Below are 54,513 nucleotides of genomic sequence, written 5' to 3' on the forward strand. Positions count from 1 at the left end.
GAGCGGCACCTGCACCGCTGCAAGGTTGTCGGTGACATCCACTTCGAGCACGGATCGCAGTCGCACGCGAAAGACTGCCGGCGTCACCGTGGCCACGGCTTGCTGGAACATGCGATGCAAGGGCTGGGTAAAGAATCGGCCAAACAGGAGCCGGCTGCCGATGCTTGCGATGGCGACGTTGAACGGCAGTAGGTTGAGTGCGGATCGGAGTGGACGCATCCGTGGGTGCGGGTTACGCGCGAAGGTACAGCACAGGATCAAGCCTCGCATGCCGAGAGGACGACTGGCTGCGATTTCGATTGCCAACGGCCCGGAGAACGACTCACCGAGCACGACATAGGGTCCGTCGATAGCCTGGACCGCGGCCTGAATCCGAGGAAGCAACGCTTCGTAGGTAAGGGGCTCCGACTCCGGATACGTGATGACCTTTGGCTCGATGCCCTTGTTCATTTCGGCGAGCAGCGGCTGAAACAGTCGGCCGGTCCCATCCATGCCTGGAAGCAGCACCAGCGTGACCGGGGTCTTCTGACTCATCTGATGTCCCATCTCGTTTTTAATGGCGCGAGCACTCGCAGGTGGGGTTCAAAATGGGGTTCAAAATGGGGTTCAAAATATCAAACATAGCTCGTGACTTTGGCTCGCACACTGGTGCTGCTGTGGGCAAGTGTGGGTAGCCTCGTGGGCAACCTGTGGGCAGGCGCAGCCTGTCCATCGGGTTGTCCATCAGGCTATCCACACGGGCCGCGCTAGCGGCTGTCCACAGCCTGGTGGACCACCGCTGCTCGCCTTTCGAGCGTCGGTCGCAATGGCCTCTCAAGTGCCTGCAGAAGCCGCACAAGCAGGCGTAAGATGGAACAGAACGGTGCAACAGAGAACGGCCGCGCTGGATACCCCTGCCTCGCATCGGCAGTCACGCGTTCGCGGCCACAAACGCTACAAAGACCGTAAGCGTTCGAGAATGGTCGTCCTATCCTGATAGACCAAGAGCAGTCATTGTTGCGTCCGCAACCCGGAATTGCGGACGCAATAATGACTACAGAAGATGAACTGAGCTACCTGCCGCTGAAGGTGACCCATGTTGGGGACAACGGCAAGCGCACCTTTGATGCGGAAGACAAGCGCCGGTTAATCGAAGCGTGTCGGCAGCCCGGGGTATCGCTCTCGGGGATGGCGCTCAAGGCAGGCGTCAACGCGAACCAATTGCACAAATGGGTTCACGGGCGTGGGCGCAAGCGTAGACGAGACAACGAACTTGCTGCACTCGGGCGTGAAGCAGATGTACGGTCTGCATTTATACCCGTGGTAGCAACACCGTCCGGGCCGAACCTGATAGCGGGTCCGGCACGTTTGACGGCACAGTTGCCCAATGGGGTGACGGTCGCACTTGAATGCAGCGGGCTGGATGCAGCGCTAGTCAAGGCGATGATCGAAGCACTGGGAGCAAGATGACGTTCCGGTTCGACGAAGGGCTGCAGGTGTACCTGCACCGCGACGCGGTGGACTTCCGCAAATCGATCAACGGCCTGGCGGCGTTGGTCGAGCAGGCCATGGGGCTCGATCCGTTTGCGGCTGCGGTGTACGTGTTCCGCAACCGGCGGGCCGATCGCATCAAGATCTTGGGCTGGGACCGCAACGGTTTCTGGCTGCTGTTCAAGCGCCTGGAGCAAGACCGGTTTGCGTGGCCACGCCAGGCGGCAGTGGCGACACTGAGCGTCGAGCAACTGCACTGGTTGCTCCAGGGCATCGACATTGAGGCGATGCAGCGGCATCCACGGCGCGCGTATCATCGGGCGGCGTGAACGCCGCACAAGTAGCGGCGGTCTAACTCGTCATGCCGACCACCGTCACCATCACCGCCGAGGAATACGAAGCGCTGCTCGCCAGTCGAGCTGAGCATGACGCACTGCGTGGGGATCTCAAGCGGGCCAGCGGCGAGTTGCGTGTGGTGACGGTTGAGCGGGATCTGCTCAAGGAACAACTGAAGGCATTCCAGCGCCAGCTGTTTGCCGCCAAGAGCGAGGTGCGTGGTTCTGAGCAGAAGGATCTGTTCCTCAATGAGGCCGAGGCGCTGGCCGCTGGCACTGCTGCACCGGCTCAGGAAGAGGAAGGTACGCCGGCGATTGAGGTGCCTGCACACACGCGTAAGAAGCGCGGGCGCAAGCCGCTCGATCCGGCGCTGCCGCGCGTCGAAGTCCGTCACGAGCTGCCCGAGTCGGAGTGCGTCTGTCCGTACGACGGTCAACCTCTGGTCGAGATCGGTGTGGAGATCAGCGAGCAGTTGGATATCGTGCCGCAGCAGATCCGTGTGCTCCAGCACCAGCGCGTCAAATACGCTTGCCCGTGCTGCGATGGTGGCATCAAGACGACGCCGGCACCGGCGCGTGTCATCCCCAAGGGGCTGTTGACGGAATCGGCGCTGGCCTGGTGTATCACGGCCAAGTACCAGGACGGCCTGCCGCTTTACCGCCAGGCGGCACTGCTGCACCGCTTCGGCGGTGACCTCTCGCGCGGCACCTTGGCTGCCAGCGTGGTGCGGGTGGGCCAGGCCGTGCAACCGTTGATCAACCGTAAGCAGTCTTTAAACGACGCCTCTCAGCGTGTCGCAGCCATGGCCCACGGCAAGAGCGCGGCGTAGTCATCGACGGTTGTCGCCAGCGGGAGTTTCCTGAACAGCCAGACGAGATACTGGTACGGATCGAGGCTGTTGGCCTTACAGGTTTCGACCAGCGAGTAGAGATTGGCGCTTGCGTTGGCGCCGGCCACGGTGGTCGCAAACAGCCAGCCCTTTCTTCCGAGCACGAACGGACGGATCGCGTTCTCGCAGGGATTGTTGGAGATCGGCCATGTACCGTCCTCGACGTAGCGGGCGAGCTTGTGCCACTGGCCGTGGAGATACTGCATGGCTTTGCCCAGCAAGCTGCCAGGCACTACGGCCGGCATCTGCTCGCGCAGCAACGCTGCGATGGCCTGCAGGACGTGGGCGCTGTAGCGCTGGCGCAGCCGTTGTCTGCGCGCCGCCGGCCAGTCTGCCGAACGCGATTCCGCAGCGAACAACCTACCGATGAGCTTGACGAAGCGCGTAGCCGTCAACTGCGGCGTGCGCGCGGCTTTCGGCACCGCCTCCTCGGCCTTGATGAAGCCACGGCGCGCGTGAGCCCAGCAGCCCAAGTGGACGAGCTGGTTGTCGACGGCCAGGCCGTTGTAGAGTTCATAGCCGTCGGTGATCAATGCCGTGCCCGGCCGGATTCCGGCGTAGATCGCGCGGGCGTGCGCAGCGCCGCGCCCCGGCGCGTAACTGAACAGCCGCACGGGTGGTCCCGATCCGTTCATCTGCGCCCAGATATAGCTCTTGGCTTGCGCTCGGCGCCCTGGCTCCTTAAGGACCTGGAATGTCGTCTCGTCGCCATGGATCAGATCCGACTCGAACAGCGTATCGCGCAGCAGGTTGATCACGGGCTGCACCGCCAAGCCCACGCGGACCATGCTGGCGGCGATCGTGTTGGCCGAGATGTCGCCGCCGAAGCGGCGCAGCAAGCCGGCCTGACGGTACAGCGGCATGCCGAACTGGTACTTGCCCGTAGCGATCCACGCCAGCGCTGACTCGGTGAACAGCCCACGAGGGATGATGCGTGCCGGCGCCGGCGTGACCTTGATTCCCAGGTCGCAACACGGGCAGGCGTACTTGACGCGCTGGTGCTGGATGACGCGGACCTGTTCTGGAATCACGTCCAGTTGCTCGCTGGTTTCGACGCCGATCTCGACCAGCGCATGACCATCGTTGACGCAGAAACGCTCGGCCTCGGGCAGATCGTGACGCACCACTTCGCGAGGCAGATTGGGATCAAGCGGCTTGCGCCCGCGCTTCTTGCGCGTGTGCGCGGCGACCTTCGTGCCGGGGACATCCTCCTGTGCGGGTTGCGCGCTGGCCGTCAGTGCTTCGGCTTCGTTGAACAGACCGAGCTGGCCTGCATCGCGGGCCTCGCTGGTCGCGCCGAACAGTTCGCGGCGATAGGCACGCAACCGTTCCTCGGCCAGATCGCGTTCGGCCTTTGCCAAGCGCAGCTCGCCACGCAGCACATCGTGATCCCGCTGGAGCTGGCCAAGCGCCTCGCGCGCAGCCAGCAGTTCCTGGAGTTCCTCGGCGGCGATCGTGACGTTGATGGGCATGTCGGCTTGGACCGACATACCCAGGTGCGGTTCAGCTTGCGCGTGCGTAGAAACGCTGCGGATGCTTCTTGACCACGGCGATATCGATGCCGTCGAGCAACCAGTGCAGTTGCTCGACGCTCAGTTTGACGATGTCGGACGTGTCGGGCCAGATGAACCGGTCGGCCTCCAATCGTTTGAGCAACATCCAGAAGCCGTTGCCGCCCCAGCCGAGAATCTTGATGCGGTCGCGCCGGCGATTGCCGAACACGTACAAGGCTTGGGCCATCGGATTGAGCGCCATCGCCTGCTCGACCAGGATCGACAGGCCGTTGATGCCAAGCCGGAAGTCGACGGGCTCGCGATGCAGGAAGACCTTCAGGCCGTCGTCGAACCGGAACACGGCAGCCTCCCCAGCATCTGGACGATCGTGGCCAGTTCATCGAGATTGGCTTCGCCTAATTCGAACTCGACTCCATTGGGCAAACGCACGTGCAAGGCGATTGCCATGCCGACGCTGGGCGGTCGGCCTGCCAGCGATGCCGGCTCGGCGACAACGGGAACAAATGCATCTCGTGAGGGCGGCAACTCAATGGTGTCGGCGCCGCCTTCCTGCTCGTCGACAACCGCCGTAGTGCAGCGATGCTTGCGCTGGTGTGCTGCTATCCATGTCCTCACGAGATTCGGATTGACGCCATACTTCATTGCCGTGCGGGCGATAGAAGCTCCTGGCTTTAAGCAGGCTTGTATCAGTTCCTCTTTAGCCACCTCGTCATACTGCCGCCGGCCATCTCGCTTGCGGCCGATGACGAGGCGATCCTGCAAACTCTCTTCCCTTTCGTCCATGTGTGCACCTGTCCACGTTCATCAACATGGACACGTAGCATCTGTGAACCCTCAGCGCGACGCCAGGGCGTCAATAATTGACGCCTTACGATCAACCTGCTGCGCGACCACCTGCTCGATGCCGAGGTCGTGTATGGCGATGAGACGCCGGTTCAGGTCCTCAAGGAACCCGGGCGAGCCGCACAAAGCAAGAGCGTCCTGTGGGCGCAGATGAATGGCTTGGGGCCACCCGTACGGCTGTTCACCTATAGCCCGACACGCAGCACGGCCCAGGCCGCCACCTTGTACGCCGGCATTCGATCGGGCTCGGCTCTGATGACGGACGGATACGCACCGTATGACGACATCGCCCGCCGATACGAACTCGTGCACCTTGGGTGCTGGGCGCACGCACGGCGTTACCTGATCGAGGCAGAAGAGGCGTTGCCCAAGGCCAAGCGCGCCGAGCATCCCGTGGCCAGGTTCATCGAGCGTATCGGCAAGCTGTTCGGCATCGAGACCCAAACGAAGGACATGACAGCACAGCAGCGGCAGCAGGTTCGTGCAGCACAAAGTCGGCCGGTGCTGGGCGAGCTTGAGGCGTTGCTCCTGCAGCACCTGCACACCGTGCTGCCACAAAGCCTGTTCGGCAAGGCCTTGCACTACCTGCATGGGCAATGGCCCAAACTGACACGCTACGTCGAGAACGGCGCTTGGCCGATCTCGAACAACCCATGCGAGAACGCCATCCGGCCGTTCGTCGTCGGGCGCCGCAACTGGCTGTTCTGCGATACCGTGGCGGGCGCTAACGCCTCGGCCAACCTGTACTCGCTGGTGGAGACCGCCAAGGCCAACGGCGTAGATCCGTATCGGTATCTCGTTGCTGCGCTCAAACTTCTGCCCAAAGCGCAGGCTGCTGACGATTACGAGGCCTTGCTGCCTTGGAGGTTCAAGCCGTCAATCGCGAGTTAGTTGGTCTTGGCGTTCTGCAACAGACATTCTTACCAGCGAGCTCACCGAGATTCTCAACAAGTTTCGCGATGCACTACTAGTCTTCGCGTATGAGGGGACGACGCTTATGTGTGTTGTATAGCCTGTAGGTTATTTTTGGAGAACCAAGCCATGGGCGGATGCGTTTCAAAGACAGGCGGTGCAAGTCCAGCGCACTATTCTTACGAACACTCTTCAACAAATCAGGAGCAGCCTTCGACATCACAAGGTCGGCGAGCTCGCTCCAACACGTCTCCAGAGCTTCAATCTCTTTCCAAACAGGTCTACCGTGACACGGTGCTATGGCACGGTACTTCGCAAGCAAGCAAAGTAAATATCCAGGCCTCTGGTTTTGACACACGCAATAAGCGTTCAGGTGCCACTCAAGGCGTGGAAAATCGGCATGAGGTCGATCCGGCATTCAGGGAGCGGGCATCCGGATATAACTACTTTACATCTCATCGCGAGATCGCAAAGAAGTATGCCCGTACTGCGTCACCTGATAGCCCGGCACTTGTAAGAACGATCGGGATACGTTCCGGATTTGGCTTGGAGCTTGATCCTGATTCTAAGGTCGCTGGACAAGTGTCACAATTTTCAGCACGAACAACCAGTCGGATTCCAAGCAGCCACGTTTTGGGCTCCAAGAGAGACAGCGCAGGCCCTAGCGCTCGAATATTTCAGCAAGAGCTAAGGGACGCTGGCGCCGAAGTTTCTACAAAGATGGCTGGCGAGCTTCTGAAGTATGCGCAAACCGACTCGGAAGATGACTTTGGGGGCAGCGACGATGAGGGGACACACTACTAGCGGCTGTCGGGGGCTCCACCGAAACGTGCGTGCATGTTGCTCGCCAGTTGCGGGACGTTGTTGTACAAATCAGCCTGCTTACGGTTGCACCCATCAAAAGCTGTCGGAGGGCCAACGACGGTTGATAGCGCGACCTTAGGTGCGGTCACAACCGAGGCAAATCGTAGGGGGCGCGCCTGGCCGGGCGTCGCCCCCTTTTCGTTTTTATAAGCAGCCTCAAGACGTTCATTTTCGAGCGCTTACCAAAGACCGGGAGACCACGATGAGCGCCTCCGACGACGATTGGAGCGGCGTCGCATTCGCGCAGAACAACCGCACAGCGGATGTGCTTGCCGCCAACTTGCAGGCCAACGGCATCCCGCCGCCCGGCCACGTCGTGGCGAACATCCAGCTGTACTTGCGCGCCACGGTGGCACCAAAGGGCCTGAAGACCCCTTACCTGACTGTCACCCTGTTCGATGCGTCCGGCAGTCGCGATCTGGCGGCAGCTTACCGCCAGGCGATCAAGGGCGGCTAGGTCGTTTCCCCATCGTGCACGTGATGTGATGGAGCGACGGCAGGTTCTCGTGCACGTAGCACTTGTCGCGCAACACCTTCGGCCAACTCGCCCAACACATAGTCGAACCCACCGGGATCAGTTAATCCTGCATCCGGCGCGCGCGCACAACCGCGCCGGCGGTCTTGATGACGGTGTGCAAGCAGTAGATATCCCACACCAGGCGACGCATGGGACGCGTCGGGCTCTCCTGGTAGAGGGCACGAATCTCCGCCTGGGTGAGCGCGGGATAGTTCTTCCGTTCCGGATTCTTCATGGCAGGCACCGATACACAATAACCCCCGCACCCCACCCACCCCCGCCGTTCAATCGCATAGCTCGGCTTCGGCCAACTCAGGCGTCTCGACCTCGCTAGCGGAAAAAGCAGGGGCCAGCATTGCGTGGCGGGCCTTGGCATCCCAAAGCGACTCAAGGGGCCCATGGATGGTGGCTTCGCGCGACAGCATGTAGCCAGACTGGCCAAGCACATACAGCAAGGCGATGGCCCACCCGCTCAGGAGCTCCCAACCGTAGGGCGAAACCTGCGTCCAGTGATCCATCGCCGCCTCCTTGTCGACCGTGGCTGGCCGAGCGTGCGACGCATTCCAACTGCGTCCGGTGCTGCTAGCGTTGGAGGCACACTGCTGTACAAATATACAGTTTCAACACTTGTGACTGACCCAGCGCGGGGCGGCGCCAGGACTATAACTGGGACCCGCAGGGACGGCGCAACTCGGATTCCGTGGGCGCCGTGTAGATCCAGCCATTCTTGCTGGTGCAGGTATAGAGCCCTTCCCCCTTGAAGGGCATCGCATGGATCGGTTTCGTACGGGCTGCCAAGCGCTGTTCAAGCGCATGCAGGTTGGCCACAGCACGCTCGTCCTGGCGCTGCTGATAGATCAGCCAGGCAATCATCGCAACGATGACGACGCAGACCAGCGCAAGCGGCACCATGCGGAGTTTCGGGTGTGAGGTCATAGCTGTGCACCTCGTCGAGTGGTCTGAGCAAACGGGTCGGCGTGGCTGATGAAGGTGTGTCCCTCAAAATACGCCACACCGCAACGCAGGACCCAATAGCCGGTCTTCGGGTAGACCTCCACCGGTTCACCACCGCACGAGGCAGCACGCAGTGCGTCCAGATCTTCGAAACCGACCGCCCCCACATCTCTTGCCAGGAACCGCGGGTATTGCGCGCCGTTGACCAGGTACAGACGCTCTGCGACGGTCAAGAGTCCGACCATCGCGGCCCCAAGGGGAATCGCGGCCTTCAATACGGTACGGATGGACATCGATACTCCGATGTTCGGTGTGGTCAGCTTTAGCGCCGTGCGGCCAACGCGCGCTGGATCTTCTGATCCGTCTTGTACTGGCTCAGGGCATACACCGACCAGATCGCCGCGGGAATCCAGCCGATCAGCGTGAGTTGCAACAGCAGGCACACGATGCCGGCGAACGGGCGGCCAATGGTGAAGAACTGCAGCCACGGCAAAATCAAGGCAAGCAACAGACGCATCGGGGCCTCATAGTCACGATGGGGCCGGCGACCGGCCGGCGCGGGCGCACTTACGCGCGGAAAGCGAATTGGTTAGGCGTGCGCCGTTTGGCCGGCAGCCGCGTCGGCCGACATCCGGCCCAGCAGGATGGCCGCGCTCAGCGCCATCCCTTCGGTCACGAATCCTTCCGGCACGCCAGCGCATTGCCACTCGGTCGCCGAACCGCCATCCACGAGAACGCGGTACGCGCCCTCCCAACGATTGTCCGATCGGCGCGTGGTACGAACCTCAACGGCGCCATGCTTGGCTTTCACAATGATCGTGTTCACAGGATTCCCCCAAGGATAGGTCTCCCCACCGCGGTCCTGCTCTTACGGCAGGACGACTTCCTAAAGGTAGAAAGTGAACGCTCGGATGTCTAGCATCGGGCACCTCACTCGGGCGCAGGCGCGCCGTGGACGCGGGTATTGCGCTTGAGCCCTGGGGGGCCTTCTCCTGAAAATCCTTCGGTAGCCAACGCACCATTCCGACCGTTCGGCATCGCACGCTGCACCGGCGATATGGTGGTTCCGCTGCGCTGCCGGACCTCTAGGTGATGGTGATGAACACCGGCAGCCGGCCGACTCAGGACGCGATCGCCATATGACTTGGTGAGAGCACCGCCCGCGCAGTCGCCGGCGGCGAGACGCTAGCGTAGGCGAAAAAAACCGGCTTGCAACTTACGGCGCTGGTCAAAGTAGCCGTGGGATTTGGAGGCGGGCGCCGTTATGACGGTCACACCAAGCTAACTGACGTCACCGCGGGCGTACGCGAATCACAGCGCGATCATCATGCGCCGATGCAGATGCGGCCGGTCAACCGGTGCTCCTGGACGCCGCACCCTGCTGTCGGTAGTGCGCAACGATGTTGCTCCTGGACAGGCACTGAGCCCCATATCCGGGACAACGCCGAAGTGCAGCTGCAGTGCGTCTGAAGCATCTGCCCGATCGACCATGGCTGCGGACCTGAAGGCACGCTCATCCGCGTGCGCGCATTGGCCTTGCTGCTCAACAACCGCATCGAACGACGCGTTCAAAAGCTCCCGATCAATCACTGGATGCGAAACGAACCACGGCGCAACAGGGGCGTCCGTGGTGATGGTGCAGATAGTTCGTAGCGTTTCGGGTCTTCATGCGCTGCATCACGACACACGCTAACGCGAATGAAAGGCAGCGGCGAGGCAGGCGCGCACCAACCCAGACATCCTCGCAGGCTTAGCCGTGGGAGACTCAGCACACATCGGATGCAGATCTTTGGTACTGCCTCGATGTTTTTTTCGTCAACTCCATCAAGGTGGAGTCACCTTACTGGCGAGCCGTTTGGCTCACCCGCGTGTTAGAAAGCTGCTCAATCCCTCAAGTCGCTCATGAACGACTCTCACTTGTGGCCCTCAGCAAGGCTTGCAATACGGCAAAGCTTCTGGACTATATTGGCCGCCGCAGAACCACCCGCTTCAGTTGGGAATATCAATGCACCTCCACACGATGGCTACGCTAGCGCATTTCGTGTACCCCGCTAGCAGGTTTCGTGATCATGGCTACCGGAGTTTGCGATCTTCAACAACTAGGGATAGCCGGGTCATGTCGGGATGGAGTTCTATACTGTTACCCGACGCCTGCGGCGCCGCACCTTCGTTGATCGTTCCAGTAGCCGCTATTTGTTAAGAGTTCGGTGAGCGACGTAAAAGCCGACAGCCGCGCAACTCGACGCGGCCGCCGCGACGATCAGCGGGATTCCTGACAACAGAAAGCCACCCTTGTTCCAAGCGGTGAGCCAAAGAACGGCGGACACGGCCGCCCACCGAAAAGAGAAGGATCTGGCACGCAAGCGGAACCAGTCATGCTTGCTTGCCTGGCGATTGTCCGGTTCTCCCGTGGTCAGGCTGTTGGCGTCAGTATTGGTCTGTGTTGTTTCGGATAACATTGCCATACCTGTGATTATCGCGGCGTGTACCGTCCCGCGCCGCCGCTCGACTGTGACTATGTGTCCGCACCTCCGAGCCTGTCATTTTCAGCTGATCCGTTCGAATTCGCAGTTATTTCGCTCTTCGACATCAAAGCTCAATTGTCATTGATATAGAACACATTCACTGTCGTGATGTTCGCTTCCGGCGGAAAATCCGCGACAGCGGGTGGATTCTGCTGATAGTCCACGCACTTCACCACGCCGTTGATATCCTTCGCCAGAACAACCATGTGCCCCGTGTTGTTCGCACGCGTATAGGCAATGCCCACACCTGAGTTGTTCGGCATCGGATTCAAGAAATCGCCCCGGAACGTTGCATCATCGTTGTATGCCCGAACAGCCACGTTCTGCACACCGCCTGCGGCAAACAGAGCTTGGATCTCATCCAACGTGGCGGTGTCCTGTTGCATGATCTCCGCGCGCTGGAAGAACTGCGAGGCCGTCTGGTTGCTCAACGCGGCCACCGAGCAGTAGTAGCAGTTCTGGTCGAGGTTTTGGTTGATGTCGTTGGCCGTCGTGCCGATATCGAGAATTGGCGAAAAGCTTCTGGGCATGGTGCGCTCCTTTTACAGGTGAGGTAGGTATTGCGGCCACGGCCAGCGCTCGCTGGTGTAGCCGTTACTCGAGAAACTCCGTCGCTGGAGAGTCGAATGCGTGAATCACGTGCATGGGGCCGACGTGGCCGAGCCCAAAGGGTGCGCACAGATTAGCGAGCCTGCGCACCTGCAAACCTGCGCATGGCGAGCAACGCTTGCATGTCGCCGACGAATGCGTCGAAGTCGGTCTCTACATTCGGTTCGGCCGAGAATGAGTACCGTGCGGATCGCTGCCAGAACCTATATCCCTGCTGCTTCCACACGGTCGGTACGACAGGCGCGCTTGTGGATTCCCAGTCGGCAATCCACAGGGGATATCTGCTGAAGGCCTCGTCCGCGAGATACGCGTTACCCATGGCAGCGTTCGTGTACAGAATGGGCGTGCAGTCGGCCTTGCGTTCGAAGGCCGCCAGGACCTTTAGAAGAGCCTGCTGGACTTGTTGAACGGGGACTTTCGCAGCTCGGCTAGGAAGGCTGGCCTCTTCGAAGTCCACGGCGGGGCATAGGTCATTCGCCCCGAACTTGCCGATTGCGCTGATCGCGGTATCAGCCTGCGTCTCTGGGTCAAGTTGCAACGTGAAGAAATGATAGGCGCCGCGAACCAACCCGCGATCGGCCATGCGTCGCCAGTTCGTCTTGAAGCTGGGGTCGATCGTCATACCGTAGCTGGCGCGGGCGAACGCGAACGCGATCCCTTTGGATTCCAGGACTTCAGCTCCACTCTCGCCGTTCCATTTGGAGATATCCAGGCCCACGATGGAAAACGCAGGCCGGGGTACCGATGCCGCGCTCGCCACCGGAGCAGTCAGTGACGGCGCGCTCGGGGCCGATGCCGAGGCAACCGTTGGTGGGTCACCAGCGATGGCGTGTGGCGCCGCTCCGATGCTCGGGGAAGGTTTTGCTTCATGTGCTGGGCTGTGCCACCAATACACCGATCCGGTTGCGCCGGAGAGGGTCAGCAGGGTTGCCGCCGCATGAGTCTTGTATCGCTGAACCCAAGCGGCGATGCCGGCTGGGCCTTTCGAGTTCAGATCCGTTGCCGGCGTTGCGGATGGGCGATCAGCTGCGTTCGAAGTTGCGCCGAGCTCCGTTGCCGGTGTCGGCGCAGGCGCAATAATCAGTTTGGATAGATCCCGACGGCAATCGTCCGGAATGCAAAGCATGCCGTTGACGCAGTCGTGCACAAGATCGAATACGGCACCATCGAGTCTGACACCACGATAGATGACGTCGCCCGCATCGCTCTGGATCGTGTCGGGCTCGAATGTGAAATCACCGCGCTTGTTCAGCACCACGTGCGCCGTGCTCGGCTTGGGGTCTTGGAACAGGTCACTGACGTAAATCATGTCGTGCAAGACCGCCGGCTCCGTACGGAACACATAGATCAGCCGGTGTTCCCGCAGCCGCGCCAGCAGCACGCACATGTCCAGAAGCCCCTTGAGTTCGGCGGCGAGTCTCTCGGGCTGCGCGTAAATCTGCGTTCTCAAGTAGAAGTAGCCGAACGCACGACCGGGCTGCAGGATCAACGCGCGCCCGGCCGCTTCATTGAAGTACTCGGTTTGCAAGAAGCTCGCCAGCCGCTGTGGCAGCATTTCGGTGGCGGTCAGCATCTTTGCAATCCACGCAGCTTCCGATGCGCGGAATGCAGGTAGCCTGTCGGCGGTCTGCTGTTGTTCGGGCATGGCACTCGTGTGCATCACTCCTGCCAGGCCACAGGGGACCACTAAACAGCGGCACCCGTAGCTTGGCAGAATGCAATGCGTTGGCTTGATTAGGCGATGACGGACATCCATCAGGCAACGCCGCGGTTCAGCGACATCCCGCGCTTGAGCCTTTGCTTCCGCTTCTATTTGGACTTGTAGGTCTGACTCGCATATGTGAGCGACGCCCAGGGGGAGGCCCTCATGTACAGGTCGAGTTGCTGGTTGGCATTCACGACGCCACCGACGATTGCGCTGCCCACGTTGCCGTTGCCGTAGGTGCTCGGCGGGCTGTCGCTGACGAGGTAGGCAGAAAGGTCCCAAAGCCCGGCGTCTTGACCACCACGATGGACATAGGTCACCTGTTGCTGGCTTCCGGGTTCCCAGTTCTCCTCCACCCATTCGTCACCGGAAATCTGCTGCCACGTGTCTTCTGCACTCACGAGTGCGTCGATGTGGAATACCGGCCCACCGAGAATGGAAAACAGCTTGCAGCCAGAAAGGTCATACGTGAAGAACAGCGTTCCTGCGGCCGCTCTTGCAATCGAGTCAGGCCGCAGGGCGGTCAGCTCCCCCTGTTTCCAGGGCAGCCAGAGGATGGTGGCGGCTTCTCCGGAAGCATCCAGGTCGATTCTGAAACCGGTTTGCGTTGCGTGCAGATACACGTCCAGCAAGCCCGGATATCTACCATTGAGCGCGGCATCAAACTCAACCGTCTGGTCGGCGCCACCGGTCATCGCGGCACGAAGATCATCTTGGAGCGGCATATCAAGGTTCCTGTTCGTATGGAGGTAATCGAAGCCGGGCGGCGGGCGCCACAAAGCGTGCCTCGCAACGCTGTCCGGCCTCGTCGGACGGGGTCATCAGGGCCAGGTTGCGCTCTGGCAGCCTGGCCTGTGTCACGGCAATCGCGGCTGTGCCGATCAGTGCGTGGCGGGGCCGGGAGCGGGGCTGGGCTTAACGGGATCGGAGTCGTCGCCGTCGATTGCCAGAAACTTGCCCGGGTAGTACTTGGCCATCCACATCTCAGCCAACTGCGAACGGGTGATGGGCTTGAGGTAGTAGTTGACGGGCACGCCGATGTTGCCCGCCAGCGCCTTCTGGACGTAGTCGTCCAGCGCGTCCATCACAGAGTTGGTGTCGATGATCTTGTTCTGCTGGCTGTCAATGTTCGCCAGGCCGCTCAACGTGGCCTGGATTCGCGAGTTCTGCAGAGTCACCATCTGCGCCCCGGTGCGCGCCGCCTGCGCGGATGCGTCAACGGAGTCCTGCGCCTGAGCCGTCGCGTTTTGCAGCTTCATTAGTGCGGCCATGGACTTGGCGCCGTCGTCATCGCTGAAACCCTTCACGCCCATTGCCACCTGGTTCGACTTGATCGACGGGATTGAACCCATCGTGACGAGCGAACAGTGCGAGGTGATGTTCTGAGTGCTGAGCAGATTCTTCGCGTCCTGCGAGAAACTGCTATCAACGCCGAACCCGCCTTGGACGTCGGCAAACCAGCCGGAGACCTTGAACTGTTCCTGCAGCTTGTCGGCAAAGGAGTACATCACTTCGCTGCTGGTCGTGTCGGTGGTGTTGAGGACGTGCACCATGCCGATGAAGCATGAACCATAAGTAGCGCCCGACAGGATCGTGATGGATTTTTCGTCGGGGGTATCCGCCTGGCTTGCGATCGTGGCAACGTTCGAGATCGAGTCCGTCTTGATCATCGCGTCGGAGTGGACCTGATTCCAGACACGGATGGCTTTGTCCACGTCGAGGATGAACGGGGCAAGCAGCACCGCGTCCTTGTGCGTACAGGTGACCGAGATGACCAGCGTGCCGGCGATGCTGTGATTGGCCATCTGGCTGTTCACCTGCGACGACGCCGAGGAGCTGGCTTGCGATGAGAAATCGTCGCCGAAATAGCTCACCTGATCGCTCACGAATGCGCTGATGGTGGCCGCATGCGTATTGGAATTCTGGGCGTTCTGGTCGACGGCAAAGTACTGCACGTTCATGCGCATCGAATCTGCCGACAGGGGCATCTTCTTGATGGCGGTGCGATTGTAGTCAAGCGGGCTTTCGATGGAGTCGTTGATGCTCCGGATCGTTGCCTTGAGCGGCTGGGTATCCTTGAGGGACTGAATCTTGGCTTTGGCGAACGCCGAAGCTGCCGCTGAAATTTGCTTGCCAGTATCGTCGCTGGCCGTGATGACATCGGCCGGGTCGGCGCCCATGTTGATCATTTCCTGGATGGTCATGTCCAGGGATCGCTTGGTTGCAATCAGCGAATTGAGGGTGTCTTCAGCCGAATCAGCGGGCGCTTGCGCGGCTGCGATCTTTTCGAGAACGTCGAGACGTTGGGGGCTGACAATGTTGCCCAGAGCGAGCGCGGGATCGTACGGAATGGTCGATGGCATGAGCTGGTCCTGTTAGATACGTCGGGAAACCATGTATTTCCTGAAATCTTGCAAAAACGACTGAAGATAGTTCTCGGCATGAGCGGAATCGACATGAAAGGGCATTTCATGCCAGCGCCTGCTAAAATCCTGGCCAAGTTGATTAGCCAAGCTCAAAGCAGTTAGCGAAAGCCGATGCGTTTTCGACGGTCATTTTCTATTTGGCAACTGCGTACGGCGTGACCTCCATTGCAATTTGAATTGCCTTGTTGACGTGCAGGCCGCCACTCTGCAGGGAGCGACCTCGGAGAATCAATACTCAATGCACTTGGATGCGAAACCCAATCCACGTGACAATGCCTTCGGCATTACCCCGCCTACGTTTATTCCGTCAATTTCGCTCAGATGGCCAGCGCTTGTTGATCAGCGCAACGTCACGCGCAACTACGCTTTATGTGAACGTACACAGCACGGCAGGGGCAACGTTTGCCCATCGATAGTGCAGGTTGATGTCCCCCGCATGCGCGAGGAGGCGACCTCGGCGAATTTCAACCGCAGGCGATCCAAAGAATTTCCGTGCCATTGAACTCCCCCCAGGAGATAATCCGGCAGAAAATGAATTTTTTTGAGATTCCGGAGTTGCGATGAACAAAACCTTTCGCCATTATCCAATACAGGCTTTGCTAACATCAGCATCAACCGATGACAAACCATACTCGGCCAATGAGCAACTGCGTAACCCTACAACGGTGGGGGAAGGGTATGCCCGATTGGTTCCGCACTACAAATGGACCTCAATTCACAAACTGACTTTGCAAAATAGCTGGTCGTCTTGGAATAAATCCGTCAATAATTAATTCTTTTGGCCGAGCCGATCTATAAAACGACCTGAACGGCGGCCACGTCTTCACCGATGTAGCGACGGCAGCGCTGGATTCCGGGCATGGCACTGAATTCTCCGGGCCGGTCCACCGCGTTTGGTTGAAGTTGCCGACCCAGCCGCCAAAGACGTTTTCGTGGTCGATGTGTGGCCCGGGGCATCCCGGTGCGTCCACGCTCGATCGCGCCACCTTGGCCGACGCCAGTACCGGCGAGCACCATAGCCTCGTGGGCAACCTGTGGGCAGGCGCAGTCTGTCCATCAGGTTGTCCATCAGGCTATCCACACGGGCCGCGCCAGCGGCTGTCCACAGCCCGGTGGACCACCACGGCGTGCGGTAATCAGGGCGGACTTCTTCATGATTTTCCAGTGGTTCGGATTCGGACATGCGCTTCGTCTGTCCGGTCAGCGCCATGAAGGCACAAACGGCAACGCGTTAGCGTAGACGAAAAAGACCGCGTTGCAATTTGGAGGCAGGGGCTGCATAGCGTTGGCTGTGCGCACCCCACGCACCGCTCTCGCACTCTGCAGTAAGGCGCGTTGACCGGGGCAACCCCGCCCAGAGGGCACATGATTTAGCGTGAACCCTTCAGCGCCGCGCGATGTTCGTTGTAGTGCTTCGCGATATTGCTTCGGGAGAGACATTGCGCCACTGTGTCGGCCGCGGCACCGAAGTGCAGCTGCAGCGCATCCTCCGAATCGGCCCGATGAAACCCCACCGGCGCGGCCGGAACATCGGCCCCTTCGGCAGCGCACAGACTGATCCAGACTGCACCGTCTTCGTCCGCACCTCGCGCAAGCGGCAGTGCGCGCTCAACCAACCTTGCCACACCGTGCCTTCATGGCGTCGACTTCGGCAGCGAGCTCGGCCTTGTAGTCATAAGTTGATTCATGACCGTCGGTAGCGATCTGGACCAGCTTAACGAGACGAAGGGCGGCGTAATCGTGAAACGGATTAGCACCAAAAAACGCGACCGTCCTTAATCCAGAAATGGCTTCTGCATCCTTGCGTTCTCCAGACTGACGGATACAACGTACCCCGCCCGTCGCCAGTCGTCTGCAGACTCCAATGCGGTTTATGTACTTTCTGAAGGGAGAGAGTAATGAGTTCGCTGCACGGACATGGGCATCTGAACATGACCCATTTTGGCGTATCGTTAGGCGCCACGACAACAAGGGCGTCAGGGGAAATCTCGGCCGATTGAGGAGGCTTTGGAACTGTGTGCAGACGATGATAAGTTGGCGGCGGCAGCGGCTTCGGGGGGCGAGGCTTTTGCTGCTTGGGGCGCTGCTGTCGATTACCACGGCTCGCCTCTCGCTGACCATGAAAGGATGTGATTTCAGCGAGCCAAACCGCAAAGCGCTTAAAGATAGACATTGGCTTGCCCCAGTGCAGGTCTACCCAACCGGTACTTTGTCTTCTTCAGAAGAAATGTGTGCTTGCTGCAATACTCGCAGTCAGCGTCCTGCTTGTATCCCGGGCTTCTGAATTCGAGATTCACGAAATCCACGTTCAACAGGTCTCGCCGTAGTTCTGGAGGATATCGACGATATGGCCGCAGCAAGTCGAAGAGTGTCGCTGCGGCGAAATCAGCTACCGCATTGGTGAATGGGCCCACTCCGGGTGCTTGTTCCCCGCCTCCATCAAGGTAGCGCTCTTTGAGTTGATCTTCGGTTAGTTCTGGTTCTTGTCGCAGTGCGTTTTCTCTCGCGATGCCTCGCTCGCTGATGACCCCCTGGCAGAAGAGACACTCCCCCGCCTCGGGTAGCACTACGCTCAGCCGACCGAAGTGGCTGCGCAGCTTGGCGTTTCCTTCGGCATCTGGGGCGACAACGCCACCAAGTCCAATGTCAATGTAGGGCAGTGCATAAAAGTAGCACGCCGTGTTGAGTGCCTCGCGCCCGATCTCATCGTCTGTGCAGCCGAAGACGACGTCACAGCTTGACAGCGCGTCAAGGGTCGCAGGGTCACCGTCGGCCAGTGTTTCATAGGCAGCGACGGCTACCGACAGACCGAGGTCATGGATGTATTGCTGCAAGACCTTTGCCTTGTGTTCGCCAACATCCTTGCGCTTGAAACCTCGAACGCGATTGAGGTTGCTGTCTTCCAATCGGTCCTTGTCGACAAGGATTAACTCCCCTACACCGGCGCGTGCCAGAAGGGTCGCTGTAGGACTTCCTGTGCCACTGCATCCAACAACGCCCACACGGAGGGAGCGCAGCATGTCGACAAAGGGCCGGCCGAAGGCTGCTTCTTGGCGTGATGTCACGTCGTCTGTCAGGGGGGATTTTGACCGGGTGTAGGCATGGAGGGCAATGCGGTCTCCGACGACCGCCACATGCCTTACGTCAATCGGCTGAGAGCCCTTCTGATGGATACGCGAGAGCCACTGCCCGTCGCATAGCACCATCGCCACCATATGTACTTCCGGACCATTGCGGTTCGAGATGGCGGTGACGAGGGTCTGCTCGTTCTCATCGTCTTGGGTGGAAAAGGCTGCCGCCCCGGCTGGATGACTGTGTGCGAACCCGAACACTAGCCCTTCTTCTTCGCAGCGGCGGAAGAGTTCCCTCAGGTGGTGCAACTCGTACCGGACGTGTGTAGACGAACTGCTGACGACCCATTCCTCGGGAAATGGATGGACCTCCGCAGCGATGTACCGGTCCGAGTTGGGCAAGCCGGGAACTTCCACCGACAGGCGGCGAAACAGCACCGCCGCTGCGCGCTCATGGCCAAGGGGGTGCGTAGGTAGGAATTCGCGCAGTTGCTGCTCCAGCGACGCTAACACGCAGAGACGAGAAGCATTCATTGCCGGTGGGGGTTCTTGAGAGCATCGTCAACGCGCCTGTAGATGCTCATCGCGTTGTCTCTGCCGGGGCGCCATCTGCTCGGCGAGTTATCAAACCAATGTCTAGACCAACGACAAAACTCTCGACCTTGGTAGGTTCGGTTGTCGGAATCCCCAGAGTTGTTCGTATTAATGATGCCCTGGCTATCGCGCTTGACCAACCGAGGAAAGGTCCAGAACATATCGTTGCCACCTTGGTTGTAGTTGGCTGGAATGACTACCAAGATGTCAGCGTGCGGCACGGTGTACATGCCGTTCGGTAAGGGGAAGTTTTTGAAGACCAAGAGACGGGTAGTCGCGTCTTCGTCTATGACAATGCCGGCATCCCGCAGCTCCTCGTAGTCCTCGTCTAGTAGGAGTGCCATACGCCAATTACCCCGCCTGTGAACCGACGGCTTGGGACGAGAACCTCTTTGGGGCCCCGTGTTTGTCCAGCTGGATGATGTCGCCGTCGGCTATCTCTTTGTCGGGCTGGCCAGGCACCTTCATAAACAGCTTAACGTCGGCTGGTAGGGATGCCAGTTCCCGAATTTTTGCTCCCGTAATGCTGTCCTGAGGCCACTGGTAGGGCTCGTTGTCGACGAACAATTCCGGCTTGTTTCCCGGGTTGTTTGGCTGAGTCATGATTTCTTCTCCCGTTCGAGCAGGCTGCACCAAGCGTGGGGATGCATGCATGGGACCAATGGCTTGACCACAGCCGCGCCGGGATTCTTGCTATCGGCTGGCGACGCACCCGGGCGCCACCACTGGCCCCGCTACGCGGTCTCAGATGTCGCCATTCCCCGCAAGGTTGTGTAGGACGAAACGAAGGTCAAACTGCAGAACCCGCGCGGCAAGTGCACTGGACTTCTTCCCGTACCCCTTTCGCCGCTCTTCGACCGGTCCTTCGTCATCGTCTTGAACTTCACGTTGCGATGAAGAGACGGTCTGACGCGCAGTTCTGAGAGCTTGGATCGCCTGCTGTGAATTCCCCTGCGCGAGGGCGGCAAGCGCTGCCTGAAGTTGCGAATCAACAGCCGCGGCGACGCTCGGGTCAATGAGCTTCTGGGCGGGCCAGCTTGCGATCTGCGACCTCAATTGGGCCAGCACAGCAGCAGCATTAACTGGCGTCGACAACGGGATTGTCGGGGCAGCTACCCAAACATCGACATAGTCATGCATGACCAGATTCTGCAGTTGCTGACCAAGTGTGGATTCGGGGTCGAATCCGTTCTCGCCCAAGCCTGCAAAATTCGGAGCGTTACCCGCCACGCCCGCAGCGACGATTCCAGGCAGGCCGGTGCTCTCAAGGCCGAACCCAGGCTGTGCCTGCATTGGCCAAATTCCGCCAGCGCTTGGATACCTCCATACGATCCGAACGGAGTCATCATTCTTACCAACAGCCAAAACAGTCCAAGGCTGCGGCGTCGAGATTTCGCCACGGACGGCACGTCGGCCAGAGGCAGCCACCTGTGTCTTGACGCCCGTAACCGGATCAAGCGTGAAGACTTGGATGGCCTGTGGTGCGTTCGCGCCGTTCTTGAGCACATATCGGTACACAACGCTACCGTCATGCTTTGCCTCAAATTCCGAACGGATGGCAGGGCGGACCTTCGTGCTTGGCACAAACACCGTCTGCCGAAGCATCTGGTTTCCGTTGTCGTCGGACACATAGTACGAAATCGTATAGTCGCCCGTCGCTGAATCACGAGTAATGCTCTCCTGCGCGAGCGCGGCTCGCCCGTGAGTCAAAACGCCAACAACCACAAAGAACGACAACACCCCAATATGTTTTTTCATGATTAAGCATCCTGCCCGATAAGCCACAAGTGATAGTGCGGATGGCTACCTCCTTCCCATGACGGGAAGATACCCAAGTCCTTGCACAGGTTTTCGAACGCGGTATTCCTGGCTGTAAAGTTGTTGATGTCCACAACGACGCCGCGCCGGTGAGCCTTATGTGGGTTCGCCCAGTTGTTCGTGAAGTCGTAGAGTCCGCCCAACGGAAGACTTCCGTCGTTGACCAGTAGCAGCGTTCCGCCGTTCTGGTCTCGGAACCGTGTCGCGAGTTCCACCAGTGCGCTTTGCGCAGCAGGCGTGAAATTGTGGTTCGATTGATGCGTCGCGCTGGCCCCTCTTAGGGTATAGAGCTGAGCATTGTCGGGAAGCGGTGCCAAGCCCGGAATTCGCACCACCACCGCACTCTTTCCCTGTTGGTTGCAGGACTGATCCGTACAGGACGCCGTGATCTTGTGTTCTGCGGCGAAATCCGACGCGGTGAAGTAGAACTTGAATTCCCCGTTCGCATCGGTCGTTCCTGGAATCTGGATCTTCTGGAACGAAATGGGGGTGGTGTCTGTACTCAAGATCCCTTTTGGGCGAGCCGCGGATGTGTGATTGTGATAGCCCGACAACGGCGTCACGTCGACCGAAATCAAAACCTGCGCGCCAGCAACGGCCGCACCCGAACTCGATTTCACAACAGCCTTCACGGTAGCAGTCGAGTAGTGAACGGTACTCACTCCTCTGATTTTGCTCGGAATGATCGCTCCCAAAGCAGTAGCGGGAATCGGGCCATCAGCGGGATCCGGAGCTGGCAGCACCCAACTCAGTTCGATATTGGATGAGGCATAGTGCCAATACGAAAAAGCGTAATACGGCGACTTCAAAATCGTCAGCCATATCGCGCCATAGTGCTGTGGTCCAGCGTCGTGCACCTCGCACGCAGCATCAGCGGGCGTCAGTTGCTTGAAATACCCGGGTTGCTGGGCCTGAATCGCCGTCGGGATATACGCTAGGCACTTTTGCATCGCCATATCCTGGGTATCAGGATCACCCGGATTCCATGCAAAAACGACGTTTTGCGCAACAAATAAGAAAGCCAACCCAATGATGAGTTTTTTCATCGCAGCATTATTTTATTTTTTCATCCCGTCTTCTTTTTTAACGAAGAAGCCCCCCCAACGCCGCACAAACTAAAACACGCAACCAAGGTCCTGCGCGCCAAAAGAGAAACAGCGCTGCTTGACTTAGATGGTATCGAGCAAAAGCTAGTCGAAAGATTGTTCTTGCATAGTCATGCGTCGTGACAGCTCAATGGTGGCACTTCAATATGGCAAAAACAATGCAACACCTGCCCGCCCCCTCCCCTTCCAACGAAGGGGATTGACAAAAGATGACGGGGCGCGAACCCACGATTGGTGCGGGTTTTCTGCTACCGCAAAAATATCGCTCACATCAGAAATAAAAAAATAGAATCCACGTGTTTAAAGCGCAAACATTTGCGCTCCTGCCAGTCACGAATGCCTGCGTTGGAAGCGGAGAAGCGTCGACGTCCCTTGCCCGTGCGGCTGTTCACCTATAGCCCGACACGCAGCGCGGCCCAGGCCGCCACCTTGTATGCCGGCATCCGATCGGGCTCGGCTCTGATGACTGTCAATGTCGGACGGATACGCACCGTATGACGACATCGCCCGCCGTTACGGACTCGTGCACCTTGGGTGCTGGGCGCACGCACGGCGTTACCTGATCGAGGCAGAAGAGGCGTTGCCAAAGGCCAAGCGCGCCGAGCATCCCGTGGATGCGTTCATTGAGCGCATCGGCAAGCTGTTCGCTGTCGAGGTCCAAACCAAAGACATGACAGCACAGCAGCGACAGCAGGTCCGTGCCGAGCGAAGCCGACCGGTGCTGGGCGAGCTTGAGGCGTTGCTCCTGCAGCACCTGTGCGGATTTCGGTGAAGGTGATCAGCCGTTTCGGTGAACGTGATCAAGTGCGGAGGGGGGTACTGCGCGGTCAGGAGATTGTAGCGTAGGTGATCACGATGCCGGTTTGCTGTTGGCGGTGCCGCCGCCGCGCTTGCGCATGGATTCGCCTTTGAGTGCGACCTTGTGGGCTTGGTGGACCAAGCGGTCCAGGATGGCATCGGCCAGCGTCGGATCGTTCAACCATTGATGCCAGTGCTCGATGGGGAGCTGGCTGGTAACGACGGTCGAGCGTGTGCCGACGCGGTCGTCCAGCACTTCGAGCAGATCGCCGCGCGCATTCTCGGACGGCTCCTGCAACCCCCAGTCGTCCAGGATCAGCACGTCGATCTTGGCCAACTGAGCGAGGCGCCGGGTAAAGCTGCCATCGCCGTGGGCAATCTGCAGTTCCTCGAACAAGCGCGGCACGCGCAGGTAGAGCGCGCGGAGAAGCCCTGCCGGCAAGCCTGCTGCCCGAACGCGCAGGCGAGCCAGGACTTGCCCGCGCCGGTTGGTCCCGTCAGGATGAGGCTCTGGGCATTACGAATCCAATCGCATCCCGCCAGTGTGGCGACCAGGCGCTGATCAAGTCCCCGGCTGCCGTCGTAGATCACGTCCTCGACGCAGGCCTGGGTGTGCTTGAGCTTGGCCGAGCGCAGTAGCCGCTCCAGCCTTCGCGTGTCACGCCACGCGATCTCACGGTCCACCAGCATGGCCAAGCGCTCTTCGAACGCAAGACTGGAGCTGGCCGCCAGCACGGACTGCTCCTCGAAGGCGCGGGCCATGCCGTCGAGCTTGAGAGCCTTGAGTTGGCCGACGGTGTGTTGCTGCAACATAGATTTCCTCAGTGATAGTAGTCAGGACCACGCACGTTTTCATGCATGGGGGAATGCCACTCGGGTTGCGACGCCGGCAGAGTGGCTTGCCGGTCCAGATGATTTTCGAGGATGGAGACCACCGACTTGCGCGTGAGCGAGCCGATCGCAACGGCACGGGCGCAGGCCGCTTCGAGTCGCTCCCGTCCGTATTTCTTGACCAGGCTCAGCAAGCCCAGGCAAGCGCGGTAGCCCATCTCGGGATGGCTCTTGTGGGTAAGCTGGTACTCGACGATGATCGCGACGCTCGGGCCGATCGACGCCGCCCAGTTCAGCAGCCGGCCAGGCGTCCATTCGAGGTGCGCTCGGTGGGCCGCCGGCATGTGGTCTTTGACGGTGCTGTGACTGCCGCGGCGAGTGCTACGCGCGTGCAGCGCGACACGCTTGCCGCCGTAAAGGATCTCAACGGTGTGGCGCGTCACGCGGGCTTCCACGGCTTTGCGTACCAGAGCGTGCGGCACGCTGTAATAGTGGCCATCGATGTCGACGTGGTAATCGACGTTGACCCGGCACTGCTTGAACTTCGCCACCTCGTAGCGCAATGGCGGTAGCGGCCGCAGCACCGGCCGGTCCAGCCGCTCAAACCACTCCCGCCGCGTGCCAGGCAGCTTTTTGAAGGGACGGTTGTTCAGCTCGGTGACCAACTTCTTGATCGCCTTGTTCAGTTCAGCCAGGCTGTAGAAGCGATGGTTGCGCAGCCGCGCCAGAATCCAGCGCTCAACGATCAGCACGCCCGTCTCGACCTTGGCCTTGTCCTGCGGCTTGCGCGGGCGCGCCGGCAGCATGGCCGTACCATAGTGGTGGACGAAGTCTTCCGCCGTGCGCGACAGCTCCGGCTCGTAGCGGTCCGGCCGTGCAACCAAGGCGCGCGGGTTATCCGGCACCAGCAGCTCCGGCACGCCGCTGATGAACTCCATCGCGCAAACCATGCCGCCGATCCAGTCGGTTGTCGTCTGGCCTCGCGTGGCACACGCGTAGGTATAGTTCGACGCGCCCAGGACCGCAACGAAGATGCTGGCTTCGAAGGCGATGCCGCCTTCCGGGTCCAGAATGCGCACCGTCGGGCCGGCGAAGTCCGCGAACAGCTTCTCGCCAGCGTGGTGCTGCTGACGCATGGAACGCTTGAGCGTGGCTGCCCAGTCTCGGTAGCGGCAGCAGAACTGCGTGTATTGGTAGATCGGGGAGCCTGGATTGGCTTCCAGATATTCCTCCCACAGCAGATGCAACGTCACGCCCTTGCGACGTAACTCACGATGCAGGTAGGGGAAGTCGGGGTCAACTCGCCCCGCCTGGCTGCCAGCCGGCTTCTGTGCACCAAACAGCCGTCGCTCCAGTTCAGCCTCATCCAAGCCGTCGGCCTGGAACCAGTCCAGTCCCGCCGCCTTGGCCATCGCAGCGTACTGCGACACCGCACCAACACTGACACCCGTCGCCTTGGAGATCTGCCGGTGCGACAGGCCACACGCCCACTTCAGGCGAAGTACTTCCTTGATCTTGCGCATGGTCATCCGGTTGGCCGGCATCGCTCGCTTCCTCGCAAAAGGAACGCAGCGTATCGCCGGCGCTTTAGTCCATGCGCAGTCCCACCCCCGCCACCATTACAGTGCGTGATCGCCCGTTTCGGTCACTTGATCACCGATTTCGGCAACGTGATCACTCATTTCGGATGCGTGATCATCGATTTCGGCGCCGTTGCCAAAGTGATCACGTTCAACCGAAACCAGCGATCATCTTCCCGCCGAAACGGGTGATCACGTTCCGCCGAAATCACTGATCACGCGCCCCGAAATACGCAAGCACCTGCACGCCGTGCTGCCACAAAGCCTGTTCGGCAAGGCCTTGCACTACCTGCATGGGCAATGGCCCAAACTGACTCGCTACGTCGAGAACGGCGCTTTGCCGATCTCGAACAACCCATGCGAGAACGCCATCTGGCCGTTCGTCGTCGGACGCCGCAACTGGCTGTTCTGCGATACCGTGGCGGGCGCTAACGCCTCGGCCAATCTGTACTCACTGGTGGAGACGGTCAAGGCCAACGGCGTAGATCCGTATCGGTATCTCGTTGCTGCGCTCAAACTCCTGCCAAAAGCGCGGACCGCTGACGATTACGAGGCCCTGCTGCCTTGGAATCTTACTCCGGCGCAGCCCTAACTCACGCTGCCACAGTCCGAAAGAACGCCCTGAAAAACCGCTTACTGAGAATCGGCATCCAGCCGCGAGGGAAGGCTGCTAGTCGCTCCAGTACAAATCCTTCTTCGAGAAAAGGATGTGGTTTGGCGTGACGACTACATTGAGCATGTTCTCATTCCCGTTTGCATCGTATTCACCTTCGAGAACATGCAGTTTCGCCCCTCGAATATCGTATCGATCACGCAACACCAGCAAATCTGCTTCTGCTGGATAACTTCCGAGACCGGAGTCCGCTGGCAGAACCATCCCTCCGACCAGGTAGTAGTGATTCTGCGGCGAACCCTGGCTTTTCATCCTGGCGTCAAGCTCGGCAAGTGCCCCGTCGGCGCTGTTCCTGCCGTCGTAGTGATGAAGCCCTAGGATGCTTTCGCCACGCGCATTCCGCCCGCGTGCGCAGACCGCAATGCAGGTCGACAACGCCTTGGTTCCGATGGACGCATATTCGCCTGCAGTCGCATTGATTGCCTCGAACTCGTTGAGGTCCACATCCATGACCTTGCCGATCGGCAGTCCTCGCCCGCTCGCCACTTGTTGAATCTCGGGGCTCGAAAACAGGTCTTGATGCAAGGTCTCCAGCAGTCGATACGGAAGCCGGTCAGTTTCCGTCAGTGGACCGGCATGCGTGAAGTAGAAGTCAGCACTTCCCGAGGGTTGGAGTGTGTGCCCAACGTTCGGTGCAATTTGACGACCGTCTGGCCGCATCTCTTGCCCGAGCGGTTGAGCAAGGGTGTGCGGTCCGGCAGGACCATCGCCATGCTCTGGCGAGTTCCTGCGTTGCGAGGTCGCTGCCGCAGTCGACAAGGACGCTGCCGTGCGTAATCGGATGCTTTCTCCAAGCCGGAAGAGCTCATCGGAAGGCGTTCGACGGATATCAAATACGTCGTGCCGCTCATCGTGTGTTGATGGCCCTGCCGGAACAAATGGACGTGCAATTGTGTTGGGTCCGATCCTGGAGGTGGAGCCTGACGACGGTCCGGGCGAATGCCTAGATAGAGCCTCCGCGCCGGTACGTTGGCGCTTGTGTGTCGGCACCCTGTCGGACTGTATGCCGAGACTGGCGATTCGTTTGCGCGGCGATCTGGGATCACCATCGCGCGCGACTGCGGAAGACTCGCCTCCGTGCGCTGGTGGACGATGCATCGAACGGCTGGCGATCGCCTGGCCCAACTCCGTCAGTTCATCCATTGCGGGTGCCATGTTGGGCGAAGACCCTCCATCTACTCCGGATGCGGTTTCTGGCCGATGGTCACCAGACGAAAAAGAAGGAGAAGCGCTTCTGACGGCGCGTTGGCCCCTCAGCTCGCTCAGAGGCGCGAGCGCCCCAGAATTTGCACGGCGGCCGGCTGGCGGGACGCAATTTTGCTCGGGGGCTGGGGAGGCAACGGGTGACGACGCCGTCGAGAGCGTGTTCAGGTGCGCCGCGTTGCGGCCAACAATGTCGCGGCCATCCATGGGATTCCTCGTTGGCAAGAGTGCCCGATCGTTTCGAGAGGCCAAGCGCTTTGCCCGGCCCGTCCGCCACGTCGGTGTGTTGAGCGTAGGAGACCCAAGCTGGCTAGCAACGCTGTGGCGCCGTCATGTCCGTAGCGCGCAAGCGCAACCAGCGGCCCCGCTTGCTACGGGCAACACTTTCACGTTGTTGCGCCGCCCAGCAAACGACTTCGCACCACAAGGGATCGCGTTGCTTGCTGAAGCCCGGGTGCCGTGACGCAGCCATCTGCGTTCCACGCCAAATGGTTCAGGTTCAGCGCTTCCCAGCCGATCGGGGCCCCGATGCCGACACAGTCGTTCTTGTTACCTGCGGCGCGGCCGTTACCGACGCTAAGCATCACATGGACCAGTCTTTGATCATCAAAGAAGCCGATGGCATGCCCCTCGGGGAGCGCTGCGATTGCTTCACGCCCGTGGACCTGCGCATCTGCTGACGAAACGAGTCCATGCTGGGCATCGACGGTGGCATCCAGAAGGTGCGCAACGACTGCGCAATGCTTGACCGCATCCCAGCACATGGCTGCAGACAAATCCAGGTAGTGCGGATGATTGGGATTGGCCGCGTCGCACGCAATCTGGGCTGCTGCGGCACGTGCCGCGGCGGGACTCGGCGTGCGAAGACGGACCGATAGGGCATCCGCAGCGGCACCTTTCAAAGGCGGGACCGATCTGGGCCTACGGCCCAATCGCGGAAGCCCGCATAGCAGCGAGGCCGACGCGGTACGCGGCCCCGGTGCCGGTGGCGCAGAGGGGCCTGCAGGCACACCAGTGGAGGAGACTTGCGATGACTCGTGGTAAGTCGATCTCGCCACGCTCTTTAAACCACACACTCCCATAAACGCCTGCCCTTTCTGCAAATGAAGGCAGCTTATGCATCGTGGCAAAGAGCGATTCACCGGAACGCGAATTGTTGTTGCGATTCCGGTAATGCACACGGTGTTCGGAGATCGCCACACGTTGATACGGAAGCGCTCGAGAATCGACCTCCCAGCCAAAGAAGTCGTTGCGTCCGCAATTCCGGGTTGCGGACGCAACAATGGCAACTCTTGGGCTATGAGAATAGGACGACCACTCTCGACCGCTTACATTGGAACAGCATCTCGGACTCTGGGAAACCACGAGGCGTCGCCATTTACGCCCGGACACGCACAAGCCGCCATCAACACGCTGCCGGCGTTCGGCGGCTGGTTCGGGAAAAAAAGTTCCAAATCGAAGGCCTCAAGCTCTTCTGGACCTGAAACAAATGCGTCGCAGGAACTCCCAATGTTCCGTTTGCGCCATGTCCCCTATGTTGCCCAAGGAAGCGACCGAACGGGGTGTTGGTACGCGTGCGCCAGAATGCTCGGCCATAGCGGGGAGTCAGGCCCTAGACTAGGGCTCCCGGAGCTTTTCAATCCGGGGCATGGTCACGACCATCTGCAACACCTACATGATGTAGAACGATTCATCGCGAATGAGGGGCTTTCGAAAGTCGATTTGCCAAGTTCTCGAGAGTTTACGCATGACCAATTGGGCGCTCTGCTTTATCGACACGGCCCTATTATGTTCGGATGGCAAACACCGCAAGGCTATTGGCATATGTCGGTTCTCACTGGTGTAGACCACCATACAGGCCACGTCGTTTTCCATGATCCACAACAAGGCCCAGATTTGACGATGCCCCTTAGCTATTTCAATCAACGCCTCGCTTGGCAGGTGCCTCACGCAATGCTACACCGCTAAGCCTTGCCGTGCCGGCGTGAAGTCCGCAGGCCTTCGAGGTTCAAGGCGGCAGAAGTAGCGCGAGTTCGTGTCGTGCAGTCAACTCCCACGGAAGCAGAGACTCGTAGTCGTCCGCTGTCTGCGCTCGCGGGAGGAACTTGAGCAAACCGTGACTGGGGCTGCCGTGATTTGTTGCGTGCAAAGAGTATCGGCACCTCGTGCCTGCCGGGCCTTTGTCAGAAGCTATTGTGCCTCGCAAATTCTGCTGCCCTACTAGTTCAACAGCGTTTTCGCGTTCAGCTCGCTGTTGAGCGCTCAAAGCCAAACATCCTTGAGGCGGTACAGGCCGCCTGGGCCACCCTGCACGGCGTATTCATCGCCGCAGCTGATCCACACGGGATTTTGCCCATGCCCGAAATCAGACATCCGGCACGGCGCGCACAGGTCCACAAAACTATCGCACCGTGTACGTTCTGAACCGGTTTTCCAGACCCAGATACACCCGTCCCGATTCGACCGCCAGATTGCCGCACTTGCAGATGGCACCTTGCTCGGCAATCGAGGGCAGCGTCACTCCGCACGCAAGGCAGTCGTAGTAGAGGCCTGTGCCGGCGGGGAACCATCGCGATCCCGCTTGCGCTGGTTGACGTTTCACTCCATCCATCTCGTTCCTCCAGGTATCGCGTAAGAGCCGCTCGGCCACAGACGGGCCGAGACGACGCGGCCCTCAATTTCCAGCATTGTCCGTCGGGAAACGGAAGGAGTCCCGCAACAGCAGGCTCATCGGGATGCCCAGATTGACGTTGTTCGGTGGGATCGGCTGCTGGAACCACTTCTTGTAGAGCCGCTCTGCTTCACCGACATTACCGAATTCCAGATACCAGCCGGCAAGGTGTATCTGTCGCCGTTGATCGACTGCTTCGATGGTCTTGTTGTGAGCTGGACAATCGGCACGCGGCCGGATGCCGAACTTGTGAATACCATGCTGGATGCGGGCATCGAGACAGTGGCCAGCAACAACAAACGACCTGTGGTCCATTCGGATCGCGGTGCGCACTATCGTTGGCCCGGATGGCTCTCACGGATGCGCGATGCCAAGCTCATCCGCTCGATGTCACGCAAAGGATGCTCTCCCGATAATGCGGCCTGCGAAGGTTTCTTTGGGCGGCTCAAGACCGAGCTGTTCTATCCTCGTGACTGGCGGGCTACGACCGTTGATCAATTCATCGAGGTACTTGACTCCTACATCCGCTGGTACAACACAAAGCGGATCAAGGTCTCACTCGGCTCGCTCAGCCCGATCGAATACCGGGAGAGCCTCGGAATTGCGGCATAACCAGTCCAAGATTTTAGCCGCACCCCCCCTGGGTCAGGATTCGGTGCAAATCAACACCCGATCAACCGAATCGACGAGCTACTACCGTGGCATCTGGATCAGTCGTCGTACTCAAGCGGCGTATCGGCGTAGTCCAGCACGATGGTGTGGATGCAAACCTCGCACTACTCCCGGAACATCTTGAGTGTCCGGTTACGTGGCCATAGACCTGGATCGATATACCAGTCCTCCAGCAACTGCTCAAAAACCACCTTCCAGTTCCGCTGAATCCAGCGCTTGCCTGGCTCGTCGGTGTCATCTGCGGGTATCAGGAAAGCAGACGGTTCCTCGCGGGCATCCTCGTAAGCGTGTCCGTGGCACCGTCTCGACGATGTGAAAAGAAGTGGCCAGAGTAGTCCCCACCAAAAAGTAGTGGGGACCACAGTGGCCACAGAAGCACCGAAGAGAAGTTCACGCAAAGGCATCCCGAATCACCCCATCGAATTCCGGCGGCGGTTGGCCAAGCTGGCCAGCGAACCGGGCGTGTCGGTAGCGCGTCTGGCGATGGAGCACGGGTTGAATCCGAACCTGGTATTCAAATGGCGCCGAGCACTGCGCGCCGGTGAATACGATCCGATCGGTTTGCTGCCGGTGACAGTGGAAGCGCCGGTGCAAGAGATCGAGCAGCCGATCTCGGCGCCAGTTGGCGGTGCTGCGCCGGTGGGCGCCATTGAGATCAGCGTAGGCAGCACACGCGTGCGTATCGAAGGCACGCCCGACGAAGGCACGCTACTGCTGGTACTGCGCATGCTGCGCAGCGCGTCGGGATCGGCAACATGATCGGTCTACCCAGCCGCACGAAGATCTGGCTGGCCGCCGGCGTGACCGACATGCGCTCGGGCTTCAACAGTCTGGCCGCCAAGGTCCAGACCGTACTGGAGCGAGACCCGTTCAGCGGCCATGTGTTCGTGTTCCGCGGTAAGCGTGGCGATCTGGTCAAAGTGCTGTGGTGGAGCGGCGACGGCATGTGCTTGCTGATGAAGCGGCTGGAGCGTGGCCGGTTCGTGTGGCCACGTGCCGATGGTGGCGTGGTGTGCCTGAGCCAAGCACAGCTGTCGATGCTGCTCGGGCGGCAGCCGATACGCACGGCGGAGCCGACATCGGCGTTGTAAACCTACCGGTCGCCGCGTAAACTGCCGGCATGACCGCGGCAGACGCCTATCCGGACGACATCGAAGCACTCAAGGCCTTGTTGCTTGAGCGCGATGCACGCATCGGACATCTGGAAGACGTGGTCGAATCGCACAAGGCGGCAACCGCTACAGCCAAGGCCGAGATCGAGCACCTGAAACTGCTGATTGCGAAGTTGCGCCGCATGCAGTTCGGCCGCAGCTCCGAGAAGCTCGACCGCCAGATCGAACAACTCGAGTTGCGACTGGAAGAACTCGAGGCCGACGAGGGTGCGGCTCCCATCGAGGTTCCAAAGACGCCACGCACCGCACCGGAGCAGGCGCCACGCAAACCACTCCCCGAGCATCTGCCCCGCGCAATCCTGACTCACTGGCCGGAATCGGGTGAAACCTGCACGGCGTGTGGCGGCCCCATGAAGCAGCTCGGTGAAGACGTTTCCGAGCAGCTTGAATATGTACCGGCGAGCTTCCGCGTGATTCGCCATGTGCGCCCCAAACTGGCATGCACGTGCTGCGACCACATCGCACAAGCTGCTGCGCCGAGCCGCCCCATCGAGCGTGGCGTGGCGGGTCCGGGCTTGCTGGCCCATGTGCTGGTCTCGAAGTTTGCAGATCACCTGCCGCTGTACCGCCAGTCGGCGATCTATGCGCGCGAAGGCGTTGAGCTGGATCGCTCGCTACTGGCGAAATGGGTTGGCCACAGCGCGAACCTGCTGCAACCGCTGGTCGATGCCTTGCGCCGGCACATCATGGCAGCCACGAAACTGCATGCCGACGATACGCCCGTGCCGGTGCTCGCGCCGGGCAATGGCAAGACCAAGACCGGACGGCTGTGGGTCTACGTGCGCGACGATCGGAACTCAGGGGACATGACGCCACCGGCGGTCTGGTTCGCCTATACACCGGATCGCAAGGGCATCCATCCGCAGCAGCATCTTGCATCGTTCAACGGCACGCTGCAGGCCGATGCCTACGGCGGTTACCAGGCGATCTACGAAACCGGACGTGTGGCTGAAGCAGCGTGCTGGGCCCATGCCCGACGGCAGTTCTACGAATTGCATGCTGCACGGCCGAATGCCTTGAATACCGAAGCGCTGGAACGCATCGGCGCGCTATACAAGGTTGAGGAAGCCATCCGAGGCAAACCGCCCGATGCGCGGCGAGCGTATCGGCAAACGCACGCCAGACCCTTACTCGATCAACTCCATGCGTGGCTGAGTGCCACGCTGGAGACGCTCTCGCGCAAATCCGACACGAGCCGGGCGATTCTCTACGCCTTGAATCGATGGGAGGTACTTACGCGCTATTGCAACGATGGGCACCTGGAGATCGACAACCTGCCGGTTGAGCGCGCGCTGCGCGGCGTAGCCATCGGGCGTCGCAATTACCTGTTCGCTGGCGCGGACTCAGGCGGCGAGCGTGCCGCCGCGATCTACAGCCTGATCGGCACAGCCAAGCTCAACGGCATCGATCCTGAAGCGTATCTGCGCGCCGTGCTCACGCGCATTGCCGACCATCCGATCAACCAGATCAACGAGCTACTACCGTGGCATCTGGATCAGTCCTCGTACTCAAGCGGCGTATCGGCGTAGTCAAGAACAACGGTATGGATGCAAACCTCGCACCACTCCCGGAACATCTTGAGCGTTCGGTTGCGTGGCCATAGATCTGGGTCGACATACCAGTCCTCCAGCAACTGCTCAAAAACCGCCTTCCAGTTCCGCTGAATCCAGCGCTTGCCTGGCTCATCGGTGCCATCCGTGGGAATCAGGAAGGCAGACGGCTCCTCGCGCGCATCCTCGAGCGTGACGGTGGCATTGGCCGGCGTGGGGTCGGCCGCATTGATCCATTCGACGAACGGCGCCTTGGGCAAGATGATGGCAACAACCCGGTTCGTAACGTAAAGCGGCTCCAGCGGCATGCGGTCGATCCTCGTGTCAGAAGATCGCATGCTAGAGCAAGACGGCCATCAGGCCACGCTTACGCATCCTCGAACGTGACGGTGGCATTGGCGGGGGTGGGGTCGGTCGCATTGATCCATTCCACGAATGGCGCCTTCGGCAGGATGGTGACGACAACCCGGTTCGTAACGTAAAGCGGCTCAAGCGGCATGCGGTCGATCCTCGTGTCAGAAGATCGCATGCTAAAGCAAGGCGGCCATCACGCCACGCTTACAAAAAATTGCGGTAATCAGCGCAGCAGCGGGACACACTCAGTTCCGCGTCCACGCCGCACTCAGTGCGCCTTAATTCACTTTTTCGACAATCTTGAGGTGTCACTATAGAACCTCCACTCGTTCCGGAGTGACCCGATTCCCCACTCCCTACCAACAATGCAGTCGGCAAGCTTCACAGGGACACCCCGAGTCCACACTCAAGTCCCGCACCGACACGCCGGCGAAATTCTTGCCGCGCACCTCACTTCACTTTAGCGAAATAGTCGCAAAAGCCGGCGTTACTTTCCCACGCCACCACAAGTACCGGTTTCATCGGCATCCGATCAAGTGGCTTTCACGATGAGTTCCGCTCTTGCTCAGTGAGGTCTGGTTTTCCTCGCGGTCCCTTATCGGAAACGGCGTATAGATGGAAAATTTGCGTCAGTACCTGCCGGCGAACTGAGAAGCAATTGCCATCCAGAGGTACTGCGTGGAACAGGTCGCTACACCCGGCCGCCGCTGGTGCGGCAGCGGCGGAATCATAGCCAACGGGTTGATGCCGGAATTCTGATTCCTACGCCCAGCGCCGTGGGCGCTGCCGAACCATTGCGCCAGTCCGATTGAACTCAACGTTGCAAAGTGCCCCCCCAATCACACTGGAGTGGGTACCGCGTTTCCCTTGGCTAGACCGCCTCCACAGAACGGCTGAGTCGGCCCAACGAATGCCATATAAAGGGTGCAAACAGGCGCCGGATGTTAGATAACTTGAACAAGCGCCGGTGGTGAAAAACCACTGGAAGCACTGTGAGCCTCGCCACTGTGTAGATATCCCTCATGAGCAGCCTTCTGGATTGGATCGAAAAACACCCCGCCTTGGCTGCGTGGGTACAGGCGGCCGCAATCATTGTTGCGATTGCGGGAACGTGGCTGGCAGGCTGGTTGCTTCAGCGCAGCGAACGGCGCACGGAGAGGCGCACGTTGGCCAAAGCGGTGAGCGAAATTGCCATGGCAGCAGAGGCGCTGGTACGAAGCGTTATGAGCGAGCTACCCGACAAGCAAGCCGTGAGTGCGATCGCTGCGGGAGAGAAGCCTTTCGACATTCGCGCAATCGATGAGCTGGAGGCCGCGATCGCGGCCATTCAACTGCACAACCTCAGTACCCCTGAACTGGTGCGCGATGTCATTGCGTTGCTCGCCAGCATCCGTCAGTTCAGAGAGCAACTGGCCAACGCAATTGCCACGCATCACCGTATGGACGCCACCCATTTCAGCGAGTTCTTCGAGACCTTGGAGAGCGTCCAGGCGGCAATCACCAAGACCAGTAAAAGCATCGCGGCGCACGTGAGCCAGATCTAGTCTTCTGGAGCTCGCCGTGCCATCACTCCGACGGGGAGGATCGTCATGCTCGGATTTGACCCACGCACCGGGAGAATTGTCTGGACCGTTTTTCTCTTTGCGCTGGCTGTATTGATCATCTACAAGATCGCGTCCGTGCTGCTGGTCACGGTATTTGCCGTCTTCTTTAGCTACCTGCTGTACCCACTGATCGAACAACTGGAACGGCGCATGCCGAGACAGGCGCCGCGCAGCGTATCGATCGGTATCGTGTTCATCCTCGTCGTGGTTGTGGCCATCGTGGCGGGCTCGGTGTTTGGCGTGACGGTGCAGGAGGAAGCGGGACGGCTTGCCGATCAACTGCCGAAGCTGCTCGATACCAGCACCATGGCAGATCGCCTTGCACTGCCGACCTTCCTAGAGCCGCTGCGCGCGAGCATTCTGGAGTTCATCCGCGAACAGATCTCGACAAGCTCGGGTCAGGCGATTCCCCTGGTTCGCAACGTCGGCCTGGGTGTCATGCATGCAGCCAGCAATCTCGTCTACCTCGTGCTCATCCCCATCATGAGCTTTCTGATGATCAATGAAGCGCCATCGATCCACGCCGCGCTGCTGTCATGGATACGATCCTCGGATAAGCCCATGTGGGGAAACATCATCGACGATCTGGACACGCTCCTGTCGCGTTACGTGCGCGCACTGCTGCTCTTGTCGTTTGCCACCTTGATTTTCTACAGCATCGCCTTTTACCTGCTGGGCGTGCCCTATGCACTCTTGCTGGCAACCACGGCCGCGGTGTTGGAGTTCATTCCGTTTGCCGGGCCATTGGCCGCCGTGGTGGCGGTCGTCACCGTCGCCGTGTTCAGCGGCTATCCGCACTTGTTCTGGCTGATCGGATTCATCGTTGTCTACCGCCTGTTCCAGGACTACGTGCTGAATCCCTATCTGATGAGCGAAGGGGTCAAGGTCAGTCCGCTCCTCGTCATCGTGGGGCTGCTTGCAGGCGAGCAGTTGGGCGGCGTTGCAGGAATTTTCCTGTCGGTACCCGTCATCGCCGCGCTCAAGATCGTGCTGTCGCGCGCCTGGGCCGCACAGGGCCCGGGCCACGAGGCGCGCTGATGCAAGAACGCCGCCATGCCCAGCAGCGCCGCGGGAATGACGACTGGGATACCACACCACCACTAGAAGGGAGGCGACCATGACGGCTCTACCGAATCCGAAGCTGAACCATCTGCTGTCCGTGCTGCCGCCCGCAGAATGGGAGAGAATCGCGCCCCAGCTAACCTGGGCCGACCTGCCGCTCGGGCACGTCGTTTATGAATCGGGCGACCGCCCCGAATTCGTCTACTTTCCCGTCACGTCCATCGTCTCACTGCTCTATGTCATGGAGAACGGCTCCTCGGGCGAGATCGCGATCGTCGGCAACGAGGGCATGGTGGGCATCGCCATCTTCATGGGCGGAGAAACCACCCCCAGCCGCGCCGTCGTTCAGAGTGCGGGCGGCGCTTACCGCCTCAGTGCCCGCATTCTCAAGCAAGAGTTCGCCCGCGCCGGGGCCATGCAGCGTCTGTTGTTGCGCTATACCCAGGCACTCATTACCCAGATGGCGCAAACCGCTGTCTGCAATCGGCACCACTCGATCGACCAGCAGCTGTGTCGCTGGCTCCTCCTGAGCCTGGACCGCCTGCCCTCCAACGAGCTGCGCATGACCCAGGAGCTGATCGCCAACATGCTGGGCGTGCGCAGGTCCGGGGTCACTGAAGCCGCTTTGAAGCTGCAGACCGCAGGGTTGATCCGTTACAGCCACGGAACCATCGAAGTCCTCGACCGCCCTGGCATCGAGCGTCGCGTCTGCGAATGCTATGCCGTGGTCAAGCGCGAGTTCGATCGCCTGCTTCCTGACCTCGAGGCGCTCTGAACCTCCTCCCCCCGGAGCGCCAGCATTGGCGTGCCGGCATATCAGCGACGGGTGCGACGTTCGCTCAAGCCTTCGGCTGCTTCTTGAGCGCTTCCTTGGCGTCGCCATACGCGGCCTGCGACTTCCCGGCAATCTGTTCGACCTTTCCTTTCGCTGCGGTGGCGTCCTTTCCGGTGACCTTGCCAACGGCTTCAGTCAACTTGCCCTTCGCTTCCTCAAGACGGCCCTTTACCTGATCCTTGTTCATGGCAATGCTCCTGCGCTTTCGGCGCTCAGTTGGTCGTGGGGGATGCCGTGCCCTGACGCGCCGCGCTCGGACCATTCCATCACCCGGCGATGCGCATGCCAAGACAAGACCTTGCCCAACGAAACCACATGGTTTCTCGGCAAACGCAGTGCCGTCTGTACGGTAGTGGACTAACGCACAGCCGGCGCGGTCACCCATGCAAATTAGCTGAACCGTGTCGTGTCGCAAGCTGCGGTGGACCGGACTTGCTCGCGCGTAGCGAACTGTCCTCCCTGGTTCTGCTCACGCGGCGCAGCCCATCGGTACGCTGCCGTACCACAACGCACTGCGGATTGACGTACGCTGAACATGGCTCGTCCACGATGGAGGCAGAGATGCGAGAAAAACGTTTCCTAACAATGGCGGCGATGGCTCTTGCCGCAGGCGTCGGACTCATGACTCCCGGCTGCACAACGACCGGAACGTCTGACTCGGCCGCCCATCAAGTCGACAAGCGACACGCGATTGATACAGCCGCCGACTCGACGCTTGCGCGTCTCTATACTGCCGCCAGCGGGTCGCGCGAACTGGTCGGCAAGGCCCGTGGTGTACTGGTGTTCCCATCGGTCATTGCCGCCGGATTCGGCATAGGCGGCCAGTATGGTAGGGGGAACTACGCGTGGGTGGGGGGACGACCGGGTACTACAGCACGACAACGGCATCGATTGGGTTGCAGATTGGCGCCCAATCGAAAGCAATCATCTTCCTCTTCATGACACAGGAGGCGCTGGACCGATTTCGCAATAGCGAGGGATGGTCTGTAGGCGGTGACGCATCGGTTGCCGTCCTGAAAGTGGGTGCCAACGGCAACATCGCCAGTTCGACCGCGACGGGGCCGATCGAGGCATTCGTTCTCACTAACAGTGGGTTGATGGCAGGCGTGACGCTCGAGGGCACGAAAGTCACCAAACTCAAATCTCTTTAGTGCAGTCGCGAGGAGGCCGCCATGCGCGCCCTTATCTATACGGTCCTGGGGATATGGATGGCCTCGCTGGCCGGTTGCCTGTGGGTTCCTGACGACGGCTACAACGATGGCCGGCAAGGTGGCTATGAACGTGATCATCGTGGCGGTTACGAAGGTCATCGCCAGGGCGGCTACGAGAGCGACCACGGTGATAGAGACCGTGAGCACCGCTAACGAAGCCGTTATTGGCAGCCCCCGCTCACGAGGGGCGATCGCCGCATTTTCGAATCCGCACGAGACATGCCATTGACATGCTGGAGCGTACGCTACCGAACCGTTTTCAGGCCCGCACTACTCTATTCTTCAAGACGATGAGGGACGCTCAATTCGCTCGGACAATGCCCGGGAAACCTTGCGCGTCACCCTCATGATGAAACAACCGTGGAGCGCTTTTTGCCTGGGCTCAGGCACACGGAGTGGGGGGGAATCTACAAAACAAGGAGGACATCATGTCTCTCGGACTCGTACTTCTCATCGTCTTAGCCGTTTTGCTGGTTGGGGCATTCCCAAGGTGGTCCTACAGCAACGGGTGGGGCTACGCGCCAAGCGGTGCGCTCGGCGTGGGTCTGCTCATCGTTCTCGTCCTCTTGCTCATGGGGCGACTTTAAAGCCGACGATCCGGTACGCCCTACGGAACGCGAAGCACAGGCGGCAGCACACTACGAGAAAGAGGCCAACGTGATGCTCGATCGAACCATTCGCGAATTCCCAGACATGGAGCGCGACGCGTTTCGCGAGGTGTGCCTGCGCAACGGCCTCGCGCCCGACGGCTTTGAGGTGTCCTCCACCGAACACTTCTCGTGCGGCTCCCCTTCCGAGGCGCTGGACCGTAGCGTCATCGTCCGGATGGGCAAGACCATGCGGGAATACGACGGTGGTCATGGCCCTGACTGGACAGTCGATTTTGAAGACGACATCCGGTCACACGTCTTCGGGTAAAGACATCACGCAGACATTTCGAGCGACCGTCTCCAGAACCCTGGCCCCGTCTCTCATGGTTTGCAGTACCACTTGCTGGCGAGGCGCCATATGAATCCCATCACCGCATTCATCGTTGTCCTTCTCTTGGCTGTGGGGGCCGCTGCGGGCATGTTCGGCTCGGTTCTGCTGGCGCCCGTGTTTTGGATTGCGGCAATCCTCGTCGCGTCGACACTCAAGATGGCAAACGCCTGGCAGAAGTTCGTCATCCTGCGCGCAGGCAAGCTGCAAAGCGTGAAAGGGCCCGGGCTGTTCATGATCCTGCCGATCGTCGACAGCGTCACCGCTGTGATTGACGAGCGCATTCAAACAACCGGATTCAATGCCGAGCAGGCATTGACGAAAGACACTGTGCCGGTCAATGTCGACGCGATCATCTTCTGGCACGTTCACGATGCGCAGAAGGCCGCGCTGGCCATTACCGACTACCGTCAGGCCATCGACCGCGTCGCCCAGACATCGTTGCGTGAAATGATCGGCGCCTCCATGCTTTCGGCACTGCTATCGGACAGGAAGGCGGCAGACGAGCAGCTGCGCGCCGAGATCGGCGAGAAGACTGCGGCATGGGGCGTGACCGTATCGTCAGTCGAAGTGCGCGACGTGGCCATCCCCGTAGCGCTGCAGGACGCAATGTCCCGGCAGGCGCAGGCTGAACGCGAGAAACAGGCGCGCGTCATCCTGGGTTCTGCAGAAGCGGCCATCGCCGCCAAGTTCGTTGAGGCTGCAGGCATGTACGAAGGCCATCCGCAGGCGCTGCAACTGCGTGCCATGAACATCATCTACGAGACCACCAAAGAGCGTGGCGCCACGATCCTGATGCCGACCTCCATGGTCGACAGCATGAATCCCGTTGCGGTGGCCTTTGGGGTTTCCGGCAGCACGGAGCAGACCAGCGCTGTCCTGCCGCTCAAGACGGCTGCCGCTGCGGCCGCCGCTTAAGCCACACACCATCGATTCATAAGAACGGGTTGGAAAGCGGCATTCCCCATTAGTGCGGGCGTGCCGCTTCGCCGGCCATGGCCGCAATCATTTCCCAACCTGATTGCCTACGACGCCACCGACGACTGCGCCGCCCACTGTCCCTACCGCGCTACCGCCTGTCAGGACAGCGCCTGCCACACCACCGACACCGGCGCCGATTGCAGTGTCCGTACCTCGCCGGGACATCCCGGCACACCCGCCCGCAAGCGTCACGACCACCAGCATCGCGCCGCACAGTTGTGCTATCCGATTGCTACGCATGTTGTGCACCTCCGCCCCGATCGCAAGCCACCGCGTGTTGTCGCGGAGAACGCAAAACCAGGACTCGAATTTTCTGTACGGACCACAAGCGGCGTACAGCCAATCAGGGCATTCCTGCGTCAGCACGTGAGCGTGACTGTCGCCCGAACGTCCCGACAACCAGCATCCTCGCTCGCGCGAAGGGTGTCGGTACGGTGGCAGACGCAGTCGTCACCTGCCCAGGTGTGCACCCCTTGAACTCAAGCGGCGGACCCAGGGCGTAAGTCACGCTCAATACGGACCGAGTTCTGTACGGTATCCGAGATGCTTTGTGTGTTGGCGCCGTAGAGAGGGCATAGCTGCGCCACCACGGCCTGCGATCGAGCCGTCAGCCCGCAAAGGATTTCGCGAGGCACTCCACGATCAGATCGCGCAAAGAATCCGCCGTCAGCTCGCTCAGATCGAAAACGACCTCGGAGGTTGACGATGTTCCGCCACGGTTGGAAACCACCATGTGCACGTGAATTTTTTGGTCGAGCGCATCGCCTATCAAGGTGATTTTCGGATATTGGTTGGCGTGCCCTGAGTCCTGTTGCTGCGCCTCCCTGCCGGCGGGAAAAACAAGGAGCATCGTGCTCAGGGCCGTCATTTCGACTTTGAACCCATGGCCGCGTTTCTGCAGGTGGGCGCCGATGTCTTCAAAGACGGGATGCGTTGTCTTCATTCGGAACGCTGCGAAATCGGTTCGAAATCTTTCCACTGCGATCTGTTTGTCGGCAGCTTCTTCCCTCTCTTCGGCCTTGCGCTTGTCGAATGCATCCATTGCCGCGTCAAGCCTGTCATAAGAACTCATATTCTTGCCTCGCTAAGATGGGAGCCTATACCGCAAACCGGCCCATGATTGTCCAGGGCTGGGCGGCCACGTCGATCATGGGCGCTGCCGCCATGGCGATCCTCGTTGCGATTACCCTGGTACGCACGGAACGTGCCGGTTCATTGTTGTTTGTGATCCCAGCGTAGTTTTCCGGTGAGAACCTGTCGGCTCGGTACCGTACAGAAGTCGGTATGTTGTTGGCGCCTTAGATCGAAGCTGTTGCACCGCCACCGTCATGCGCGAATGCATTGGAGCACCAGACCACCCGATCACTGCGTCTGCCACCGTACCGACACCTTTCCAGCGAACGAGGATCTTGGTTCTTGGGGCATTCGCGCGAAACATACCGATGAATGCACTGGGGCCCCTTTTTCAACGGAGATCGCCATGGATGCCTATCCGACTTGCTGTTACAAGGGGTACGATGTCTATCCCCTGATCTACCTGTTTGACCCGCCTCGGGAATGGCATGAGCGCCGTCCAGACCGGTCATACAGCGCCTCTGTGATGATCTGCCTCGAAGGCGCATCTCCGGATGCGGAGCACTCCCGTATTTTTCGCCTGAGCGGTGAACCATGGGAGAGCATCGGTACGGCCAAGCGTGCCGCCATGGAGGGCGCCGAAGACATCATCGACGGCTTCGTTCCCGGTCAGTCCGTGGCCTTCGCGTGATCGCCCATCAGTTTTTGGGCAACGGTCGGGCTCCCCGACGCTGCTTTCACCCGTAACTTGGTTTGCCAACAACCATGTGGCTCCGGGGGGGCTACAGGAGGGTCGTATGGTTCGCATGCGCTACTCAGTCCGCCTGGCCTATGAGATACGTGATCCCACTGCGGATTTCATTTTTAATGTTCACGCCGCGAGGACGTCTCGCCAGACGATCGTCGCCGAGTCACTGCATCTGGCGCCGGCGATGTCGGTCGTGCCTCATACCGAACCGACCTTACTCAATCGCCGTTTGCGTGTACGGGCGCCTCGGGGCGACTTCACGTTGACCTATGAGGCGACGGTGGACATAGAACACCTATTGACGCCCGCCGAATTTCTGCATGAAGTCCCTATTGCGGATTTGCCGCTGTACGTCGTCCCATTCTTGACCCCTAGTCGCTATTGCGAATCGGACCGGCTCATGGAGTTTGCGCAGCAGGAATTCGGCGGCTGCCAACGCGGCTATCCGCTAGTTATCAGGATTCGGGACTGGGTCTGTGGCTACGTACGATTTGTACCGCAATCGACGAGCGAGCGAACGTCTGCGGTCGGCACACTCGTGGAGCGAAGGGGCGTGTGCCGCGACTATGCACACTTAATGATTGCATTGTGCCGTGCTCTGAGCATACCGGCGCGCTTCGCAACTAGTCTCGACTATGGTGCCGATCCATTGCTGGGGTCGCCAGACTTCCACGCCTTCGTGGAGGTCTTTCTAGGAAACCAATGGTATCTGGTAGACCCCTCGCAAGCGGCGGTGCCCATGGGGCTTCTACGAATCGGCACCGGTCGCGATGCGGCAGACGTGCCCATTGCCCTGGTGTTTGGTAACGTCAAACTGTCGCGGCCGGTCGTGGAAGTTCAGGCCCTGTCAAACGCGGATCTGAAAACCAGCATGCCAATCGACACCGCCCAGGGAATCAGCACATGGTGAGGTGCTGAAATTACGACTTATCTTTCGTCCGTCGCAGGAGGCTCTTTTTCAGGGCCGAGAATCACGTCTACTGCGGCGCGGCCTGCCAATTCGCCAATCAGGTGAGCCCAGCGTCGAGAGAAAGGGCCACCGTGGACTTTGATGCGCTTGCCTATCGCTGCGACACCAGGCGGCTTCATGGGGCCGTCAATACTGAACCACAGATCGAACATGTCCTTTTGAGTCCCGATCAACTGCAGATGAATTTCGAAGCCACGATACTCGGTTGTGCGGGTCATGCTGCGCCTCCATTCCTTGCTACCGCCTTTGCAAGCGTAGTGCATCAAAGCGGGGGCGATGGCCATTATTGCAGCGACCGTGCGCCTCTTATTCGGCGAACCAGATTGGATAGTGCGGTTCGGCTCGCCCAGTAGGCTCCTAACCAAAGCGGGAGTTCGATCGCCTTCTGCCCGCCTTTCAGGCGGTCTGAACCGCCTTCTTCCACCGTGTGTCGGGGTCTTACCACCTCGCTCCTTGAGGCCTACCGTCGGTAGGACGCTGATATCTCCTATGGCGCATCAGACACGCGTCGTTTACCGCTCGTATGTGCCGGCATGTCAGTGATGGCATTGTCGGAAGCGACAAGCTTCCTGCACCTATGTACGGTACCGGACCGTCTTTACGCTCCCTAACTCTTACCCTTAATTGACGTAAAAGTGCGCTCTCGCAATGAGAGTTCCTGCGGATCAGGGCTCGATTTGACGCTGAAAGAGTGCTGGACGCAGCTTCGTCCAGATTAGCCGCACGGAAACCTGCAAGAGGAGCACGTCATGTCTCTCGGTATCCTACTACTCATTATCTTAGCCGTAGCCCTCGTCGGGGCCGTTCCAGTGTGGCCCTACAGCAGTGGGTGGAGTTACGGGCCGAGCTGGGCAATTGGCGCTCTTGGCCTTTTCGTGCTCGTGCTGATATTCACGGGGCAAATCTGAACCAGCGCGTCAGTACGCCGCATATCCGTTCGCGTGTCTTCGGATAGGCAAGTGCCCCGTGGCAACGAGTGGTGCTATTCGTTAATTCGTCGATCTTTACCCAAGAATCGAAAGCTGCATGCAGATGAAAAATGTCGAATATGAGTTCGTCAATGATTTTTCAAAAGTCAATTATGTGAGAGATGTCATGCCAAATACCAATTCAAGACGTACTTTTCGAGGTCTTCCGTTGACTACCGCCCAGGATGCTGAGATCCGTCATTACATTAAAGCAAAAGCGCAGCGGCATGAACCGTGGGACACGCCAGAGTTGAAGGCCATGCTCAAAGAAATGCTGACGCCTCCTATTAGCGCGCAAGAGGAGTCGGTTGAATTTCTGGATCAAGCGAAAGCGTTCGCGGAGCGTGCCGCTTCTTCAGTCGACGAGGCAATGGAGCCTATAGAGGCCTATGAGGAGCGAAACGCTGCCAAAGAAGCGGAGGCAATGAAATGGCCATGGCCGTGAGCTATTTTCCATGTCAGGCCTGTCATAAAAGCTCTTTCGTCCCTCACCAGCGGGCTCGTAGAGTTCCCCATGTGTCCGGTTGCTTGCTGGCCTTGAATGCTTTTCTACACATTCAATACGTAGATCAATGCGCACCGATTTGCAGGGCAGATTTGCGCACCCAACTATGCTTTTGATTCGTGGTAGGACGCTATGATCATCTCCAGCCAAGCCTGGGTGAGAGGACGCAAAAAAAATGGATGCCAGCGGACGCCTCCGAGTCGATCTGTATCGCGCGTTGCGGGCGCGCTTGAGAGATCACCCCTTGTCCCGCGTTGGCCCTGGCCTCATCACTGGAGTGGCCGATGACGATCCGAGCGGGATTGCGACCTATTCGCAGGCTGGCGCACAGTTCGGGCTGGACATGCTCTGGACGATGCCGCTCGCATTCCCCTTGATGGCCGCGATTCAATCCATGTGCGCAAACATGGGTCGCGTCACCGGGAAAGGGCTCGCCGCCAACATCAAGGATGTCTTCCCGCCGATCGTGCTGCGCGGCGTGGTGCTGCTCTTGCTTGTTGCAAACACCCTGAATATCGCTGCTGACGTCGCGGCGATGGGCGAGGTTGCGGAGCTTATTTCCGGTGTCGACCGGCACCTCATGACGGCATTCGTTGTGTTTGGCACGCTGGCGCTGCAGATATTCGTTCCTTACCATCGTTACGTCTTTTTTCTGAAGTGGCTGACGGCTTCCTTGCTGGCCTACGCGGCCGTCTTGTTTGCCGTGCATGTACCTTGGGGCCAAGTCGCGCTGCATACGTTGTGGCCCAGCTTCAAGCTCAACGCAAGCGCCGCATCCATGGTCGTCGCGGTCTTCGGTACAACCATCAGCCCCTATCTCTTCTTTTGGCAGGCTTCCGAAGAGGTTGAGGACATGCACGCGCACCCATCGCTGAAACGCGATGGCGCCAAGGCTGGCACAGAACTCCGGCGCATCCGGTGGGACACGTGGAGCGGCATGCTTTATTCGAACGTGACCGCGTATTTCATCATCCTGGCCACAGGCGTGACCCTTCACGTGTCCGGCGTCACCGACATCACTACGGCGGCACAGGCCGCCAGTGCATTGCGGCCGCTTGCAGGAGACTTTGCGTACCTGCTGTTCACCATCGGCATTCTGGGCGTCGGCCTGATTGGCGTACCCGTGCTGGCCGGCTCGGGAGCCTATGCGCTTTCCGAAACCATGGGTTGGAAAGAGGGGCTGGAACGCAAGGTGAGCGATGCACGCGGGTTCTACAGCATCATTGCGGTCAGCGTACTTGCAGGGCTTGCAATTCAGTACTCCCCGATCAGCCCGATGAAAGCGCTTTTTTGGAGCGCTGTCATCAATGGCGTTGTGGCGGTACCTCTGATGGTGGTCATCATCCTGCTGGTCTCGAAAGCCGCTGTCATGGGGGCTTACACCGCAAGCCGACCCATGATCATCCTGGGCTGGACTGCCACGGCGATCATGGGTGCTGCCGCCATGGCGATGTTCCTGTTGTAGGCATCGACACGCAAACACATGGTGCGCGTGTCGACGCTGACTACTTGCAATGGATTGGTGCCGTGCCTCCCTCGATGGCTCTGCCTGCTTTAGCGCGCGAGCTCAGCGCACTGTTGCCCCAGTAGTACCCCAGCGCTGAACGCGATGCCAGAGGAAACGAATCCTTCCGGGATCGCGGCCTCTGCCCAGCCGGTGGCACGCCCATTGTTGGGCGTGAAGCGATATTCGGAAAACCATCGCCGGTCACTACGCCGCGTCGTGCGTACTTCAAGCGTTCCGTTTGCCAGGTCAAGCGAACTGATCATAGAGATCCTCGTTGCGGTTACCTCGGTATGCCGGGATGTGCCGGTTCACTGTTATTTTTGGCTACAGCGTGACGTGACAGCGAGTTGCTGTTGGCCCGGTACCGTACAGAACCTCGTTCGCTATTCCCTAGTTGAACCCGCTACAGCGCCGCCAACATGCGCGAAGACGTCAAGCCGCGCATCAATGCGTCTGCCGCCGTACCGACACCTTTCCAGCACAAGAGGATCTTGGTCCTTGTCCTTGAGGCATTCGCGCGACAAATACCGATGGCTATGGCTGCAACGGTGACCTGATGGGCCCTATCTTACGGCGATTCGGGCCCACCGCGCCCTGGCGCTAGCGCGCGAGATAGCCAGTCAATTGCTTTGCCAAGCACGCCCGTTCCAGGACATCGCCTTCGAACGGTATGGAGATGGCATCCCAACGGTTGCTGGGCAAATGCAGGGGGCGGGAGGGCTGCGGGCAAAGCGGGCGAGCCTTGTGAGTCCAGGTGGCTAGCGCGCCCAGTTTGCAAACCAGTGGTGGGTCCAGGACGAATGCGACGAGGAGGCACGCTACCACTTGCTCGATTGCTGAACCGCCTTCCCGACGACAATGGCTCCATTGTTGGGTGTTGTGGACGGCGCGGTCCGCGCTACTGCGGCCCCGCAGGCCCATACCCCTCTTCTACAGTCAGCTTCGGGACTGCCGCACTCTGCGCTGCTGAGCGCGGCGCTGTTGGGGCCTTTTCCAGCTGGTCTGGAATGAAGCCGTTCTCCGCCAGCTTGGGGATGAGCCCGCGCATGAGGTAGCTGTTCGCAAAGCCCGCGCAATACGTTCTCGCGCCCGGCTCGATCGGCACCAGCATCCTGCGCTCCACTAGCTTGCGGATCTGATACGTGCGTTGGTTCTGCGATAGGTCGGGCATCAACTTGGCCAGGTCGCCCGACTTCACCGTGCCCTCGCGAACCGCTTTCGTCAGCACCGCGAATTCCATCTGGGTGACCAATTGCCTCTCACGTGCAAAGTCGAGCGCCGGCATCAGGATCTGGCTCTGCAGATAGTCGTAATCCGTCAATTGGTTGACCTTCTGGATTTCTTCCTTAATGCCACGCAACACATAGATGCACCACGCTTCCAACCCGGCATCTGTCCCGGTGTCTCCCTGGGCCAGCATCGCGTAGTACATCTCCCGATCGTTGCAGAACACGGCCGTCGGGTTCAGCACGCGGTCTCCGCTCGTCTGCACGTTGAAGCCGTACTTGATGAGCATGGCGTAGGTCAGCAGCCGCACCACGCGGCCGTTTCCGTTCGAGAACGGGTGCACCCACCCGAACCGGTGATGCGCGAGCGCCACCTTCATCAAGTCGTACTTCGGCGGGTCTTCGTGGTTGATGAAGGCAACCAGCTCGTCAATGTAGCTCGGGACTTGCACCGCCTCCGGCGGTTTGTGTTCCGACTTGGCGATCAGGACCGGCCCCGCACGAAACTGGCCAGGCGTGCGATCGCCCTCGCGGACCAGTTCTTGGACCGCGAGGGCATGTAGCTCGCGCAAGAACGTTGCAGTGATTGGTGTGCCGCGCTGGATCGCGTCTTCGGCGAAGCGCATCGCCTCTTCGATGTTGGCGATTTCTCGCAACTGGTCGCTCTTGGTCGACGTCCCTTCAATCTTGCTCTCGACGTAGTCGGCAAGCGTTGTGTTGTTCCCCTCGATCCGTGCCGAGCCGAGACTTTCCATCATGTGGAAGATGGATTTGAGCTGGAAGAACATCGCCCGCGGCGTGGTGCCGCTCAGGCTCAGTCTTCTCAAGTGCTCCAAGTCCGTCAGGACGTCCACCAGTTCCGAGTCGAAGGCGGGATTGAGGAGTCGAAGGTCGTGGTGCGTGAAAGTGGGCATGGAGGAACTGCGATGTTCTGCAGATGTTGCCAACATCTAGAAAGCGTGTCGGCAGGAAGTGGAAACTGTTATTAACATTCTACTTAAAATCAATGCGTTACGTGTTAGGCAACTTTGGAAGATGTTGAACCTGTTGTCTCAGGAATTGAAGTTCAGTTTCAGAGGATGTGAAAAACCGGGCTCGAAACCGCCTCCTGAAGCATCCTATCCGTCTCTTCGTGCGTCCCCGTTCGCCCTGCCCCGGCCTTGGGGTCTCGTTGCCTAGTATCAAGCCAGCAAACCTGTTTCGCCCTTCCGGGCGTGCCGACAGCCCAGCGATGGTCGCGCCAACCACCGACAGCTGCAGTTCACCGTCGACGCTCCGAACGAGTGCTGGGCGACCGATATCACCGATGTCCGCACGCACGGAGCTTAGTTGTACCTGCGGGGGTCATCGATCTGTGGTCACACAGTTGGCGGTGGATGCCTTGATGGCGCCATGGTGTCGCTGCGCAAACACAACCTGCTGGACAACAGCGTGAGCCGGCACGGCCACGGCCACGACAACGCCGTAGCCGTGGCAGACAGCCGTCAGCTGCGCTTGGGTTCGGGCTTGAACTTGCCGCGCACGAAGCGACCGGACTCGGTCTTGCCGTTGAGTTGGCGCACCACGCGCTGAGGATCGGCCGGATCCGCGGTAAAGACGGGCACGTCGCGGCTGTGCGTGATCGTCAGCCCAGGCTTTAACAGTCGCCGGCCGAGATTTGCGATCACCTTGGCGCTGGCCTTGAGGCCCTGCTCGACCGCCGCCGCGCTGGGCTTGGCCACGACCACGGACGCATTGCCGAACGACACCGCCATCGCGCCGCGCCGCAGCTTGGCCACCACCACGGCCCGTTGCGCGGGGCGCTTGGGGGCCGCTTTCAAGAGCGGCCGGTCTTTGGGTGCGGAACGGGTGGACACGGTACAAATCCTGGGAGGGTAGATGGCGCTATCTTGCCTGCAACGGGTGCGCGGCGTCATGCGGTCGCGCCACGGCGAACCACACCGCCTCGGACCGCCGCCGCGGCAACGGGATCGGGGCACCGTCCGTCGCCATTAGAATATTCCAACCAACGTGGCTCGTCTCGTGCGAGAGGCATCACTGGGTCAGGAGGCCGCCCGCCTCCGATAGACCTCCAGCGCCTGACGCGCCACCACGAGATCCTTTTCCAGGCGCTCGACGCGCGCCACGAGTTGCGCGCGCTCTTCCCGAAACGCCTGGCGCACCGCATCGGTCTCCACCGCCCGCCGGCGCTCTGCGCCCTCGAGCCGCGCCGCCAAGGCCACCAGCTCGTCCGACACCTGCACCAGCCGCCCGAACAGTTCACTTTCGCGCGCGCTGGCCGCCACCGTTGCTTGCGTCAACTGCGTCCCCAGCGCGTCCGCGCGCGCCTGCTCGGCCGCGGCGCGTTCGCGTGCATCCCCGAGTTCGGCACGCAACTGCTGCTGCTCGGCCTCGAGCCGCGCGCAGTGTTCGGCCAACCAAGCATTGCCCTCCCCTTCCGGCACCGCTGCCGACGGGACGGGCCCCGGCGGCACCAGATCCTGCAGGGTCACCCGGATCTCGCGCTGCAGGTACGCGCGCAGGTCGGCATCCTGGAGCGTGGCCGGCGCCTGGGGAGCGTGCGCGGTGGCACGGCGTTCGGCCAGCACCGCCTGCACGGTGCGCGTGCTTGGTGTGCGGGCAATGCCTGCGGCCACCATCAGACGCCGATAGACGGTCTCCCCAAACGGGCGGCCCGCGATGCGGTCGATCTCATCGAACGCGCGGCGCAGAAAGGCGCGGTTGTCGGGATAGCGGGCCGAGAGCTGCTGCAGCGCGAGGCAAATCGCGTGCAGTTGGTCATCGGCAAAGGCGGTAGGCGTGCGTGGCATCGACGAAGGGCCGCAGAAGTGCCAGTTGCAGCTGGCTGACGTGCATTATAACCACGACTATTCCGCAATCAATTCCATTGCAGATAAGCACGATGATTTACCATTATTCCCCTAATGGTAAATTCGTGGCATTCCGCTAGAATCACAGCCATCGCCTGCAGGAACGCCATGAATCACCCCGTTTTGCCCCCGCCCAGCAACGCCCTGGCCAGCCCGGTGCTGCCGGCCGCCGCGGACGACGTCGAGCTCGTGCGGCGCTGGCTCGAAGCGAAGCTGGCCGCGGGCCTGGGGATCCGGCCCACCACCGCGCACCAGTACGCACTCGAGGGGCGCCGCCTGCTGTGGTTCGCGCATGCGGTAAGCCGCCGCCTGCAGGACTGGGGCGTCGAGGATGCGCAGGCCTACCTGCGCCTGCTGCGTGCGCCGCCGGCCCACGCGATCGGTGACACCCGCGCCAAGAACAGCACAGCGTGGCGGCCGCTGCGCGGGCCGCTGTCGGAAGCCTCGGCGCGGCAGAGCGCCTTGATCGCCGGGGGCTTTTTCAAGTGGCTGGTGGACATGCAGGCGATCCGGGTGAATCCGTTCGCCGCCCTGCCCCGCGCGCGGCGGGCACGGGGTGCCGGTTCGCAACAACATTTCCTGGAACTCGACCACCTGCGCGCCGTGTTCGCGGCCATCGATGGGCGGCCGAAGGCGGCATTCTGGGATCGGCTGCAGGCCGCGCGCGACCGTCTGGTGATCGCCCTCGCTTTCCAGACCGGGCTGCGGGCCTCCGAACTGGCTGGGCTCACGTGGACGGACTTCGAGCGCCGTGTGGGCCGGCACGGTCCTTACTGGGTCGTGGTCATCCGCCATGCCAAGGGCGGCGACGACCAGGTGGTGCCGTGCGATAGCGCGATGGAGGAGTTGGCCCGCTTCCGACGGCTGCTGGGCTTATCACCCGAACCACGCCGCACCGACACGACGGCCGTGATCCCGGCGGTTCCTGGCGGCAAGCGGCGCACGAGCAACCCGATCGACGGCCTGACCCTGCAGCGGCTGCTGGCGCGCCCGGTCAGCACCCGGCAAGGGCTGTACGGCATCGTGCGGCGGGCCTTTGGGGATGCGGCACAGGCGTTACTGCAGCGGGGAAACGAGGAACTGGCGGAGAAGCTGCAGCGGGCCTCCACCCATTGGTTGCGGCACACGACCGCGACCCATCTGTTGCGCGCCACGGGGAAGCTGACCGACGTGCAAGCCCTGCTGCGCCATCGCGACATCAATACGTCGCGCACCTATGCCCACGACGCATTGGAAGATGTTGCGACGGCAGTCGCTGGAGTGCTCAAGGTTCCTGGCTGAGTCGCGCAGGAGGCTCGGGAGTCCCAGGAGAGGTGTGCCCGAGCGGGGAAGCCGCGCCAGAGTCTGTTTGATGCCAGTGTGGGGGCTTTTTCCCGAAAGCGCCATGCCGATAGTAGGAGTTATCGGCAAGGAACCTTGACCAATCAAAAGCCGCCGAAGCACCCGGTCACGGCAGTAGCGTGCCCGCTTTCGGAGCCGGCATGGCCGCTCACCAGCGCGCGCGCCACCACACCGCTCCGCCCACGACTGCCCCGGCCGCCAGTACCAGCGCGCCTTATGCTCGGGAGCTCGAGCATCCCGCCCGCTAGGCCGCCGAGCGCCACGCATACCAGTGTACCGATCGAGCGGCCGGCCGTGACCAGAGCGCGCGGCCCGCGTTGGCGGAACAGCCGTCGTGACGGGGACAATGCGCGTTCAAAGCGGGACATGCGGGAGTTGCGTGTTGGTCAGCCGCCTGAGGGGCGGCACGGATCGAGCGGCACCGCGCGCTTGGGCAAGCGTCCTAGGAAGGTCTGCTGGCGTGGTGTGGCAAGACAGCGTGGACGGGAGGATGCCACACCTGCGGTGCACCCTACGTAACATCCTTTCCGGCGCCGCCGCTAGGCACTTGTGCCTATGACAGGCCGGCCCCAAAATGAAACTTGTAGCGGCGCTGCGGTTTAAATGGCGCACAGCCTGGGCCTCCTGCAACAAATGGCGTCGTCATCGTAAGCGTACTCAGAGTACGCCAGGACCAGGTACCGTACTCTTCCAACTGCCTCTCGACGGGAGGCTCTCCCTTTATCCTACTGAGCTTCACCTCGCGAGCCCCCTCCAAGACCTGGTTTGACGCGACGGCTCTCCTGAGACAGGAGAGCTTGCATCCGACGACTTAACATTTCAAAGGTCCGTCCCTTTTAGGGACGGAATTCATTGCGCCCTATGACCCATCCTGCTAGGCGCCCAGAGGTCAGTTCCCTTGCGAGCGCTGGGAAGCGCACGAATGCCGAGGTGATTGCGTGCTGCTCGTTGTATCGGCAATAGAAGGAAGGGTGGCGCGCCCCTTTCCCGTTGCTGGCGTTGGTGGCTCTAGAGTCGCTCGGGAAGCCCGAAAGCAATCCGGAGAACCGAGTCCCTTTTAGGGACTGCTTGTCGCGGGAACTCCGGCACTCATCACACGGCTCGCAAAACCCACCTCTCTCAGTCCCTAAAAGGGACGGGGCCATTCCCCCCAAAAAAGAGAGCCCCAAAGGGCTCTTCACTGTCTGCAGCCGCTCGTTGCCCCCGGCTTTTGTCCTATTGAGCTGCATCTCGCGAGCCCCCTCCAAGACCTGGTTTGACGCGACGCCTCTCCTGAGACAGGAGAGCTTGCATCCGACGACTTAACATTTCAAAGGTCCGTCCCTTTTAGGGACGGAATTCACTGCGCCCTATGACCCATCCTGCTAGGCGCCCAGAGGTCAGTTCCCTTGCGAGCGCTGGGAAGCGCACGAAAGCCGAGGTGATTGCGTGCCGCTCGTTGTATCGGCAATAGAAGGAAGGGTGGCGCGCCCCTTTCCCGTTGCTGGCGTTGGTGGCTCTAGAGTCGCTCGGGAAGCCCGAAAACCAATCCGGAGAACCGAGTCCCTTTTAGGGACTGCTTGTCGCGGGAGCTCCGCCACTCATCACACGGCTCGCAAAATCCATCTCTCTTAGTCCCTAAAAGGGACCAAGCCATTCCCCCCAAAAAAGAGAGCCCCAAAGGGCTCTTCACTGTCTGCAGCCGCTCGTTGCCCCCGGCTTTTGTCCTATTGAGCTGCATCTCGCGAGCCCCCTCCAAGACCTGGTTTGACGCGACGCCTCTCCTGAGACAGGAGAGCTTGCATCCGACGACTTAACATTTCAAAGGTCCGTCCCTTTTAGGGACGGAATTCACTGCGCCCTATGACCCATCCTGCTAGGCGCCCAGAGGTCAGTTCCCTTGCGAGCGCTGGGAAGCGCACGAAAGCCGAGGTGATTGCGTGCCGCTCGTTGTATCGGCAATAGAAGGAAGGGTGGCGCGCCCCTTTCCCGTTGCTGGCGTTGGTGGCTCTAGAGTCGCTCGGGAAGCCCGAAAACCAATCCGGAGAACCGAGTCCCTTTTAGGGACTGCTTGTCGCGGGAGCTCCGCCACTCATCACACGGCTCGCAAAATCCATCTCTCTTAGTCCCTAAAAGGGACCAAGCCATTCCCCCGAAAAAAAAAAGAGCCCCCAAAGGGCTCTTCACTGCAGGCATCTAGGTCAATCCTACCCAGGGTTCTCGCTGAATAGCTCATTCATGAGCTGCCGAATCCGCACCTCTTGGGCGTCGGTCAGCATGGAACGTTTGATCTTCAGGGTCAGCGAGTTCACATCCTTCGTAAGACTTCCAGCCTGCTTCTTCCCGGAAAAGAATTTGTCGATGGTGCGCTCAGTCGCAACGGCAGGTGTTCCCTTACGAGTCGCTACTGCGATCACGGCAGGAGCGAGCTTCGTCTCCGCCATCTGCCCCGACGATACCGACGGCCAAAGCTCCTTCGTCGCTGCAAGTGCAGCCTCACCGTGCTTCTTCAACGCGGAGGTGAGTGCTTCCGCAGCATTTCCGCCTAGCAGACCTGGCTCAAGGTCCAAGTCAGCACGGATAAAGTCCGGCAACCCCTCGAATGCCAAGAAGCGATGCAGCCCCTGCCTCGACAAACCAAGGGCCTCAGCCAGGCGTTTCCTGTTCGGAAACTCCCTCACCGACCGCTGAAGCGACAAGGAGATCTCATAGTCGGCCAGGTCGTCGCGACCCATATTCTCGACGAGCGCCAGCACGGCCATATCCTCGTCACTGCACTCCGTCACGACCGCCTTGATGTTCTCCAGACCGAGGATCTTGTGTGCTCGCCAACGTCGCTCGCCCGCGACAATTTGGTACCCGCTCTCCACGCGCCGAACAACGATAGGCTGCATGAGCCCGACCTCGCGAATAGACTCAGCGAGCTCGGCCATCTTCGCTTCATTGAATTTTCGACGCGGCTGCCACGGATTCGGACCAATCTCCACAACCAACAGC

The 54,513-nt window shown here is 60.2% G+C and carries 54 protein-coding genes and 9 pseudogenes (2 of these 63 running past the window's edge); 26 read left to right on the forward strand and 37 right to left on the reverse strand.

Annotation, left to right across the window (positions count from 1 at the left end; all coding sequences use genetic code 11):
• Positions 1–534, reverse strand: the 5' portion of a protein-coding gene (locus tag ACN9M1_RS26530) for an alpha/beta fold hydrolase (protein ID WP_426400893.1). The gene continues 213 nt to the left of window position 1, outside the view; only the first 534 of its 747 coding nucleotides appear in the window; the start codon lies at positions 532–534; the stop codon falls past the left edge of the window.
• Positions 535–1,029: 495 nt separating this feature from the next.
• Here ACN9M1_RS26530 and tnpA (ACN9M1_RS26535) point away from each other — a divergent pair, with 495 nt between their 5' ends.
• The 3 genes and pseudogenes from tnpA (ACN9M1_RS26535) to ACN9M1_RS26545 form a co-directional block, all read left to right on the forward strand.
• Entirely contained in the window at positions 1,030–1,449 is a 420-nt protein-coding gene (gene tnpA, locus ACN9M1_RS26535; RefSeq protein WP_426400894.1) for an IS66-like element accessory protein TnpA, read from the forward strand.
• Entirely contained in the window at positions 1,446–1,799 is a 354-nt protein-coding gene (tnpB, locus tag ACN9M1_RS26540; RefSeq protein ID WP_426400895.1) for an IS66 family insertion sequence element accessory protein TnpB, read from the forward strand. Before tnpA (ACN9M1_RS26535) ends, tnpB (ACN9M1_RS26540) begins: the two co-directional genes overlap by 4 nt.
• A gap of 32 nt (positions 1,800–1,831) precedes the next feature.
• Positions 1,832–2,566: pseudogene (locus tag ACN9M1_RS26545) on the forward strand (transposase); the annotation flags it as partial.
• A gap of 26 nt (positions 2,567–2,592) precedes the next feature.
• On the opposite strand, the gene tnpC (ACN9M1_RS26550) reads toward ACN9M1_RS26545, so the two are convergent.
• Genes tnpC (ACN9M1_RS26550) through tnpA (ACN9M1_RS26560) form a run of 3 tightly spaced genes read right to left on the reverse strand, consistent with a single transcriptional unit; the run spans position 2,593 to position 4,992 of the window.
• A complete protein-coding gene (tnpC, locus tag ACN9M1_RS26550; RefSeq protein ID WP_426398811.1) occupies positions 2,593–4,167 on the reverse strand; it encodes an IS66 family transposase in 1,575 nt (524 codons plus the stop codon).
• Between the two features lie 31 nt (positions 4,168–4,198).
• The gene (gene tnpB / locus ACN9M1_RS26555) at positions 4,199–4,549 is read right to left on the reverse strand and encodes an IS66 family insertion sequence element accessory protein TnpB (protein ID WP_426396465.1); all 351 of its coding nucleotides are present in this window, start codon (positions 4,547–4,549) and stop codon (positions 4,199–4,201) included.
• A complete protein-coding gene (tnpA, locus tag ACN9M1_RS26560) occupies positions 4,525–4,992 on the reverse strand; it encodes an IS66-like element accessory protein TnpA (protein WP_426396463.1) in 468 nt (155 codons plus the stop codon). Before tnpA (ACN9M1_RS26560) ends, tnpB (ACN9M1_RS26555) begins: the two co-directional genes overlap by 25 nt.
• 90 nt (positions 4,993–5,082) lie before the next feature.
• On the opposite strand from tnpA (ACN9M1_RS26560), the pseudogene tnpC (ACN9M1_RS26565) reads away from it, so the two are divergent.
• Together tnpC (ACN9M1_RS26565) and ACN9M1_RS26570 are read left to right on the forward strand one after the other, a co-directional pair.
• Positions 5,083–5,943: pseudogene (gene tnpC, locus ACN9M1_RS26565) on the forward strand (IS66 family transposase); the annotation flags it as partial.
• 1,087 nt (positions 5,944–7,030) lie between these two features.
• The gene (locus ACN9M1_RS26570; RefSeq protein ID WP_426400896.1) at positions 7,031–7,285 is read left to right on the forward strand and encodes a hypothetical protein; all 255 of its coding nucleotides are present in this window, start codon (positions 7,031–7,033) and stop codon (positions 7,283–7,285) included.
• A 121-nt stretch (positions 7,286–7,406) separates the two neighbouring features.
• Here the strand turns inward: ACN9M1_RS26570 and ACN9M1_RS26575 are convergent, their stop codons facing one another.
• The 17 genes from ACN9M1_RS26575 to ACN9M1_RS26655 all read right to left on the reverse strand — a co-directional run bounded on the left by ACN9M1_RS26575 (position 7,407) and on the right by ACN9M1_RS26655 (position 22,093).
• On the reverse strand, positions 7,407–7,580 hold the full coding sequence (locus tag ACN9M1_RS26575; protein ID WP_426400897.1) for a hypothetical protein: 174 nt from the start codon (positions 7,578–7,580) through the stop codon (positions 7,407–7,409).
• 49 nt (positions 7,581–7,629) lie between these two features.
• Positions 7,630–7,863, reverse strand: a complete 234-nt coding sequence (locus ACN9M1_RS26580; RefSeq protein ID WP_426400898.1) for a hypothetical protein — start codon at positions 7,861–7,863, stop codon at positions 7,630–7,632.
• 142 nt (positions 7,864–8,005) lie between these two features.
• The gene (locus ACN9M1_RS26585; RefSeq protein WP_426400899.1) at positions 8,006–8,281 is read right to left on the reverse strand and encodes a hypothetical protein; all 276 of its coding nucleotides are present in this window, start codon (positions 8,279–8,281) and stop codon (positions 8,006–8,008) included.
• Positions 8,278–8,592, reverse strand: a complete 315-nt coding sequence (locus ACN9M1_RS26590; RefSeq protein ID WP_426400900.1) for a hypothetical protein — start codon at positions 8,590–8,592, stop codon at positions 8,278–8,280. The genes ACN9M1_RS26585 and ACN9M1_RS26590 overlap by 4 nt, the downstream gene beginning before the upstream one ends.
• A 29-nt stretch (positions 8,593–8,621) precedes the next feature.
• Positions 8,622–8,816 (reverse strand): YqaE/Pmp3 family membrane protein, encoded by a 195-nt coding sequence (locus tag ACN9M1_RS26595; protein WP_426400901.1) that lies wholly within the window; start codon positions 8,814–8,816, stop codon positions 8,622–8,624.
• Positions 8,817–8,888: 72 nt separating this feature from the next.
• Positions 8,889–9,125 carry a hypothetical protein gene (locus tag ACN9M1_RS26600; protein WP_426400902.1) on the reverse strand — a complete coding sequence of 79 codons (237 nt, stop codon included), beginning with the start codon at positions 9,123–9,125 and terminating at the stop codon, positions 8,889–8,891.
• Between the two features lie 1,770 nt (positions 9,126–10,895).
• Complete coding sequence (locus tag ACN9M1_RS26605; protein ID WP_426400903.1) at positions 10,896–11,354, reverse strand: hypothetical protein; 459 nt, start codon at positions 11,352–11,354, stop codon at positions 10,896–10,898.
• A 152-nt stretch (positions 11,355–11,506) separates the two neighbouring features.
• Complete coding sequence (locus ACN9M1_RS26610) at positions 11,507–13,078, reverse strand: GH25 family lysozyme (protein WP_426400904.1); 1,572 nt, start codon at positions 13,076–13,078, stop codon at positions 11,507–11,509.
• Positions 13,079–13,242: 164 nt separating this feature from the next.
• Complete coding sequence (locus ACN9M1_RS26615; protein WP_426400941.1) at positions 13,243–13,833, reverse strand: BLF1 family deaminating toxin; 591 nt, start codon at positions 13,831–13,833, stop codon at positions 13,243–13,245.
• 186 nt (positions 13,834–14,019) lie between these two features.
• On the reverse strand, positions 14,020–15,501 hold the full coding sequence (locus ACN9M1_RS26620) for a hypothetical protein (RefSeq protein ID WP_426400905.1): 1,482 nt from the start codon (positions 15,499–15,501) through the stop codon (positions 14,020–14,022).
• A 1,433-nt stretch (positions 15,502–16,934) separates the two neighbouring features.
• On the reverse strand, positions 16,935–17,180 hold the full coding sequence (locus ACN9M1_RS26625; RefSeq protein WP_426400906.1) for a hypothetical protein: 246 nt from the start codon (positions 17,178–17,180) through the stop codon (positions 16,935–16,937).
• Between the two features lie 134 nt (positions 17,181–17,314).
• A complete protein-coding gene (locus tag ACN9M1_RS26630) occupies positions 17,315–17,737 on the reverse strand; it encodes a DUF6527 family protein (protein WP_426400907.1) in 423 nt (140 codons plus the stop codon).
• On the reverse strand, positions 17,724–19,169 hold the full coding sequence (locus tag ACN9M1_RS26635; protein WP_426400908.1) for a ThiF family adenylyltransferase: 1,446 nt from the start codon (positions 19,167–19,169) through the stop codon (positions 17,724–17,726). The genes ACN9M1_RS26630 and ACN9M1_RS26635 overlap by 14 nt, the downstream gene beginning before the upstream one ends.
• The gene (locus ACN9M1_RS26640) at positions 19,166–19,573 is read right to left on the reverse strand and encodes an E2/UBC family protein (RefSeq protein ID WP_426400909.1); all 408 of its coding nucleotides are present in this window, start codon (positions 19,571–19,573) and stop codon (positions 19,166–19,168) included. Before ACN9M1_RS26640 ends, ACN9M1_RS26635 begins: the two co-directional genes overlap by 4 nt.
• Positions 19,574–19,580: 7 nt before the next feature.
• Positions 19,581–19,832: a multiubiquitin domain-containing protein gene (locus ACN9M1_RS26645; protein ID WP_426400910.1), complete on the reverse strand. Its 252-nt coding sequence runs from the start codon at positions 19,830–19,832 to the stop codon at positions 19,581–19,583.
• Between the two features lie 141 nt (positions 19,833–19,973).
• On the reverse strand, positions 19,974–20,987 hold the full coding sequence (locus ACN9M1_RS26650; RefSeq protein WP_426400911.1) for a hypothetical protein: 1,014 nt from the start codon (positions 20,985–20,987) through the stop codon (positions 19,974–19,976).
• A 2-nt stretch (positions 20,988–20,989) separates the two neighbouring features.
• On the reverse strand, positions 20,990–22,093 hold the full coding sequence (locus tag ACN9M1_RS26655) for an Ig-like domain-containing protein (protein WP_426400912.1): 1,104 nt from the start codon (positions 22,091–22,093) through the stop codon (positions 20,990–20,992).
• A 435-nt stretch (positions 22,094–22,528) separates the two neighbouring features.
• Here ACN9M1_RS26655 and ACN9M1_RS26660 point away from each other — a divergent pair.
• Positions 22,529–22,910: pseudogene (locus tag ACN9M1_RS26660) on the forward strand (IS66 family transposase); the annotation flags it as partial.
• Between the two features lie 93 nt (positions 22,911–23,003).
• Here the strand turns inward: ACN9M1_RS26660 and istB are convergent.
• Positions 23,004–23,764: pseudogene (istB, locus tag ACN9M1_RS26665) on the reverse strand (IS21-like element helper ATPase IstB).
• 8 nt (positions 23,765–23,772) lie between these two features.
• Positions 23,773–25,326, reverse strand: coding sequence for an IS21 family transposase (istA, locus tag ACN9M1_RS26670; RefSeq protein WP_426400913.1), 1,554 nt, complete (start codon positions 25,324–25,326; stop codon positions 23,773–23,775).
• Between the two features lie 301 nt (positions 25,327–25,627).
• On the opposite strand from istA, the pseudogene ACN9M1_RS26675 reads away from it, so the two are divergent.
• Positions 25,628–25,954 (forward strand): annotated as a pseudogene (locus tag ACN9M1_RS26675) (IS66 family transposase); the annotation flags it as partial.
• 78 nt (positions 25,955–26,032) lie between these two features.
• Here the strand turns inward: ACN9M1_RS26675 and xopAK are convergent.
• Both xopAK and ACN9M1_RS26685 read right to left on the reverse strand, forming a co-directional pair.
• Entirely contained in the window at positions 26,033–26,794 is a 762-nt protein-coding gene (xopAK, locus tag ACN9M1_RS26680) for a XopAK family type III secretion system effector (RefSeq protein WP_426400914.1), read from the reverse strand.
• An 830-nt stretch (positions 26,795–27,624) separates the two neighbouring features.
• A complete protein-coding gene (locus tag ACN9M1_RS26685; protein WP_426400915.1) occupies positions 27,625–28,140 on the reverse strand; it encodes a hypothetical protein in 516 nt (171 codons plus the stop codon).
• A gap of 607 nt (positions 28,141–28,747) precedes the next feature.
• Between ACN9M1_RS26685 and ACN9M1_RS26690 the strand changes: the two genes are divergently transcribed.
• On the forward strand, positions 28,748–29,206 hold the full coding sequence (locus ACN9M1_RS26690) for a papain-like cysteine protease family protein (protein WP_426400916.1): 459 nt from the start codon (positions 28,748–28,750) through the stop codon (positions 29,204–29,206).
• A 706-nt stretch (positions 29,207–29,912) separates the two neighbouring features.
• On the opposite strand, the pseudogene ACN9M1_RS26695 reads toward ACN9M1_RS26690, so the two are convergent.
• A pseudogene (locus ACN9M1_RS26695) lies at positions 29,913–30,044 on the reverse strand (amino acid ABC transporter substrate-binding protein); the annotation flags it as partial.
• Here ACN9M1_RS26695 and ACN9M1_RS26700 point away from each other — a divergent pair.
• The 4 genes and pseudogenes from ACN9M1_RS26700 to tnpC (ACN9M1_RS26715) all read left to right on the forward strand — a co-directional run.
• Positions 30,042–30,521: pseudogene (locus ACN9M1_RS26700) on the forward strand (IS3 family transposase); the annotation flags it as partial. The pseudogenes ACN9M1_RS26695 and ACN9M1_RS26700 sit on opposite strands and share 3 nt — an antisense overlap.
• 411 nt (positions 30,522–30,932) lie before the next feature.
• Positions 30,933–31,340, forward strand: a complete 408-nt coding sequence (gene tnpA / locus ACN9M1_RS26705; protein ID WP_045204892.1) for an IS66-like element accessory protein TnpA — start codon at positions 30,933–30,935, stop codon at positions 31,338–31,340.
• On the forward strand, positions 31,337–31,672 hold the full coding sequence (gene tnpB / locus ACN9M1_RS26710) for an IS66 family insertion sequence element accessory protein TnpB (RefSeq protein WP_426400917.1): 336 nt from the start codon (positions 31,337–31,339) through the stop codon (positions 31,670–31,672). Before tnpA (ACN9M1_RS26705) ends, tnpB (ACN9M1_RS26710) begins: the two co-directional genes overlap by 4 nt.
• A 29-nt stretch (positions 31,673–31,701) precedes the next feature.
• Positions 31,702–33,282 carry an IS66 family transposase gene (gene tnpC, locus ACN9M1_RS26715; RefSeq protein WP_426400828.1) on the forward strand — a complete coding sequence of 527 codons (1,581 nt, stop codon included), beginning with the start codon at positions 31,702–31,704 and terminating at the stop codon, positions 33,280–33,282.
• Here tnpC (ACN9M1_RS26715) and ACN9M1_RS26720 read toward each other — a convergent pair.
• Positions 33,249–33,611, reverse strand: coding sequence for a hypothetical protein (locus tag ACN9M1_RS26720; RefSeq protein ID WP_045204895.1), 363 nt, complete (start codon positions 33,609–33,611; stop codon positions 33,249–33,251). The two genes, tnpC (ACN9M1_RS26715) and ACN9M1_RS26720, sit on opposite strands and share 34 nt — an antisense overlap.
• A gap of 59 nt (positions 33,612–33,670) precedes the next feature.
• On the reverse strand, positions 33,671–33,802 hold the full coding sequence (locus ACN9M1_RS26725) for a hypothetical protein (RefSeq protein ID WP_426400918.1): 132 nt from the start codon (positions 33,800–33,802) through the stop codon (positions 33,671–33,673).
• A gap of 877 nt (positions 33,803–34,679) precedes the next feature.
• Between ACN9M1_RS26725 and ACN9M1_RS26730 the strand changes: the two genes are divergently transcribed.
• The 3 genes from ACN9M1_RS26730 to ACN9M1_RS26740 all read left to right on the forward strand — a co-directional run bounded on the left by ACN9M1_RS26730 (position 34,680) and on the right by ACN9M1_RS26740 (position 37,098).
• Complete coding sequence (locus ACN9M1_RS26730; RefSeq protein WP_426400919.1) at positions 34,680–35,201, forward strand: hypothetical protein; 522 nt, start codon at positions 34,680–34,682, stop codon at positions 35,199–35,201.
• A 45-nt stretch (positions 35,202–35,246) separates the two neighbouring features.
• Positions 35,247–36,299, forward strand: coding sequence for an AI-2E family transporter (locus ACN9M1_RS26735; protein ID WP_426400920.1), 1,053 nt, complete (start codon positions 35,247–35,249; stop codon positions 36,297–36,299).
• A 79-nt stretch (positions 36,300–36,378) separates the two neighbouring features.
• Entirely contained in the window at positions 36,379–37,098 is a 720-nt protein-coding gene (locus tag ACN9M1_RS26740) for a Crp/Fnr family transcriptional regulator (protein WP_426400921.1), read from the forward strand.
• A 64-nt stretch (positions 37,099–37,162) separates the two neighbouring features.
• On the opposite strand, the gene ACN9M1_RS26745 is transcribed toward ACN9M1_RS26740, so the two are convergent.
• Positions 37,163–37,345: a CsbD family protein gene (locus tag ACN9M1_RS26745; RefSeq protein ID WP_316883818.1), complete on the reverse strand. Its 183-nt coding sequence runs from the start codon at positions 37,343–37,345 to the stop codon at positions 37,163–37,165.
• A 374-nt stretch (positions 37,346–37,719) separates the two neighbouring features.
• Here ACN9M1_RS26745 and ACN9M1_RS26750 point away from each other — a divergent pair.
• The 5 genes and pseudogenes from ACN9M1_RS26750 to ACN9M1_RS26770 all read left to right on the forward strand — a co-directional run bounded on the left by ACN9M1_RS26750 (position 37,720) and on the right by ACN9M1_RS26770 (position 40,265).
• Positions 37,720–38,309: pseudogene (locus ACN9M1_RS26750) on the forward strand (BPSL1445 family SYLF domain-containing lipoprotein).
• 21 nt (positions 38,310–38,330) lie between these two features.
• On the forward strand, positions 38,331–38,522 hold the full coding sequence (locus ACN9M1_RS26755) for a hypothetical protein (protein ID WP_021197626.1): 192 nt from the start codon (positions 38,331–38,333) through the stop codon (positions 38,520–38,522).
• Positions 38,523–38,797: 275 nt separating this feature from the next.
• On the forward strand, positions 38,798–38,956 hold the full coding sequence (locus ACN9M1_RS26760) for a DUF3309 family protein (protein WP_037026237.1): 159 nt from the start codon (positions 38,798–38,800) through the stop codon (positions 38,954–38,956).
• 73 nt (positions 38,957–39,029) lie between these two features.
• Complete coding sequence (locus tag ACN9M1_RS26765) at positions 39,030–39,287, forward strand: hypothetical protein (RefSeq protein WP_426400922.1); 258 nt, start codon at positions 39,030–39,032, stop codon at positions 39,285–39,287.
• A gap of 90 nt (positions 39,288–39,377) precedes the next feature.
• Entirely contained in the window at positions 39,378–40,265 is an 888-nt protein-coding gene (locus ACN9M1_RS26770) for a slipin family protein (protein ID WP_426400923.1), read from the forward strand.
• A gap of 87 nt (positions 40,266–40,352) precedes the next feature.
• Here the strand turns inward: ACN9M1_RS26770 and ACN9M1_RS26775 are convergent, their stop codons facing one another.
• The gene (locus ACN9M1_RS26775; RefSeq protein WP_082076099.1) at positions 40,353–40,568 is read right to left on the reverse strand and encodes a glycine zipper 2TM domain-containing protein; all 216 of its coding nucleotides are present in this window, start codon (positions 40,566–40,568) and stop codon (positions 40,353–40,355) included.
• Positions 40,569–40,935: 367 nt separating this feature from the next.
• Positions 40,936–41,400, reverse strand: coding sequence for a hypothetical protein (locus tag ACN9M1_RS26780; protein WP_426400924.1), 465 nt, complete (start codon positions 41,398–41,400; stop codon positions 40,936–40,938).
• Between the two features lie 408 nt (positions 41,401–41,808).
• On the opposite strand from ACN9M1_RS26780, the gene ACN9M1_RS26785 reads away from it, so the two are divergent.
• The gene (locus tag ACN9M1_RS26785; protein ID WP_426400925.1) at positions 41,809–42,093 is read left to right on the forward strand and encodes a hypothetical protein; all 285 of its coding nucleotides are present in this window, start codon (positions 41,809–41,811) and stop codon (positions 42,091–42,093) included.
• A gap of 106 nt (positions 42,094–42,199) precedes the next feature.
• Positions 42,200–43,060, forward strand: coding sequence for a transglutaminase-like domain-containing protein (locus ACN9M1_RS26790; RefSeq protein WP_021197479.1), 861 nt, complete (start codon positions 42,200–42,202; stop codon positions 43,058–43,060).
• Between the two features lie 17 nt (positions 43,061–43,077).
• Here ACN9M1_RS26790 and ACN9M1_RS26795 read toward each other — a convergent pair whose 3' ends face one another.
• Complete coding sequence (locus ACN9M1_RS26795) at positions 43,078–43,338, reverse strand: hypothetical protein (protein ID WP_426400926.1); 261 nt, start codon at positions 43,336–43,338, stop codon at positions 43,078–43,080.
• Positions 43,339–43,869: 531 nt separating this feature from the next.
• On the opposite strand from ACN9M1_RS26795, the gene ACN9M1_RS26800 reads away from it, so the two are divergent.
• The 3 genes from ACN9M1_RS26800 to ACN9M1_RS26810 all read left to right on the forward strand — a co-directional run bounded on the left by ACN9M1_RS26800 (position 43,870) and on the right by ACN9M1_RS26810 (position 46,058).
• Positions 43,870–44,028: a DUF3309 family protein gene (locus tag ACN9M1_RS26800; RefSeq protein WP_426400927.1), complete on the forward strand. Its 159-nt coding sequence runs from the start codon at positions 43,870–43,872 to the stop codon at positions 44,026–44,028.
• A gap of 187 nt (positions 44,029–44,215) precedes the next feature.
• On the forward strand, positions 44,216–44,533 hold the full coding sequence (locus ACN9M1_RS26805) for a hypothetical protein (protein ID WP_426400942.1): 318 nt from the start codon (positions 44,216–44,218) through the stop codon (positions 44,531–44,533).
• A gap of 235 nt (positions 44,534–44,768) precedes the next feature.
• Positions 44,769–46,058 (forward strand): NRAMP family divalent metal transporter, encoded by a 1,290-nt coding sequence (locus ACN9M1_RS26810; protein WP_426400929.1) that lies wholly within the window; start codon positions 44,769–44,771, stop codon positions 46,056–46,058.
• Positions 46,059–46,147: 89 nt separating this feature from the next.
• On the opposite strand, the gene ACN9M1_RS26815 is transcribed toward ACN9M1_RS26810, so the two are convergent.
• From ACN9M1_RS26815 to ACN9M1_RS26830, 4 genes and pseudogenes are all read right to left on the reverse strand, one after another.
• Positions 46,148–46,363 (reverse strand): hypothetical protein, encoded by a 216-nt coding sequence (locus ACN9M1_RS26815; protein WP_426400930.1) that lies wholly within the window; start codon positions 46,361–46,363, stop codon positions 46,148–46,150.
• A gap of 725 nt (positions 46,364–47,088) precedes the next feature.
• Positions 47,089–48,240, reverse strand: a pseudogene (locus ACN9M1_RS26820) (Fic family protein); the annotation flags it as partial.
• Between the two features lie 570 nt (positions 48,241–48,810).
• On the reverse strand, positions 48,811–49,182 hold the full coding sequence (locus ACN9M1_RS26825) for a hypothetical protein (protein WP_426400931.1): 372 nt from the start codon (positions 49,180–49,182) through the stop codon (positions 48,811–48,813).
• A 186-nt stretch (positions 49,183–49,368) separates the two neighbouring features.
• A complete protein-coding gene (locus ACN9M1_RS26830; RefSeq protein WP_426400932.1) occupies positions 49,369–50,136 on the reverse strand; it encodes a cell envelope biogenesis protein TolA in 768 nt (255 codons plus the stop codon).
• Between the two features lie 168 nt (positions 50,137–50,304).
• On the opposite strand from ACN9M1_RS26830, the gene ACN9M1_RS26835 reads away from it, so the two are divergent.
• Positions 50,305–51,477, forward strand: a complete 1,173-nt coding sequence (locus ACN9M1_RS26835; RefSeq protein ID WP_426400933.1) for a tyrosine-type recombinase/integrase — start codon at positions 50,305–50,307, stop codon at positions 51,475–51,477.
• Between the two features lie 2,246 nt (positions 51,478–53,723).
• Here the strand turns inward: ACN9M1_RS26835 and ACN9M1_RS26840 are convergent.
• Positions 53,724–54,513, reverse strand: partial view of a ParB/RepB/Spo0J family partition protein gene (locus tag ACN9M1_RS26840; protein ID WP_426400935.1) — the 3' portion only. The gene runs 182 nt beyond the window's last position; the window shows 790 of its 972 coding nt (coding positions 183–972); the start codon falls outside the window, past its right edge; it ends in the stop codon at positions 53,724–53,726.

It is taken from the genome of Ralstonia sp. R-29 (assembly GCF_049913345.1).
GTDB lineage: Bacteria > Pseudomonadota > Gammaproteobacteria > Burkholderiales > Burkholderiaceae > Ralstonia.

Bases quoted from the DNA above. Each gene is read 5' to 3' on its own strand.
- tnpA (WP_426400894.1), top strand. From the start codon at position 1,030: ATGACTACAGAAGATGAACTGAGCTACCTGCCGCTGAAGGTGACCCAT.
- tnpB (WP_426400895.1), top strand. From the start codon at position 1,446: ATGACGTTCCGGTTCGACGAAGGGCTGCAGGTGTACCTGCACCGCGAC.
- tnpC (WP_426398811.1), bottom strand. From the start codon at position 4,167: ATGCCCATCAACGTCACGATCGCCGCCGAGGAACTCCAGGAACTGCTG.
- tnpA (WP_426396463.1), bottom strand. From the start codon at position 4,992: ATGGACGAAAGGGAAGAGAGTTTGCAGGATCGCCTCGTCATCGGCCGC.
- ACN9M1_RS26570 (WP_426400896.1), top strand. From the start codon at position 7,031: ATGAGCGCCTCCGACGACGATTGGAGCGGCGTCGCATTCGCGCAGAAC.
- ACN9M1_RS26575 (WP_426400897.1), bottom strand. From the start codon at position 7,580: ATGAAGAATCCGGAACGGAAGAACTATCCCGCGCTCACCCAGGCGGAG.
- ACN9M1_RS26580 (WP_426400898.1), bottom strand. From the start codon at position 7,863: ATGGATCACTGGACGCAGGTTTCGCCCTACGGTTGGGAGCTCCTGAGC.
- ACN9M1_RS26585 (WP_426400899.1), bottom strand. From the start codon at position 8,281: ATGACCTCACACCCGAAACTCCGCATGGTGCCGCTTGCGCTGGTCTGC.
- ACN9M1_RS26590 (WP_426400900.1), bottom strand. From the start codon at position 8,592: ATGTCCATCCGTACCGTATTGAAGGCCGCGATTCCCCTTGGGGCCGCG.
- ACN9M1_RS26595 (WP_426400901.1), bottom strand. From the start codon at position 8,816: ATGCGTCTGTTGCTTGCCTTGATTTTGCCGTGGCTGCAGTTCTTCACC.
- ACN9M1_RS26605 (WP_426400903.1), bottom strand. From the start codon at position 11,354: ATGCCCAGAAGCTTTTCGCCAATTCTCGATATCGGCACGACGGCCAAC.
- ACN9M1_RS26610 (WP_426400904.1), bottom strand. From the start codon at position 13,078: ATGCCCGAACAACAGCAGACCGCCGACAGGCTACCTGCATTCCGCGCA.
- ACN9M1_RS26615 (WP_426400941.1), bottom strand. From the start codon at position 13,833: ATGACCGGTGGCGCCGACCAGACGGTTGAGTTTGATGCCGCGCTCAAT.
- ACN9M1_RS26620 (WP_426400905.1), bottom strand. From the start codon at position 15,501: ATGCCATCGACCATTCCGTACGATCCCGCGCTCGCTCTGGGCAACATT.
- ACN9M1_RS26630 (WP_426400907.1), bottom strand. From the start codon at position 17,737: ATGTCTATCTTTAAGCGCTTTGCGGTTTGGCTCGCTGAAATCACATCC.
- ACN9M1_RS26635 (WP_426400908.1), bottom strand. From the start codon at position 19,169: ATGAATGCTTCTCGTCTCTGCGTGTTAGCGTCGCTGGAGCAGCAACTG.
- ACN9M1_RS26640 (WP_426400909.1), bottom strand. From the start codon at position 19,573: ATGGCACTCCTACTAGACGAGGACTACGAGGAGCTGCGGGATGCCGGC.
- ACN9M1_RS26645 (WP_426400910.1), bottom strand. From the start codon at position 19,832: ATGACTCAGCCAAACAACCCGGGAAACAAGCCGGAATTGTTCGTCGAC.
- ACN9M1_RS26650 (WP_426400911.1), bottom strand. From the start codon at position 20,987: ATGAAAAAACATATTGGGGTGTTGTCGTTCTTTGTGGTTGTTGGCGTT.
- ACN9M1_RS26655 (WP_426400912.1), bottom strand. From the start codon at position 22,093: ATGAAAAAACTCATCATTGGGTTGGCTTTCTTATTTGTTGCGCAAAAC.
- istA (WP_426400913.1), bottom strand. From the start codon at position 25,326: ATGCCGGCCAACCGGATGACCATGCGCAAGATCAAGGAAGTACTTCGC.
- ACN9M1_RS26690 (WP_426400916.1), top strand. From the start codon at position 28,748: ATGTTCCGTTTGCGCCATGTCCCCTATGTTGCCCAAGGAAGCGACCGA.
- tnpB (WP_426400917.1), top strand. From the start codon at position 31,337: ATGATCGGTCTACCCAGCCGCACGAAGATCTGGCTGGCCGCCGGCGTG.
- tnpC (WP_426400828.1), top strand. From the start codon at position 31,702: ATGACCGCGGCAGACGCCTATCCGGACGACATCGAAGCACTCAAGGCC.
- ACN9M1_RS26720 (WP_045204895.1), bottom strand. From the start codon at position 33,611: ATGCCGCTGGAGCCGCTTTACGTTACGAACCGGGTTGTTGCCATCATC.
- ACN9M1_RS26725 (WP_426400918.1), bottom strand. From the start codon at position 33,802: ATGCCGCTTGAGCCGCTTTACGTTACGAACCGGGTTGTCGTCACCATC.
- ACN9M1_RS26730 (WP_426400919.1), top strand. From the start codon at position 34,680: ATGAGCAGCCTTCTGGATTGGATCGAAAAACACCCCGCCTTGGCTGCG.
- ACN9M1_RS26735 (WP_426400920.1), top strand. From the start codon at position 35,247: ATGCTCGGATTTGACCCACGCACCGGGAGAATTGTCTGGACCGTTTTT.
- ACN9M1_RS26740 (WP_426400921.1), top strand. From the start codon at position 36,379: ATGACGGCTCTACCGAATCCGAAGCTGAACCATCTGCTGTCCGTGCTG.
- ACN9M1_RS26745 (WP_316883818.1), bottom strand. From the start codon at position 37,345: ATGAACAAGGATCAGGTAAAGGGCCGTCTTGAGGAAGCGAAGGGCAAG.
- ACN9M1_RS26755 (WP_021197626.1), top strand. From the start codon at position 38,331: ATGCGCGCCCTTATCTATACGGTCCTGGGGATATGGATGGCCTCGCTG.
- ACN9M1_RS26760 (WP_037026237.1), top strand. From the start codon at position 38,798: ATGTCTCTCGGACTCGTACTTCTCATCGTCTTAGCCGTTTTGCTGGTT.
- ACN9M1_RS26765 (WP_426400922.1), top strand. From the start codon at position 39,030: ATGCTCGATCGAACCATTCGCGAATTCCCAGACATGGAGCGCGACGCG.
- ACN9M1_RS26770 (WP_426400923.1), top strand. From the start codon at position 39,378: ATGAATCCCATCACCGCATTCATCGTTGTCCTTCTCTTGGCTGTGGGG.
- ACN9M1_RS26775 (WP_082076099.1), bottom strand. From the start codon at position 40,568: ATGCGTAGCAATCGGATAGCACAACTGTGCGGCGCGATGCTGGTGGTC.
- ACN9M1_RS26780 (WP_426400924.1), bottom strand. From the start codon at position 41,400: ATGAGTTCTTATGACAGGCTTGACGCGGCAATGGATGCATTCGACAAG.
- ACN9M1_RS26785 (WP_426400925.1), top strand. From the start codon at position 41,809: ATGGATGCCTATCCGACTTGCTGTTACAAGGGGTACGATGTCTATCCC.
- ACN9M1_RS26790 (WP_021197479.1), top strand. From the start codon at position 42,200: ATGGTTCGCATGCGCTACTCAGTCCGCCTGGCCTATGAGATACGTGAT.
- ACN9M1_RS26795 (WP_426400926.1), bottom strand. From the start codon at position 43,338: ATGACCCGCACAACCGAGTATCGTGGCTTCGAAATTCATCTGCAGTTG.
- ACN9M1_RS26800 (WP_426400927.1), top strand. From the start codon at position 43,870: ATGTCTCTCGGTATCCTACTACTCATTATCTTAGCCGTAGCCCTCGTC.
- ACN9M1_RS26805 (WP_426400942.1), top strand. From the start codon at position 44,216: ATGCCAAATACCAATTCAAGACGTACTTTTCGAGGTCTTCCGTTGACT.
- ACN9M1_RS26810 (WP_426400929.1), top strand. From the start codon at position 44,769: ATGGATGCCAGCGGACGCCTCCGAGTCGATCTGTATCGCGCGTTGCGG.
- ACN9M1_RS26815 (WP_426400930.1), bottom strand. From the start codon at position 46,363: ATGATCAGTTCGCTTGACCTGGCAAACGGAACGCTTGAAGTACGCACG.
- ACN9M1_RS26830 (WP_426400932.1), bottom strand. From the start codon at position 50,136: ATGCCACGCACGCCTACCGCCTTTGCCGATGACCAACTGCACGCGATT.
- ACN9M1_RS26835 (WP_426400933.1), top strand. From the start codon at position 50,305: ATGAATCACCCCGTTTTGCCCCCGCCCAGCAACGCCCTGGCCAGCCCG.